Origin of the sequence: Kribbella sp. NPDC056951 (genome assembly GCF_042674205.1) — a bacterium.
Lineage (GTDB): Bacteria > Actinomycetota > Actinomycetes > Propionibacteriales > Kribbellaceae > Kribbella > Kribbella yunnanensis.
Window position 1 is genome coordinate 228,214 of sequence record NZ_JBHUQZ010000007.1, and the last position, 57,671, is coordinate 285,884.

The window sequence follows — 57,671 nt, forward strand, 5'->3', positions numbered from 1 at the left end:
AGCGGGTGATGGACGCCGACCTGGAGCTCCCGATCAACCTGGTCGCCTACCGCGGCCGGCTGGTCGTGCTGGACGGCGTCCACCGGTTGCTGAAGGCGCACTTCCTGCGCCGCCGCTGGGTCGAGGCGACGATCGCCACTGCCACCCAGCTGCAGTCCTGCGCGCCGTGATGGCGCGCGGTCATTGTGGATGATGATGCGTCACCATTATCATGGGTGACATGACCACCAACGACGAATACGCCCCGAGCACCTCCGACTGGGTCCGCGAGCAGGTAGACAAGGTCGCCGAGGCCGGTACCACCGACGCCGTCGACATCATGGGCCTGAAGGTCGTCCTGCTGACCATGCGCGGCGCCAAGTCCGGCAAGATCCGCAAGGTCCCGCTGATGCGGGTCGAGCGGGACGGTGTGTACGTCGCGGTCGCGTCGCTCGGCGGCGCCCCGAAGAACCCCGTCTGGTACTACAACCTGAAGGCCGACCCGAACCTCACCCTGCAGGACGGTGACGTCACCAAGCAGTACGTCGCCCGCGAGATCGACGGCGCCGAGTACGACGAGTGGTGGCCGATCGCGGTCGCCGCCTACCCGCCGTACGAGGAGTACAAGGCCAAGACGACCCGCAAGATGCCGTTCTTCGTGCTCGAGCCGGTCGAGTAGTTCCCGTGCGTGCGCACACCCGATCCGGCGTGTGCGCACAGCCGGTGCGTAGGTCAGGACCTGCTCTGTGAGACGCTGGCGGCGGCGCGTTGCGCCGAATTCTGGGCCTGTTTGAGTTCTGGGAGTCGTCCTGACCACACACGACGCGGTGCGGGAGCCGTTCGTCGGGTCGACGCGGTTGCGTCTGGCCGGATTCGCGCTGCACGCCTATACCGCGAGCGGAACCGTGCTCGCGCTGCTGATCGTCATCGCCGCCATCGACGGCGACGCCGTTCGCGCCCTCTGGCTCGGGCTGGCCGCACTGATCATCGACGGCACCGACGGGATGCTCGCCCGCAAACTGCGGGTCAAGGAGACCATCCCGTGGTTCGACGGCGCGATGCTCGACAACATCGTCGACTACCTGACGTATGCGTTCGCACCGATCGTGCTGCTCTGGACCGGTCACTACCTACCGTCGGGCGGGTGGGGCGCGGTGCTGGCCGCGCTGCCGCTGCTTGCCTCGAGCTACCAGTTCTGCCGGACCGATGCGAAGACCGACGACCACTTCTTCCTCGGCTTCCCCAGCTACTGGAACGTGGTCGCCTTCTATGTGGTGATCCTCGGCCTCAGCCCGACCACCACCGGCCTGATCCTGGTGATCTGCTCGATCCTGGTCTTCGTCCCGGTCAAGTACGTCTACCCGTCCCGGACGAAGGTGTTCCGGTCGCTGAACCTGCTGACGACCGCGATCTGGATGGCCTCGTACGCCGTACTGCTGGCCCAGATGCCGAACCCGAACGCGATCGTGGTCGCGATCTCGCTCGCCTACCTGCTGTACTACGGGGCGCTCAGTCTGTATCTGACGTTCTGGGTGCCGCGCCGCAAGGTCGCCTGACTTGACCCTAGGACTCGGTCTCGGGGCAGCGCTGGCTGCCGCTGTCCTGTTCGGTATCGCCGCGATCCTGCAGGCGGTCGGCTCCCGCAAGGTGCCGACGCAGTCCGAGTTGGACCCGCGGCAGTTCGCCGGGTTCGTCGTCGCGCTGCTCCGGCAGCCCGCGTTCCTCGGCGCGCTGGCGCTCCAGTTGGCCGGCTTCGGCCTGCACTTCGTCGCGCTCCGGCTGCTCCCGCTCTACCTGGCCCAGGCCGGGATTGCGGTCAGCCTCGTCGTCACCGCGCTGCTCGCGACCCGGCTGATGTCGGACCAGCTGAGCGTCGTCGAGTGGTCCGCGGTGATTGCTGTCGTGGTCGGTCTCGGCCTGCTCGCGGTGTCCGCCGGTGACGCGGGACCGAACATTCAGCACCACGGGCTCACCATCGGGGTCATCGTCGGGCTGGTCGCGATCGCCGTTCTCGGTGCGCTGGCCAGTCGCTCGCAGCACGGGATCTCCACGGCTCTGCTGGGCATGCTGTCGGGACTCGGGTACGCCGGGGTCGCGATCTCCGCCCGTCTGCTCCAGGACGGTTCGATCGGCGAGCTCCTTCGCAGCCCCACGGCGTACACGCTCCCGGTGAGTGGCGCGCTGGCCTTCATCCTCTACTCGCTCGCCCTCCAACGCGGCTCGGTCACGCTCGCCACCACGCCGATGATCGCGCTGCAGACCATCACCCCGGCGGTCGTCGGCGTCGTCGTACTGTCCGATGCCGTGCGTGCGGGTTGGTGGCCGCTGGCTCTCGTCGGTTTCCTCCTGTCGGCTGCCGGATCTGTCGTCCTGGTGCGGTTCGAGTCCGTCAAGTAGCTCTGTGACCGGGGTCACATTATGGTGATGTCGTCTTCGGGCGACCCCGGTCGACGCTGTGATGTCAGCAGCAACCACCTTCTTGGAGGAGAAGTCAGATGCGCACTCTCATCACCACCGCGTTCGTTTCGCTCGACGGCGTGATCGAGGCGCCGGGCGGGGAGCCGGGCTACCGGAACTCCGGCTGGACGTTCAAGGACATCGCGGTCGACGAGGCGGCGTACGAGCTGAAGGGCCAGGAGCAGGACGAGGCGACCGCGATGATGATCGGTCGCGTCAGCTACGAGTCGTTCTCGAAGGTCTGGCCGTCGATCACCGACTTCCCGCGGTACAACGCGATGCCGAAGTACGTCGTCTCGAGCAGCCTGCAGGAGTCCGACCTCGTCGACAACTGGGGCGAGACCACCATCCTGCGGTCCCTCGACGACGTCGCCGCGCTGAAGGAGACCGAGGGCGGCCCGATCAGCATCCACGGCAGCGCCACCCTGAACCGCAACCTCGCTGACGCCGGCCTGATCGACCGCTACAGCCTGCTCGTCTTCCCGGTCCTGCTCGGCGCCGGCAAGCGCCTGTTCAGTGAGAGCGACAAGGACAAGCAGCGCCTGCAGTTGGTCGACAACGCGTCGTACTCGAACGGCATCCAGAAGCTTGTGTACGACGTTGTTCGCTGATTCTTGGGGATGTGGCCGTCAGCGTGACGGCCACTTCCAGGGTGGCTCGTCGAGCGGTCCTTGCCCGGCGATCGTCGTGGCACCGTGGTCCTTGACCAGCTCGATCGTGTGCAGGTCGTCGTTGAGTGCCTGAAGTGACGCGGTGAACGGTCTGGAGTGCGTCACCACGATCACCTGAGTCTCTTTGGCGGCCGTGACGACCAGATTCGCCAGTGCAGGAAGCAGATCCGGGTGCAGACTCGTCTCCGGCTCGTTCAGCACCAGCAACTCCGGCGGTCGCGGTGTCAGCAGTGCCGCGACCCACAGCAGGTATCGCAGCGTCCCGTCCGACAGCTCCGCCCCTTGGAGCGGCCGCAGCAGCCCGTGCTGGTGGAACGCCAGCTCGAACCGGCCCGCGTTGCTAAGGATCTCGACGCTGCTCCCCGGAAAGGCCTGATCAACAGCCTCCGCCACCGCTGATGCCGACCCGATCTCCTGGATCGTCTGCAGCGCCGCGGCCAGATCCGCACCCTCCGGCCCGAGCACCGGCGTCCGCGTCCCCACCTGCGCCTGCCGCGCCGGCGCGTCCGCATCCGTCCTCAAGTGGTCGTAGAACCGCCACGACCGCATCCGCTCCCGCACCTGCAACAACTCCGGTGCCCGCTGCGGATCCGCGAACTGACTCAACATGCTGTCGAACGTCTGCAACTCCGGCCCGCCGCGATCCCACCCACCGCCCTCGCCCCGGATCCGCACCTGACTGTTCACCCGCTCCACCAGCAAAGCCGCCGGCCGCAGAAAAGGCCCGGCCCACAACGACTCCCGCTTGATCTCCGGATCCTTCGCAAACATCGAAGCAGACGGCATCGGCAACCCAAGATCCATCAGATAGCCGTAGTCGTCCGCCGCAAACCCCATCCGCAAAGTCACCGGCCCCATCCGCCGCGTCCCCTGCACCGGCCGATCCGTCCGCACAAACTCCGGCCCCGCCCACAACGTCGACCCCAGCCCACCCTCCCGAGCCAACGCCGCCACCGCCCCATTCCGCGAAGCATCCGCCAGCAGCCGCAAAGCCCGGTACAAACTCGACTTCCCGCTCCCGTTGGCCCCTGTCACCACGTTCAACCCCCGCAACGGCATCACCACCCGCCGCAACGACCGATAGTTTTCCACCGCCAACGTCCGCAACATGCCGCCAACGTACAGACCTCGTCGGACAGTGCCGAAGACTGCCTCTGATGTTAGTATCATGGGAGATAGTATCTTTGGTGTTAGTTAATAGGTCAGGTGGTCTTGGTGAGCGGGTTTGTTGGGCGGCGGGCTGAGCTCGGGGTCCTCGAGGAGTTGTTGACGGCTGTCCGCGATGGCGGGCGAGTGGGTCGGCCGGGGCGCGCTGTGTCGGTTCGTGGGCGGCGCCGGGTCGGGAAATCGCGGTTGGTCGAGGAGTTCCTGGAGCGGGCCGACGTACCGCATGTCTATTTCACTGCTGTCGGAGGATCGACGGCGAACGACCTGAGCGGATTCGCCCACGAGGTCGCGATCTCGTCGCTTCCTGGTGCGGCCGGGGCTGCAGGATTCGCCGCGCCGCAGACCTGGGATGCGGCGTTCGGGGTGCTGGCTGCTGCGTTGCCGGCCGATCAGCCGAGCGTCGTGGTCATCGACGAGTTGCCTTACCTGATTCGTGAAGACAGCACCGTGGAAGGCGCACTGCAGAAAGCGTTCGATCGGACGCTGTCCAAGCTCCCGGTGCTGCTGATCCTGATCGGCTCGGACATCGCCATGATGGAACGGCTCAACACCTACGGCCGGCCGTTCTACCAGCGCGGTACCGAGCTGGTTGTCCCGCCGCTCAGCCCGGCCGACGTCGCCGCCATGCTCGACCTGGCTCCGGCCGACGCCTTCGACGCCTTCCTCGTGTCCGGGGGACTTCCGCTGATCCTGGAGGAATGGCCGCGCGGAGCCGGCGTGTGGGACTACCTCGACCATGCGTTACGACGACCGACATCCGCGTTGCTGGTCAGCGGCGAACGCGTGCTGTCCGCGGAGTTCCCCACGGAAGCCCAAGCCCAGAAGGTGTTGCAGACCATCGGGAGTGGCGAACGCACCTTCAGCTCCATCGGCCGAGCCGCCGGCGGCCTTCAAGCCACCTCCTTGCAGCGCGCGCTGGGTGAGCTCACCAGCCGTCGTGTCGTCGCAGCAGAACGCCCCCTGTCGACCAAGCCCAGCAAGGAAACGCGCTACTGGGTCGACGACTCGTATCTGCGCTTCTGGCTCGCCTTCGTCGGCGCGGCGATCCCAACGATCGAGCGCGGCCGCGGCGACCTCGTGATCGAGTCGGTACGGCGGGGTTGGACGTCCTGGCGTGGACGCGCCATCGAACCCGTGATCCGAGAAGCCCTCTGGCGCATCGCCGACGACCGCCTCCCGGCGGACACCCAGGTGATCGGCGGCTACTGGACCCGCAGCAACAACCCAGAGATCGACATCATCGGCGCGGACCGCGCACCGGTCGCAGACAAGGTCACCATGGTCGGATCGATCAAGTGGCTGGAGAAGAAGCCTTTCGACGCACGCGACCTGGCGACCTTGATCAACCACCGGGCCCAACTCCCCGGCGCCACCGCCGACACCCCCCTGATCGCAGTCAGCCGCAGCGGATGCACCGCGAAGGGAGTCCTGGCCTTCGCGCCCGAGGACCTGATCGCCGCCTGGCGCTGAGGCGGTCGCACGCAGCGTTGACGCGTGGTCCGGCCCAGCCTTCATTGCCTCCTGGTCCCGTCGGGCCACCGGGCCCCGAGTCGCCCCTTGGGCGAACCTGCACGCCATCACAACTGCACCTCGGCGCGCACGTCGAGGCGTGCGTCGGCCCGCATTCCCCAGTTGTGATGGCCTTTGCGTCTCGGGTTACCGACCGCCTCCTGGAAACCCGAGAGCATGCACCGTTGGGGGTGGTGGGAGCGCCGCGAGCACGCGACGGAGGATCGGGTGCGTGGGGTGGGGTGTGGTCGGCGCGTGGGGGGTGAGCCACGCGCCGACCGGACTTAGGCCAGGGAGTCTTCCCAGGCTTGGTGGAGGCCGGCGTAGTTGCCGCCGCTGGTGATGAGGATTTCTGGGGGGCCGTCTTCGAGGATGCGGCCGTGTTCGAGGACGAGGACTCGGTCGGCTGTTTCCACCGTGGAGAGGCGGTGGGCGATGACGATGGCGGTGCGGTCCGCGAGGATGGTGCGGAGGGCTCGCTGGATGAGGCGTTCGCTGGGGATGTCCAGGCTGGAGGTTGCCTCGTCCAGGATCAGTACGGCGGGGTCGGCGAGGAAGGCTCGGGCGAACGCGACCAGTTGGCGCTGGCCGGCGGACAGGCGGCTGCCTCGTTTCTCCACTTGGGTTTCGTAGCCCTGGGGGAGTGCGGTGATGAAGTCGTGCGCGCCGATGACCTTGGCTGCTTCGACTACCTCGTCCAGGGTGGCGTCGGGCTTGCCGAAGCGGATGTTGTCGGCGACCGAGCCGGTGAAGAGGAAGTTCTCCTGGGTCACCATCACGACGCGCTCGCGCAGGTCGTCCTCGGTCAGGTCACGCAGGTCCTGGCCGTCCAGCAGTACGCGGCCGCCGGTCGGGTCGTAGAAACGTGAGACCAGCTTGGCGATCGTCGTCTTCCCGGCGCCCGTCGTACCAACCAGGGCTAGCGTCTGCCCCGCCGGCACATCCAGGTCGAGACCGGGCAGCACCGGTACGCCGTCGACGTACTGGAACTGGACTCCGCGCAGCTCGAGGTGACCGCGGGCCACTCCGGGCTTCACGGGCTTGACGGGCTCAGCCACGTCCGGCTCCTCGTTGAGTACGCCGGACAGCTTCTCCAGCGCCGCACTCGCGGACAGGAACGTGTTGTAGAACTGCGAGATGTCCTGCAGCGGCTCGAAGAACTGGCGCAGGTAGAGCAGGAACGCGGTCAGTACGCCGACGGTGACATGACCGTGGTACGCCTGGTACCCGCCGTACGCGAGGATCGCCACGATGGTCACGTTGCCGACGCCCTTGATGGACGGCATGAAGACCGCGTTCAGCCGGAACGACTCGTAGTTCGCCTCCCGGTACTGGTCGTTGACGCCGGCGAAGATCTCCTCGTTGCGCGGCTCGCGGCGGAACGCCTGGACCGCGCGGATGCCGGTCATCGACTCGACGAAGTGCACGATGACGAGTACGACGGCCTCGCGCGTCCGCCGGTAGACGACCGCCGACCGCTTCCGGAACCACGCTGTCAGCAACAGCAGGACCGGGAACGACAGCAGCGCGATCAGACCGAGCTTCAGATCGAGCACCAGCAACAGGATCATCGTGCCGAACAGCGTCAGTACCGCGGTCACCAGACCGTCGAACCCGTTGGCGAGCAGTTCGTCGATGACGCTGACGTCGGAGGTCAGGCGGGAGATCACCCGGCCGGACGTGTACTGGTCGTGGAACGCCGGGCTCAACCGCTGGAAGTGGTCGAACACGCGCCGGCGCAGACCGAGCAGGATCGTCTGCCCGAGCCGGCCGGACCGCATCAGGAAGATCTGCCGGGTGAACGCCTGCAGCAGTGCGCTGAAGAGGACAGCGATCACAACTGTGATCAGTGCTCTCGGTCCGTCGCCGGCGAGGATCGGCGGGATGCCGTTGTCGATGCCGAGGTGGACCAGGTAGGGCACCGCGAGCCGGGCCGCGTTCTCGATCACGACGATCGCGACCAGGATCCAGATCAGCTTCTTGTACGGCCGGAGCAGCTCCCCGAGCAGTTTGCGCGAGTCCTCCTTCAGCCGCACAGTCGTTGCCTTCGACAACTCCTTGCTGCCCTCGTCCTCGTACACCCCGCGCCAGGACTGTTCCGGCTTGTCCGGTTCCTCCTCCTGAGGAGGTGTCTGCTGCTGGGTCGTCGTCATGCGTGCACCTCCTCTTCTTCCGCTGCGAGCAGATGCCGGTACGCCGGTACTGTCGCGAGCAACTCCTGATGGGTACCGACGTGGGTGATCGTGCCGCCCTGCAACAGCGCCACCTGGTCGGCCAGCATCACCGTGGATGCGCGGTGCGCCACCACGATGCCGGTGGTGTCGGCCAGCACCCGGCGGAGTGCCTCCTCGACCAGTGCCTCGGTGTGAACGTCCAGCGCGGACAGGGTGTCGTCCAGCACCAGTACGGCGGGTTTGGCGAGCACTGCACGTGCTAGCGCGAGTCGCTGCCGCTGGCCACCCGACAGCGACATGCCCTGCTCGCCGACCCGAGTATCCAGACCCCACGGGAGGTCGTTGGCGAACTCGGCCTGGGCGACCTGCAGCGCCTCCTGGATCTCGGCGTCCGTCGCGTCGGGACGACCGAGGGTGAGGTTCTCCCGGACACTCATCGAGAACAGCGTCGGGTCGTCGAACGCCGAGGCGACCGCCGTCCGCAGCGAGTTCAGCGTGAGCTCCCGGATGTCGTGCCCGTCGATGGTGATCCGGCCGGCGGTCACGTCGTACAGGCGCGGGACCAGCGCGGTCAGCGTGGTCTTGCCCGACCCCGTTGCCCCGACGAGGGCGAGCGTCGTACCGGGGGTGAGGTCGAGGTTGATGTCGTGCAGGATCTCCGCGGAGTCGTCGGAGAACTGGAAACCGACGTGCTCGAAGCGGAGGTGACCGCGGGAGTTCGTCAGCTCGAGCGGACCGGACGTGATCACCGAGTGGGTGTCGAGGATCTCGCTGATCCGGTCTGCCGCGGTCATCGCCTCCTGCGCCATCGCGAGGATCCCGCCGAGCGAAGTGACCGGCCAGACCAGCGACAGCATCAGGGTGATGAACGCGACCAGGGTGCCGAGGGTGATCGCCTCCCGGCCGACTGCGAGCGCGCCGAGCAGCAGCACGATCACCAGCGTCAGGTTCGGGATGACGCCGAGGAAGCTCCAGAACTTGGATGCGAGCCGGACCTTGTCGACCTCGGTGTTGTAGAGGGTGATCGCCTCGTCGTCGAACTGCCGCTGCACGTGCTGCCGGCGGCCGAACGCCTTCACTACCCGGAAGCCGAGTGCCGACTCCTCGATGCGGGTGGCCAGGTCACCCTGCTGGTCCTGGACCTGGCGGGAGATCCGCAGGTACTTCTTCTCGAAGCGCAGCGACAGCAGGACGATCGGTACGGCGGCCGCGAGCACGACGATGCCGAGTGGCCAGTACAGCCGCAGCAGCAGGATCGTGACGACGGCCAGCTGCAGGATATTCATCACCAGGAACAGCAGGCCGAAGCCCATGAACCGGCGGATGGTGGACAAGTCTGTGGTGACCCGGGACAGCAGCTGACCGCTCTGCCAGCGGGTGTGGAACTCCATCGGCAGGGACTGCAGACGGACGTACAGGTCGTGCCGGAGCGATGCCTCCAGGTCGGAGACGGTCCGGGACTGGGCCATCCGGCGGATCCAGACCAGCAGGACCTCGGCGATGCTCAGCCCGAGCGCCAGGAACGCGAGGGGGACGAGCAGATCCAGCTCACGGCGGGTGACCGGGCCGTCGATGATGGATCGGGTGACCAGGGGAACGGAGAGGCTGACCCCGACGCCCAGCATGGCCGTGGAGAACATCAACACCAGCCGCCAGCGGTGCGGCCGCAGATAGGGCCGGAGTCGCCAGAGGTTGCGGCTGCGTTCGGGGGACCGGGGGGAAGGTGCAGCGATTGAGGGGGCTGCTGGTGAGGGAGCAGGGATCGAGGGAGCTTGGACAGGGTGCTCTGAGGGCATCTGGACGGGCGCACTTCCCATCATCAACTAGGCAGGGGGTTCGCGACCGGAAGACGGCGCACTTTCCAGTATCGCTCAGTAGGTAAGCGCTTGTCGTGCCATTTCCATTCCCCGTGGATGAATTACAGCTTGTTGCAATAGGCCGGCTTGGGGCCGAGCGGTGACCGGCGTCACAGTCATTACGAACCGCGATAGGTTGCCGCACATGGTGTGGCTGGTGCGAGGTGAAGTCCGGAAGCTGTGGGTCGGGCAGGCGGTCTCCACAGCGGGTAGCTCGATCACCACGGTCGCCCTGCCGTTGGTGGCCGTGCTGACGTTGCAGGCGTCGCCACTCCAGATGGGACTGCTGTCTGCGCTGACTGTCTTGCCGCATCTCGTGTTCGGACTGCCTGCCGGGCTAGTGGTCGACAGGGTGTCGCTGCGACGGCTCCTGATCACGGCGGACGTCGGGCGCGCCGTACTGCTCGGGTCGATTCCGGCAGCCGCTGCCGCGGGCGTGCTGCACATGGGCCAGCTGTACGGCGTCGCCGTACTGGCGGGGGTGCTCGCTCTGCTCGCGGATACCGCGGCTCAGACGTTGCTGCCGGCGCTGGTGTCGCGTGCGGACTTGATGCGGGCGAACAGCGCGTCCCTGCTCACGACCAACGTGGCGTCGACCACCGGGCCGTCGGCGGCCGGGTTTCTGGTGCAGGCGGTCAGTGCGCCGTTCGCGATAGTGGTCGATGCGCTGTCGTTCGTGGTGTCGGCGGTGACGTCGTACCTGATTCGGGAACCTTCGCGCATTGGTCTGCGGGAGCGGACGCCGGTGCGGCTGTCGACTGGCCTGCGGGTGCTGTTCGCCGACCGCGTGCTCGGTCCGCTGACGCTGTCGGCGACTGTCGCCTCGCTCTTCGGCGCCATGCAGGGGCCGCTAGTGGTGCTGTACCTGGTCCGCGAGCTGCACTGGTCCCCGGCGTACATCGGTATTGCCCTCACCGCCTCCGGGGCCTCGGCCATAGTCGGCACACTGCTAGCCACCGCGTGGTGCAACCGCGTCGGGATCGGTCGCGCGTATCTGTCTGGGCAACTGCTGTCTGTCGTGTCCGGTGCCGCCATGGCAACCGGTCTGGCCCCCGTCATCTACCTGGGCCAGATGGTCTCCGGACTAGGTATGGCACTCTTCGGCGTCCCGCAACGCACACTCCGGCAGTCCCGCATCCCACCGCACCACCTGGGCCAAGCCACCGCCACCTGGCGCACCCTGGTCATCGGCGGCCAAGCCCTCGGCGCCGCACTGGCCGGTCTGCTCGCCACCGCCCTCGGACTCCGCCCGACACTCCTGCTCTCCAGCGCCGGCATGCTCATCGGCGTACTGATCGCCGCGCTATCACCTCTGCGCAGCATCAAAACCCTCAGCGCGGACTGACGTCGTACGGGAGACTGCGCGCATGCCTTTGTTCTACGTGGCCGGTGTGTCCGGAGCCGGGAAGACGACGGTGTGCGCGGAGCTGGTACGACGAGGTCACCCCGCGTACGACGTGGATGCGGACGGGCTGGCGGAGTGGGTGGACGACACCTACACGCTGTCGCCCGCGACGGTCCGTCGACTGGCGGCCGAGGTGGGGGACGCGGTCGGGTTCGTCTGCGGGGCTGTGGGCAACGAGGGGGAGATCTGGGAGCTGTTCGCTCACGTGATCAGTCTGTCGGTGGACGCCGATACCGTGCGGAGGAGGATCGCCCAGCGGCCCAATGGCTTCGGCTCCACCGATGAGGAGCTCCAGCGCATCTTGGGCTGGCACGCGACCATCGACGCCGACAACGCCCGCTTCGGCGCCACCTTGGTCGATGCTGGCCAGCCGGTGGTCGCCGTGACCGACCAGGTCTTACGCATCGCCGAGGAGTACCGATGAAACTTGAGTTGTTGGAGAGGCTGCGGCGTAGTCGTGCGCAGGTGTTGGCTGCGGTTGATGGGATCTCGGAGTACGACCGTCGGCGTCCGCTGGTGTCTAGCGGGACCAATCTGCTTGGGCTGGTCAAGCATCTGGCTGGCGAAGAGCATGGGTACCTGGGCGAGTCTCTGGGTCACACACCCTTGCTACGACCGACCTGGTTCCGCTACGACCCCTACGAAGAGCACGACATGTGGGCGGAACCGGACGAGTCCACCGACTACATCACCACCGTCTACCGAGAGCTGTCCGCCCAATCCGACCAGGTCATCCTGTCCCTCGATCTGGACAGTCCCGGCCACGTCGCGCACTGGGAGAATCACGAGACCACACTGGGCGTTCTCCTCTTCACCATGGCCACAGAAACCGCCCACCACGCCGGTCACGCCACAGCCCTCCGCCAACTGATCGACCGCGGCTAGTGCGCAATCGGCTCGTTGATCGCCCCGCCAGAGGTCCAGTCGAGGTCGGTGAGGATCCGGTCGACCGTCTGCTCCAGCGTGCTGTCGACACCGATCACCTGCTCGCCCGGAACACCCAGTAGGTCGACTGTCCGGTACCAGTCGCGCATCTGCTCGGCTGTGACCACCTTCGACAGCTCTCGCGTCGAGTGTCGCCGGATCGTCTCCTCGAACGGCAGTTGGAAGTAGTACGCCCCAGTCACCCCGGCGTGGTCGTCGATCAGCCGCCGAAGAGTGTCGCCGTACGTCGGGTTGTTCAGAATGCCTTCCAGTACGACGTGATACCCGTGGTCGAGCGCATACCGCACCGTCAGGTCGATCAACCCGACATTCGGCTGCCCGAACTTGTCGTGCTCCCGCAACAGAGTCCGCCGGAAATAATCCTGCTCCACCCAAGCCACGCCGTACCCCAGCCGCCGCCGAATCTCCTGCGCCGTACTGCTCTTCCCCGACCCCGAATTCCCCCGCACCACCACAAGCCGCGTCGTACCGTCCCCGATCTGAGCCACCCGCAGACCCTAACCGCTCACCAGCCGCCGCCGAATAACCTCCGCACACTCGTCCGCCCTGAGCACCGACGTGTCGACCTCAACGTCGTACAAGCCCGGCGTATGCACCGCCTCATGCCACAACCCAACCGGGTCGGCGACACTGCCGCCCTGGTTGTACCCGACCCCACCCCACGTCGCCCGACGCCGTTCCAGCACGACATCCACCGGGCAATGCACACCCACCATCAGCACCGGCAACCCCTCCAGCCGACGAGCACAGTCCGCGAGAATCCCCAGCGGCCTCGAGTAGAAATCGTGGTGCACAGCATCAACCACCACGTTCAGACCGAGCCGGCTATGAGCGGCGATCGAGTCATACATGGCGGCGTACAGCGTCACAACCAGCGCCTCGAGATCAGGCCGCTCCCCACCCGGCCGAAGCCCGACACCAGGCCGAAAGGAAGCCGGCGTCATCGCCTGAAAGTGGTCGACGCCAAGGTTCATCCACACCCCGTCAAAGGTGTTCTGAATGACCGTCGCGATACTCGACTTCCCAGCCCGCGGCGGCCCGTTGAGGATGACAATCCGCCCGGGTTTGGTGTCCACTAACAGCTCTCCTCGACGACGACCAGAGAGCGAGTTTCGTTCTTGAACTCGGCCAGTCGGAAGTCGGTGTGGTCCTCAGGCCGATTCCGCGCGTCCTCGACGTACGGCCCGATCCGCATCACCAGCGCACTGCGTTCACCAGGCGTGACCGCGCGAATGTCATCCAGATAGACGTGCAGCACGTCCACTTCCGCGTCCTGAATCAACCGCCGCATCCGCGTCCACCGCACCTCGCCCCCACGAAGACGCCAACTCACGCCGTCCCGGTCCACGAACAGTCCGTCCCGGATGGGCGAGGGGTAGGACCGCTCGAGTTCGGTGTCCACCTGGAGACCCTATTCGACGCGAAAGACCGGGCCACGTGGAGTGAAGAACGCCCGGAACGCGGGAGCGCGCGCCGCCGACAAGGTGTCGAAGGCAAGCACCCGCTTTGTCTCGTCGGTGACTCCGCCCCGTACCCCTGTCACGCGATCTTCCACCAACACCCCGACCGGCTCCCCGGCCCCGCAGGCTCTGTGCGACCTTGATCCGGTAACCATCAGCAGCCGCTTGGCGCGACGAATCGCCCGCGACTTCCCAGCCCCCGGCAGCGCCGCCGAGATCGAGCGCCTGGTCGAGTCCAAGACTGGCCCAACCACCTAACCCAACAACTAGGCCCACCCGACTAACCCGTCCACCCGCACATTCACCGCCGAGCACAAAGCAACCCCAGCCACCGCCCCAAGCTTGGAAGCGAACCCCAGCCACAGCCAGCAGCTTGGAGGCGGCCCCAGCCCCAGGAGCCGAGCGCAGCGAGGTTGGGGGTGCGGGTGGCGAAGCCCCCGCTCGCGCCGAGCGGAGCGACGGCGCACAAATGGCGAGAGCGAGGCGGCCGGCGCTTTCCGCCGGCACACCTCGCCCTCGATCGAGCGGGTGACGAGAATCGAACTCGCGTAGTCAGTTTGGAAGACTGGGGCTCTACCATTGAGCTACACCCGCGTGTGCCCACCGGAATGGGTACGGCGGACATGATTCCACATGACCTGGCCGGGGCTCAAACCGGTTCCGGGGTGGGGTGGTGGCGCGAGCACCCCTTCGGGTCGACTAGACTCGTGCGGTCACTGCGGGGCGTAGCGTAGTGGCTAGCGCGCCTGCTTTGGGAGCAGGAGACCGCAGGTTCGAGTCCTGTCGCCCCGACACACCCCCTGCAGCACCGCTGTGGTGCGGGCTGTCCGCCGCGCCGGTTATGTCATCAGATCAAGGAGAACCGCCACCGTGAAGAGCACCGTCGAGTCCTTGAGCCCGACGAAGGTCAAGCTCATCGTCGAGGTGCCGTTCGAGGAGCTCAAGCCGAGCCTCGACGCGGCGTACCAGAGCATCGCCTCGCAGATCCAGGTTCCTGGGTTCCGCAAGGGGAAGATCCCGCCGCAGGTGATCGACCAGCGGGTCGGCCGCGGGCCGGTTCTCGAAGAGGCCATCAACGACGCGCTGCCGAAGCTGTACTCGCAGGCGGTCCAGGACAACCAGGTGAAGGCGATCGGCCGGCCTGAGGTGGACGTCACCGAGTTCAACGACAAGGAGAGCCTGCAGTTCTCCGCCGAGGTCGAGGTGCGCCCGGAGATCACGCTGCCGGACCTGGAGGGTCTGGAGGCCGAGGTCGAGGACATCGCGATCGCCGACTCCGAGGTCGAGGAGCAGATCGAGGCGCTGCGGCAGCGGTTCGGCTCGCTGAACCCGGTCGAGCGGGCGGTGGCGGACAAGGACTACATCACCATCGACCTGTCGGCCAGCAAGGACGGTGAGAAGGTCGAGGAGGCGCAGGCCACCGGACTGTCGTACCAGGTCGGCAGCGGTCAACTGCTGGACGGGCTCGACGAGGCGGTCACCGGGCTGAGCGCGGGCGAGAGCAAGACCTTCGTCACGCAACTGGTGGGCGGTTCGCTCAAGGGTGACGACGTCGATGTCGAGGTCACCGTGACCGCGGTCAAGGAGCAGGAGCTCCCGGCCTTCGACGACGAGTTCGCGCAGACCGCGTCGGAGTTCGACACCGCCGACGAGCTGAAGGCCGACGTACAGGCCCGGCTGGAGCGCGGCAAGCGGCTCGAGCAGGCCGGCGAGGCCCGCGACGCGGTGCTCGAGAAGATCCTGACCCTGGTCGACGTGCCGGTGCCGGAGGGTCTGCTGACCGACGAGCTGGCCGCCCGCAAGGAGAACCTGGAGCAGCAGCTCGGGTACTCCGGGATGTCGTTCGAGCAGTTCCTGGAGGGCGAGGAGCAGACCCAGGACGAGTTCGACGAGGACCTGAAGAAGCGTTCCGAGGACGCGATCAAGGCGCAGTTCGTGCTCGACCTGGTGGCCGAGCAGCAGGAGCTGAGCGTCAACGACCAGGAGCTCACCGAGCACATCGTCCGGCACGCGCAGCGTTCCGGCGTCAGCCCGGACCAGTTCGCCCAGCACGCGGTCGAGAACAACCTGGTCCCGAGCCTGGTCTCCGAGGTCGTCCGCGGCAAGGCGCTGGCGCACTTGGTGGAGCACGCGAAGGTCAAGGACGCTTCCGGCAACGTGGTCGAGCTGAAGACCCTGCAGCCGGACGGCACCTATGCCGACCCCGAGGCCGCCGAGGCCCCGGTGGAAGAGCCTGCACAGGCCTGATCTGTACGTCGAACGGCCCGAACCCCAAACGGGGTTCCGGGCCGTTTCGCGTTTGACAGTGTGCTGAAAGCGGCGGCGATTACCGTCGCGGTATGCCCTGCACGGTGGAAGATTTCGACGACAGTGATCTGCCGGAGGCTGACGTCTCCGGTGAGCGACCCGTTGAGAGGGACTTCGACTCGGCCGCGCTCTGCTCCTGGTGACCCTCGATCCGGGCCGGTTCGGTGCGCCGTGAGCGAACACCTGCGGCCCAGCCTTAGGTCTGTCGCCGCCGCCCAGTAATGTCGGCTTCGTGAACGAGACATTTGCAGCCAGCCCCACCGCCGCGGGCGGCAATGGATCCGGCGGACACGACGACCACATCTACCAGCGCCTGCTGCAGAACCGGATCATCTTCCTGGGGTCCGAGGTTCGCGACGACAACGCGAACGCGATCTGCGCGCAGATGTTGCTCCTCAACGCCGAGGACCCCAACAAGGACATCTGGCTGTACATCAACTCGCCGGGTGGCTCGGTGGACTCCGGTATGGCGATCTACGACACCATGCAGTGGATCTCCAACGACGTGGCCACGGTCGGGATGGGCCTGGCGGCCTCGATGGGCCAGTTCCTGCTCTGCGCCGGCGCGAAGAACAAGCGCTACGCACTGCCGCACGCCCGGATCATGATGCACCAGCCCTCCGGTGGTATGGGTGGCACGGCGTCCGACATCAAGATCCAGGCCGAGCAGTCGCTGCACCTGAAGGCGCTGCTGTTCAAGCTGATCTCCGAGCACACCGGCCAGCCGCTCGAGCAGGTCGAGAGCGACGCGGACCGCGACCGCTGGTTCACGGCCGACAAGGCCAAGGAGTACGGCTTCATCGACCACGTGGTCAACAGCGCCGCTCAGCTCAGCTCCGGCAGCCCGAACTCCTGATCTCCCACCCGACAGAGGACGCACACACATGAACTACTTCATCCCGCAGTGGGAGGAGCGCACGTCGTACGGCATGCGCCGCATCGACCCCTACACCAAGCTGTTCGAGGACCGGATCATCTTCCTCGGTACGCCGATCACGGACGAGATCGCGAACGCCGTGATGGCGCAGCTGCTCTGCCTGCAGTCGATGGACTCCGACCGCGACATCAGCATCTACATCAACTCGCCGGGTGGTTCGTTCACCGCGCTGACCGCGATCTACGACACCGTGCGCTACATCAAGCCGGACGTCCAGACCGTGTGCCTGGGCCAGGCCGCCTCGGCCGCCGCCGTGCTGCTCGCCGCCGGTACGCCGGGTAAGCGGCTGGCGCTGCCGAACAGCCGGATCATCATCCACCAGCCGGCCACCGAGGGCACCTACGGGCAGTCCAGCGACATCGAGATCCAGGCGAACGAGATCCTCCGGCTGCGCGCGCTGCTGGAGAAGATGATCGCCGACGCCAGCGGCAAGTCGCACGAAGAGGTCTCCCGCGACATCGAGCGGGACAAGTTCCTGACCGCCGAGCAGGCGATCGAGTACGGCCTGATCGACGACGTGCTGCAGACCCTGAAGCCGGTTCCGGCCGGAGTCTGACAGCTGAGACGGTGGGCTCCTGCCTGGGGCCCACCGCTCCACCCCTGGCTCGGCGGCTGCTGTCAAGGCCCCGCCGCGTTCGCCACCGGCGTAGACACAACCCGGCACAGAGCGCGGTGTTTCGGCTCCTGACGGGGTACCGTCGAAAAAGGTTTGGTGGGGTACCTGATCGACTGCTCAGAGAAGGGATCTGTCCCGGTGGCACGCATAGGTGACGGCGGCGACCTGCTCAAATGCTCGTTCTGCGGAAAGAGCCAGAAGCAGGTCAAGAAGCTCATCGCCGGTCCCGGCGTCTACATCTGCGACGAGTGCATCGATCTCTGCAACGAGATCATCGAGGAGGAGCTGAACGAGGGCTCCGAGGTCGGACTCACCGAGCTGCCCAAGCCGCGGGAGATCTACGACTTCCTCAATGCCTACGTCGTCGGACAGGACGTGGCGAAGAAGGCGCTCGCGGTGGCGGTGTACAACCACTACAAGCGGGTCCGCGACGGTCAGGGCTCCTCGAGCGCCGGCCGGCACGCGAAGGACGAGGCCGTCGAGCTGGCCAAGTCGAACATTCTGCTGATCGGCCCGACCGGGTGCGGTAAGACCTACCTCGCGCAGACCCTGGCCCGGATGCTGAACGTCCCGTTCGCGATCGCGGACGCGACGGCGCTGACCGAGGCCGGGTATGTCGGTGAGGACGTCGAGAACATCCTGCTGAAGCTGATCCAGGCGGCCGACTACGACGTCAAGAAGGCCGAGACCGGGATCATCTACATCGACGAGGTCGACAAGATCGCCCGCAAGAGCGAGAACCCGTCGATCACCCGCGATGTCTCCGGCGAGGGTGTCCAGCAGGCGTTGCTGAAGATCCTCGAGGGTACGACGGCCTCGGTGCCGCCGCAGGGCGGTCGCAAGCACCCGCACCAGGAGTTCATCCAGATCGACACCACCAACGTGCTGTTCATCGTCGGTGGCGCGTTCGCCGGTCTGGACCACATGGTGGAGCAGCGGGTCGGCAAGAAGACGCTCGGTTTCAACGCCTCCCGCGAGCCGGAGAAGCCGAAGGAGGTCGGCGGGTACGCCGATGTGATGCCGGAGGATCTGCTGAAGTTCGGGCTGATCCCCGAGTTCATCGGCCGTCTCCCGGTGATCACCACGGTCTCGCCGCTGGACCGCGACGCGCTGATCAAGATCCTGTCCGAGCCGAAGAACGCGCTGGTCAAGCAGTACCGGCGGCTGTTCGAGATCGACAATGTCGAGCTCGAGTTCAGCGACGACGCGGTCGAGGCGATCGCGGACCAGGCGCTGCTGCGCGGCACCGGTGCCCGCGGTCTGCGCGCCATCATGGAGGAGGTGCTCCTCAACGTGATGTACGAGGTGCCCAGCCGTGAGGATGTCGCGAAGGTCGTCGTGACCGGCGAGGTCGTGCTGGAGAACGTGAACCCCACGCTGATCCCGCGCGACCAGATCGAGCGCAAGCGCGAGCGTCGGGACAAGACGGCGTAAGCACAACACTCCGCAGAGGGAGGCCGGGTCCGCCGTACGGCGGGTGCCCGGCCTCCTTCTCGTGGTGGACGCCAACCGAGAGTGGTGCTTTCTACTGTCGGTGCCATGAGGCAACGAAGAATCGTTCGAAGTCTGACCATCGCCGCCACCGCACTCGCCCTGGTCGTGCCGATGACCGCGGTCGCTCAAGCGCGGACCGTCGTACCGAAGATCAACTGGGGTAGCTGCGGTCCCGCGCCGGAGCTGAAGCCGTTCCAGTGCGCGTCGGTCGAGGTACCGACCGACTACGACCGGCCGAACGGGCCGACCACCACGATCGCGCTCACCCGGTTGCCCGCCAGCGACCCGGCGAAGAAGATCGGCACCCTGTTCACCAACCCGGGCGGTCCGGGTGGGCCCGGCGTCGACTTCATCCACCAGATCGCCCAGACCCTCTACTCGCCGCAGCTGCGCGCGCAGTTCGACATCCTCGGGTTCGATCCGCGCGGTGTCGGCAAGTCCGACCCGGCCACCTGCTACCCGACCGAGGCCGAGGAGCAGGCCGCGCTGGCCACGTTGCCGGCGTTCCCGGTGACCGCCAAGGAGGAGCGGCAGTTCATCGCGGACGCCGCGAAGCTGGCGATCAACTGCCGGACCACGTCGCCCGACCGCCTGAAGCACTACTCGACCGCGAACGTTGCCCGGGACATGGACCTGCTCCGGCAGGCGGTCGGCGACCAGAAGCTGACGTACGTCGGCTATTCGTACGGCACGTACCTGGGCGCGACCTACGCCAAGCTGTTCCCGAACAACGTCCGTGCGCTGGCTCTGGACGGCACTCTGCTCCCGGAGTGGTACTCCGGCTCGAACGGCGAACGTCAGCCGCTCGGTGCGCGGATCCGGCAGGGTGAGGGTGCATCCGACAGCTACAACCAGTTCCTGCTGGAGTGCAAGAAGGCCGGGGCGGCCTGCGCGTTGAACAAGCTCGGTGACCCGAGAACGGTTTCCGAGGGCCTCCTGGCGAAGCTGAAGACCACGCCGGTGGAGGTACCGGTGCCGGACGGGACGACGGTGACCATCGACTACCCGGCCGCGGTGTCTTACATGTTCACCCAGTTCTACTCGTCCTACGCGTACCCGGGGCTGGCCGAGACGCTGGCTGAGCTGGCGAAACTGGCCATGCCGACGCGCGCCAAGGCGGCTGCGCCGAAGGCTACCCAGTCACTGATCGAGTGGAACCGCCGCAAGGAGGACTACAGCTCGATCGGCACCGCTCTGCAGCCGTGCATCGAAGCGAAGCAGACCGGTCGCCCGTTGTCCTACCCCGCGTACGCCGACGCTGCCGACGCGCGGGCTCCGCACTTCGGCCGGTTCCGCTCGTGGGTCGGCGTGCAGTGCGAGTTCCTTGGTCTGAAGGACAACGACGCGTTCCTCGGGCCGTGGAAGAACAAGGTGCAGGAGCCGGTGCTGGTGTTCGGCACGCGGCACGACCCGGCCACGCCGTACCAGGCCACTCGCCCGTACGCCGACCTGTGGCCGGACGCGCGGATGGTCACGATCGAGGGCTGGGGGCACTCGACCAGCCTCGGTGGGAGCGTTTGCGCGGACCAGTTGCTGACGAAGTACCTGACCACGCTCCAGGCGCCGGCCGACGGCAGCACCTGCCAGCAGGACCGCAAGCCGTTCGACCCGCTGCCAACGGGTAAGTCGGTGGCGAACCTGATTCGATGAGCGAAAGCTAGTGACAACCGGGAGTGCGACCAGGCAAACTGGAAGCGCTCCCGGTTTCTCATGCCGGCCCCTTTCGCCCCAAGAGGAGCAGTACATGCGATGGATCGTCCGCGGCGTCGTCACTGCCGCACTCGCCTTCGGAGTGGTAATTCCTGGCAGCGCTCCCACGGCCAGCGCCGCCACCGAACTGATCGTGAACGGCGCCTTCACCACCAGTACAGCGAACTGGTGGGGGACCGGTAACACGCCGATCAGCGTGGACGCCGGGCAACTCAAGGCCGCCGTCCCGGGCGGTACCGCCAAGCCGTGGGACGCGCTGGTCGGCCAGAAGGTCCCGGCGTTCCCGATCCGCCAGGGTCACAAGTACATCCTGGCCTTCGACGCGCGCGCGTCCGCTGCCCGCACGCTGCAGACTACGGTGCAGCTCAACGTGGAGCCGTTCACCGGCACCCTCAACAAGCCCTTCGCGGTCACCACGAAGAAGCAGCGGTTCGCCTTCGGCTTCACCGGCGGCTTCGAGACCACCCAGGCCGAGCTCACCTTCCAGCTCGGCGGGCTGGCCGGCGGCGCCTACACGTTCTGGCTGGACAACGTCTCGCTGCTCGACATCACCGGCACGCCCGCGGGCAACCCGGTCGCGCAGACCAACGGCTTCCACGTCGACCCGCTCTCCAACCCGAAAGAGTGGATCCGCCTGAACCCGAACGACGACCGGAAGACGACGATCGACAACGCGCTGGCCAGCAAGCCGATGGCCCGCTGGTTCGGCGGCTGGGTCCCCAATATCTCCGACGAGATCCAGCAGTACATCGCTCCGGCGAACGCGGCCGGCAAGTTGCCGGTGCTGGTCGCCTACAACATTCCGGGTCGCGACGCCTGCGGCGGTCATTCCAGCGGTGGTGCGGGGAACGTGGCGGCGTACAAGGAATGGATCCAGACTTTCGCGGCGGCGATCGGTACCCGGCCGGCCCTGGTGATCGTGGAGCCGGACTCGATCGGCGACATCGGATGCATCCTGGACACCGAGGAACGCAAGCGGCGGTACGAGATGCTCAACTTCGCGCTGCAGACCTTCAAGGAGTTCGCGCCGAACACCTGGACGTACGCCGATGCGACCAACAAGGGCTGGGGTTACGACATCAAGCTCCCCGAACTGTCCACCCGGCTGAAGCTGGCCGGGGTGGCGAACGCCCACGGGCTGGCGGTCAACGTGTCGAACTACTTTTTCACCGACGAGTCGATCGCGTTCGCCACTGAACTCAACTCCCACCTTGACACTCCCAAGCCGTTCATCGTGGACACCAGCCGCAACGGCAAGGGGCCGGGCAACGAGCAGGTCGACCCATGGTGCAACCCGCGCGACCGCAAGCTCGGCTCGGTCGCGCAGCAAGGCGGCGGTGCGGAGATGCTGTTGTGGGTCAAGGTTCCCGGTGACTCCGACGGCGTGTGCAACGCATCGACAGAGCCGGCCGGCAGGTTCGACCCCAACCTCGCGATGATGCTGATCAACAGCCGATAGTCAGGTCGTCGGGCCGCAGCGTGGCGACCAGTTCGCCACGACTGCGGACGCCGACCTTGGCGAACGCCGCCTTCAGGTGGTCCTGGATGGTGTGCGGCGAGATCGACAACCGATCGGCGATCTCGGTGGTGGTGTGCCCGGAGATCACCTCGAGGCAGATCTCGCGCTCACGGGCGGTCAACCCGTACGCCGCCAGCAGCATGTTGACCAGGTGCTGACCGGACGCGGGCTCGATGGTGACGACGACCTCGGACTGGTCGTCGTCACTGATCAGCCGACTGCCTTGCAACAACACCCAGCCGCCCGAGACGGTCTGGACGCGCGCCTGGAAGGTGCCGCTCTCCGAGACTCGCGTGCCGGTCACGACGGCCTGCAGCAGTACGGCGAACCGCCCGGGCGCGATCTGGTCCAATTCGTCCTGCCAGATCTGGGCGGCCGCGGTGACGGCCCGCGGGTCGCCGTTCGGTCCGGTGACGACGATCGACGGGCCGACCCCTCCGCGGTACCCGTGAGCGTCGGTCCGGACCGCGACCCGCGTGGCCGCGCCGATCGCCGGTGCGACCGCCGCCAGGAACTCCACCTCCCGATCGCTGAAGTCGGTACCGGCCCGGACGAACCCGGCCGCACCCCAGCAATCGCCGTCCACGAGGAACGTCGTACGGACCTCCTGGTCGAGGCCGAGCGGGCGCCAGACCTCGTTCAGCCGGCGATGGCCGACCACCTCGCGATGCGGTAGGTCGGACATCCTGGCCACGCCCTGCGCACGGCGGGCCAGCTCGGCGAACGAGTTCGGTACGTCGCCGGCGTACTCGGTCTGGGCCAGCAGCGGCTCGTACTCCGGTGGAATCCGCTCACGGCCACTCGTCATCGAGCTGATCACCAGAGTGCCCGGGTCGAGCGAGGCCCAGCAGGTGAGCTCACTGGTCACGACTCCGGCGATCACCTCGATCGCGGCGGCGTGCAGGGCCTCGACGCCCAGTCCGGACGTCGCCAGCGCCGCGATCTCCCGGCGCGCGGATCGCGCACGACCCTCCCACATGGCCTCAGTATGCGCCGCGGTAGGAGTGTCGCCTATCCCTGAATTGTGGGGATTCGAGCCGTCGTGGGATGCCTCGTTCGACGGGATGGTAGGTCGCGATCCTGCTTCCTACCGTCACCGGTATGACAGTTCATCTGAGTTCAGCAGGAACCGGGCAGGAGTACGTCGCGCCGGACGCGACTGTGACCGTGAAGATCGCGGCGGAGCACACCGATAGCGAGTTCGAGTTGTTCGAGATCGACGCACCACGGGGACCGAGTGGACCGCCGCACACAGAGCCGTGGAGCAAGGCGTTCTACGTGTTGCAGGGCCGGATCCTGGTCCAGGCCGGCGACGAGGGCTACGACCTCGGCCCCGGCGCCTCGATCAGCATCCCGGCCGGCACGGTGAACACCTTCTCGGTGCTCACCCCGAGCGCGAAGTTCCTCGCCTTCAGCCGAACCGGCGGGATGAGCGCGTTCTTCGCCGAGCTGACGACCACCGACCAGACCGACTACGCCGCGCTCGGTGCGGTCGCAGCGCGGCATCGCATCGAGTTGGTCGACTCATGAGTACGGCGGCGCAGGTGCTGGCCGTGGTCATCGCGGCGCTGCTGGTGATGGTCTGGGTGATGGAGTCGTTCCTGTACCGGCATCCGCGGCTGTACCCGCTGTTCCTGACCAAGCCGGCCGACTTCGACGCGGTTCGGTTGTGGACGGTCAACCTCGGCTTCTACAACCTGACGACGGCGGCTGCCCTGGTGGCCGGCGTGATCCTGGTCCGCAACGGTCACGCTGAGGCCGGGCAGGCGTTGGTTGTGTTCACCGCCGCTCAGCACACGTTCTTGTCGGTCGTGCTGCTCTTCGTCGAACGGAGGCTGTGGCTGAACACGCTGCTGGAGGGCATTCCGGCGTTGGGACTGCTTATTTTGGCCACGGGGTGAGCAGAACTAGACCAAAAGGTAGGAAAGTTACCGCGATTGCGCAAAGATGGCCACCGCACCACGAACGCTCCCCGCCCCGAGTATCCGTGAAGGTGAGGCCTCATGAGCCCAATCAGTCGCAGAACCCTTGTCCTTGGAGGACTCGCCGCGGCCGGCGTCAGCGCACTCCCGGTCCGCTCAGCGGTGATCGCCGCGACCGCGGCAGTCCCGTATCCGTTCCAGCTCGGGGTTGCCTCGGGCGACCCCGACTCGTCCAGCGTGGTCCTGTGGACCCGCCTGGCTCCCTCTCCGCTGAATGCCGATGGTCTCGGCGGGATGGGGACCGCGGATGTGACCGTCGACTGGCAGGTGTCGACCACCGACACCTTTGCCACGTTGGTCGCGTCCGGTTCCGTCGTGGCGAAGTCCGCCGGTGCTCACTCGGTGCATGTCATCGCCGGTGGTCTCAATCCGGACTTCGACTACTTCTACCGGTTCCGCGCGCAGGGTCACCTCTCACCGGTCGGCCGCACCCGGACCGCGCCCGCAGCCGGTACCAACGGCCGTGACCTCGTCATGGCGTTCGCCTCGTGCGCTCACTACGAGGAGGGCTACTACACCGCCTACCGCAAGATGGCCGAGGACAACCCCGGTCTGATCCTGCACCTGGGCGACTACATCTACGAGTACGGCGCCACCGCCGGCCGGCCGCGGTTGCACGCGGGTGCGACCGAGATCGTGTCGCTGGCCGACTACCGCCGCCGGTACGCGCAGTACAAGAGTGACCCAGACCTGCAGGCGGCTCACGCGGCTGCGCCGTGGATCGTCGTACCGGACGACCATGAGGTCGAGAACAACCGGGCGGGCAACATCCGGGCCGACAGCACACCTGCGCTCACCGCTGCGGAGTGGACTGCCCGGCAGGCGGCGGCGTACAAGGCGTACTACGAGAACATGCCGCTGCGGGCGGCGCAGGTGAACAACGGTGCGGCCATCCAGCTCTACCGGCGCCTGCAGTGGGGGAGCCTGGCGACGTTCCACATGCTCGACACGCGGCAGTACCGCAACGACCAGGCCTGTGGCGACGGGTGGAAGGTCTGCTCGGATGCTGACCTCGCCTCGCGCAGTCTGCCGGGTAACGCTCAGGAGACCTGGCTGCTGAACGGTCTGAACGAGCACACCGGCACCTGGGACATCATCGGCCAGCAGGTGTTCTTCTCCCGCCGGTTCAACGCGAGTGGCGCCAGCATGGACTCGTGGGACGGCTACCGCGCTTCGCGGGCCCGGATCCAGCAGGGCTGGCAGGACCGCGGTACGCGCAACCCCGTCGTACTGACTGGTGACGTGCACCGCGCGTGGGCCAACGACCTCAAGAAGGACTACAACAACGCCAGCTCGGCCACCATCGGCAGTGAGCTCGTCTGTACGTCGGTCACGTCAGGTGGTGACGGTGATGCCACCACAACTGTCCCTGACGTCGGGACGAACCCGTGGCTGAAGTTCTACAGCAACCGGCGCGGCTATGTCCGTACGACGATCACACCGACCCAGATGCAGGCCGACTTCCGCGGTCTGTCCAAGGTCTCGGAGCACGACGGCACGGTGTCGACACTGAAGTCGTTCGTCATCCAAGAGGGTCAGCCCGGATTGCAGGCGGTGTGACGATGCTGAAGCGAGCACTGGCCATCACAGGCGTTGCTGTCACTGCACTCGGACTCATGGCGCCAACGGCGTCCGCACACATCGCTGCACCGGTCTGGGTGACTGCCAACAGCTCATCCACCGGCGACCAGGATGCGCCGGCCATTGCGATCAACCGGACCGGGTACGTCGCTGTGGTCTGGGAGGACGACCGCGACACGGACAACGCCACCGACAACGTGCACAGCGACATCTGGCTGCGCCTGTTCCGCGACGGGACCGCTGTCTACGAGAAGAAGCTGTCTGCCGGTGGCGACTCCGGTGTGACGAACTGGCGGCACCTGCACCCGGACGTCGACCTGGACGACAAGGGCAACGCAGTAGTGGTCTGGCAAGACGACCCGGATGGCAACGGCTTCTACAACATCCCCTACCGGGTCGTGAATACCGCTGGCACCGTCACTGCCTCCGGTAACGCCAACAGCAGCGCTACCGGTCAGCAGATCAACCCCCGCGTGGCTGTAGACCCAGATGGCGCACCCAGTGGTGGCGCTGTCGCGTTCACTGCTGTCTGGGAAGACATCCAGACCGGTACGCCGGCCACGGTGAAGGCGGCCGGGTACACCGGGCCGACGACTCGGGCCTGGGAGGTCACCGCATCGCAGACGACCGGTCAGCACCACAACCCGGATGTGGCCGTCCCAGCCTCAGGTGACGCGGTCGTCGTGTGGGACGAGGACGGTGACGCAAACGCGGCGTACAACGTCGGTCTGGTCCGGCTGGCGAAGGCAAACGGCGCAGTGAACCTCTCGCGCCGCATCGCGAACTCCAACGGCGACGGTCAGCAGACTCACGCCTCGGTAGCAGCGAACTTCAACGGTGACTTCGCAGTCGCGTGGGAGTCCGACCACACCGGTACGGCGGGCGCGTGGACCCGCACGTTCGACGCCACCGGCACCGCACGCTTCGCCGACGTACAGGTCGCTGCTGGCGGCAAGGCTCCCTCGGTCGGCATTGACGACGCTGAGCAGACAGTGGTCGGCTGGACGACGCAGGCCACCGACCTGGACGTCTGGGTGCGCGGCTTCACCCCCGCCGGTACCGACACCGGCCGGCTCTCCGCCCAGCAGCTCAGCTCGGTCACGGCCGGTCGCCAGGAGCAGATGGTGGTCGCCGTGTCGTCGTACGCCGAGGTAGCCGTCGCCTACACCGACGACAACGACGGCAACACGTACGACCAGATCCACCTCGGCACCTCAATCTCCAACAACAGCTGGTAAAACGACCTGCCTGAACCGGCCACGGTTGTTGCGTGATCGCGCACGATGCCTTCGGTGCGCGATCACGCGAGGTGATGATGGACAGGTGCCCACCGCGAAGGCAGTTGACTACTTCGACCTGTTGCGCCGCCCGTACGACGAGCTCGTGGCGATGTACCGGCGGCGTGGCGAGGTGGTGAAGACGCGGCTCGGGCCGATTCACTACACGTACCTGTTCGGCGCCGAGGCCAATCGGTTCGTGTTCGCCAACTCGGAGCTGTTCCGGTGGCGAGAGGCGTTCGAGTTCCTGGTGCCGATCACCGGAGAGACGGCGCTGATCACGAGTGACGGCGCGCCGCACAAGCGCCGACGGCGGCTGGTGCAGCCCGCGTTCCACCACCGTCAGATCGCCGGGTACGTCGATACCTTCCGGCGCAACGCGGATCGTGTCATCGACAGCTGGCAGCCGGGGACCGTGGTGGATGCGTATGCCGAGTTCCGGCGGGCCATCCGGCGGAGCACGATCGAGCTGCTGTTCGGGGAGCGGCTGGCTGCGGACGAACAGCGGCTGGGGGATCAGCTGCAGCTCGTGCTGGATCTGCTGGACCTGTTGCCGTTCGAGCGGCTGCTGCAGGAGCGACTCGGCCTGCCGAAGTGGCGTCGTGCGTTGGCGGCCAAGGCTGAGGTCGACGCCCGGGTGTTCGAGGAGATCGCGTATCGGCGGGCACATCCGGACGATGCCGGGACAGATGTGTTGTCGTCGTTGGTGGAGGCGGTCGACGAGGACGGTGATCGGCTGTCCGACGAGGAGATCCGGGATCAGGTGATCAGCCTGATCTCGGCCGGCTACGAGACCACGAGTGCTGCGATGGGTTGGCTCATTCATGAGCTGGTCAACGCACCGAAGCACTGGCAGCCGGCGCCGTACGACGACCCGTCGATCGCCAACCTGGTGTCCGAAGCGTTGCGGCTGCATCCGCCGGCCGTGTTGTCGGCGCGCTATGTCGCGACGGAGTTCGAGTTCGCCGGGGAGCGGATCCCGGTCGGCACCCAGCTGATCATCAGTCCGTACGTCACGCATCGGCTCGCCGAGATCTGGCCGGAGCCGACGCGTTTCGACCCAGACCGGTGGGATCCGCAGCAACCGTCGTACCGGAAGCCGACTCCGGCCGAGTTCCTGCCGTTCGCCGCGGGGGCCCACCGGTGTATCGGGTCGACCTTCGCGACTGTCGAGCTGCAGGTGGTCCTCAGCCGGCTGCTCGAGCGCGCCACGCTGAGCCCGATAGCGCAGCGGATCGAGCCGATCGGCTACGGCGCGATGCGGCCCCGGTACGGCGTCCAGGTCCGCATCGACGACGTACGTCCGGCGAGCTGAGTCGATTGGTCAGGCGGCGTCGTGCTCATCCTCGGCAAAGCCAGGAAGGGCCGGGCCGCGCGGTGGGATGGCGGTTGCGGCCGCCGGGTCGATGGTGTGCACGGAGCCGTTCGCGGCGGACCGTGCGATGGCGAGCATCGAGGCGAGTGCATCGGAGATCTGGTGCTGCTCACGACCGGGGATGTCGCTGAGCTCGACCAGCACGCTGCCACTGCCCAGCAGGCCGTAGCCGTTGCGGGCGATGCCTTGGTAGTCGCCACCGGGGTACTGCGACACGTTGCCGCCGGCGCCGTTGATCGACCGCTGCACCACGACCGCGATCTGCTTGGCGAAGTCGCCGTCCGCGGGCTTCACGCCTGCGTTCGTCGGCCACAGCGTGGAGGCGGTGATTTCCTTGCCGGAGGCATCTTTGTAGCGACCCTGCATGTGGTAGTCGACCATGATGTCCGGCTGGAACGCGGCGAACCGGCGCTGGATCAGCCCGGCCTCGGTCGCCGGGTTGTCGGCCGGCGCGACCGCCGGATCGTGATACCGGTTGATGTCGTACCCCTTGCCGGCTTCACCGTACTCGGGGACGGCGGTGGGGTCGTAGTTGTAGCGCCAGTTGCGTTCGTGGCCGTCCGGGTTCGCGCGCACGACGATGTCGACGGTCACCTGCGACAACAGCTTGCGCTGCCATGCGCTGTTGCCGACGCCGACCGTGCGCAAGAACTCCAGCGCCGCCGGAGTCCCGAGCGGCTCGTCGCCGTGCTGCTGGGTGACGTACTGGATCTTGACCTTGCCGTGGCCGACCCGCGCTGCCCAGACCGGCCGGTTCTCGTTACTACGGCCGATCGGGGTGACGCGGACCTTGCCATGGCTCTGGATGGCGAGTTTGTGCAGCTGTACGGCGAGCTTCGCGGTCGACGGGCGTGGATCGACGGGCGCGGTGTCGACGGCCTGGGCGGTTGGTGCAACGAGTAGCCCGGCGGTGACGAGGGCGGACATCAGGAAAATTCGGGGCGTAATCCTCATCCCCGCAGACTAGGTTTGATGACGTGGACTTTCGAGTGGCAACGGTGGATGACGCCGAACAGGTCGCAGCACTGCACGCGGACAGCTGGCGGCGACACTACCGAGGCGCGTACGCCGACACCTTCCTGGACGGCGACATCGAGTCCGAACGACGCAAGGTCTGGACGGAACGACTCGCCGTACCGGCTCGCACCGAGACGATGCTGGCCGAGGAATCCGGTCAGCTGATCGGATTCGTGCACGTGATGCTCGACAAGGATCCGCAGTGGGGCAGTCTGGTCGACAACCTCCACGTGCGCACCGCGCGACGCCGGTCCGGGATCGGCGGCCGCTTGCTGCGGCATGCGGCCAGTGCTGTTGAGCAGCGGGCGGCGACGCGCGCCATGTACTTGTGGGTGCTCGAGCAGAACGTTGCGGCACAGGGCTTCTACCGCGCCAACGGAGGTGACGCTGTGGAGACCGCGCCGGTACCGCCGCCCGGTGGCGATCCGAGCCGACTCAACGGGAGCCCTGCCTGCCTGCGGATCGCCTGGGCGGATGTCGCCGTACTGAGTTAGGCGGCTTGGTGTTGGTACGCCGGGTAGGTCAGGTAGCCGTGGTTGCCGCCCTCGAAGTAGGTGGCCTCGTCGGGGGTGGCGAGGGGGAGGCCGAGTCGTAGGCGCTCGACCAAGTCGGGGTTGGCGATGAACGCGCGGCCGAAGCTGATGAGGTCCGCGCCCTGCCGAAGCCAGTGGTCGGCGTCGGAGGGTCCGGCCTGAACAGGGCCCAGCCCGGCGCCGGGGTTGATGATCAGGGTGCCCGGCCAGATGTCGCGCAGTGCGGCGAGGGTCGCCTCGTCGGTGGTGACTTCGAGGTGCAGGTAGGCGAGGTCGAAGGCCGCCAGTTCCTTGACCAACGCCGTGTAGAGCGCCGGTACGTCGTTCTCCTGCACACCCCAGAATGTCGCGCCGGGGGAGAGACGGATCCCCGTGCGGGCGGCACCGACCGCCTCGACCGTGTGCGCGACCGCCTCGACGGCGAACCGGATCCGGTTCGCGACCGAGCCGCCGTACCGGTCGGTGCGGAGGTTGGCGTTGTCGGAGAGGAACTGCTGGATGAGGTAGCCGTTCGCACCATGCAGTTCGACACCGTCGAAGCCCGCAGCGATCCCGCGCCGGGCAGCGTCGGCGTACGAGCGGGCATGGTCCGGTACTTCGGCAGTCGTCATCGCGCGGGGCATCGGTGCGGGCTGTCGTCCGCTGGGCGTAAAGACGTCGCCGACCGCTGCGACGGCCGACGGTCCGGCGGGCTGCAGGCCGTGCGTTTCCGGGTGGGAGACGCGGCCGCCGTGCATGATCTGGGCGAAGACGCGGCCGCCGTTCGCGTGGATCGCGGCGGTCACCTGGCGCCACGACTCCGCCTGCTCATCGGTGTGCAGTCCCGGCGTACTGGGGTTTGACTGTCCGATCAGACTCGGCTGCGCGCCTTCGGAGACGATCAGCCCAGCGGTTGCACGCTGCGCGTAGTACGTCGCCATCGCTGGCATCGCGAGTCCGTCGGTCGTGGCGCGGACCCGCGACATCGGAGCCATCACGACGCGGTTGGGGAGTTCTATGTGGCCGAGCTGGTGATTGTCGAAGAGGGAGTTCATACGAGTTAAGCTAAAAGCTCACATCCATGTGAGGGGCAAATCATCGTGGTTCAGGTCACATCCGACATGGCGATGCGCATCGGCGAACTGTCCGAGCGGACCGGTGTCAGCGTGCGCTCGCTGCGGTACTACGAGGAGCAGGGACTGCTCACGAGCACCCGGAGTGCGAGCGGGCAGCGCTATTACCGGGAGGAGGCAGTCGATCGGGTCTCCTTCATCCAGGTGCTGTACACCGCCGGCCTGTCGAGCAAGACCATCGCCGAGGTGATGCCGTGCCGCTATGCCCCGAGCGAGCAGAACTCGGACGCCGCCGCGGACCGGATGGTCCAGGAACGCGATAGGTTGTCGGACCACATCGACGAGTTGCTGAAGACCCGCGACGCCCTGGACGAGCTCATCAAGATCAACCGCGCGCACCGGGTCACGCTCTGACCGCGGTTCTTTCACTCGCAGTTGCTAGGCTCGGGCAGTTGGCGTCGAACCGGAAGTGAGAGTTACCGAAATGCTGGACCGCGCGGTCATCGATGGACTGTTCCCTGCTGATCTCCCCGAGCCGGAGTTCTGGGAGGAGAAGTATCCGCAGCGTGCGCTGGCCGACGGTGCGAAGGTGACGCGGCTCGGGCCGTCGCCGACCGGCTTCATCCACATCGGCGGGATCTACGCCGGGATGATCGACCGGGACATCTCGACGAACACCGGTGGCGTCTACCTGGTGCGGATCGAGGACACCGACCAGTCGCGTGAGGTCGAGGGCGCGCTGGAGCAGTTCGCGCGCGGGTTCGACTACTTCCACATCTCGTCGGACGAGGATGTCACCAAGGGCTCCTACGGCCCGTACATGCAGTCGCAGCGGGAGCAGATCTACCTGACCTTCGTGCGGCACCTGCTCCGCCAGGGCAAGGCCTACCTGTGCTTCGCCACCAAGGAGGAGTTGGCCGACATCACCGGTCGCCAGCAGGCGAACAAGGTTCCGACCGGGTACTACGGCAAGTGGGCGATCTGGCGTGACGCGGACGCGAGCGACGTGGCGGCCAAGCTGGCCGACGGGACGCCGTACGTCGTCCGTTTCCGCGCACCCGATGAAGCGGACGGGCAGCGGACCCGGTTCACCGATGCGATTCGTGGTGAGCTCGAGCACGAGGCGAACCGGAACGACGCGGTCATCCTGAAGGCGTCCGACCAGTCGCCGCGGCTCCCGACGTACCACTTCGCGCACGCGGTCGACGACCACCTGATGCGGGTGAACCTCGTCATCCGTGGCGACGAGTGGATCTCGTCGGTGCCGTTGCACCTGCAGTTGTTCGCGGCGCTGGAGTTCGAGCCGATCCAGTACGCGCACATCGCGCCGCTGATGAAGCAGATCCCGGGTGGCAAGCGGAAGCTGTCGAAGCGCAAGGACCCCGAGGCCGGTGTCGACTTCTACATCGGCGCGGGCTTCCCGGCCGACGCTGTCCTGTACTACCTGCGCGGTCTGGCGAACGGCCGGCTGGCGGAGGTCCCGCTGGCCGAGGCGCTGGCCGCGCCGATCCAGCTCGACCAGTGCGGTGTCGCCGGTCCGCTGGTCGACCTCGTGAAGCTCGAAGACATCAGCGCTGACCACATCGCCACGTTGAGTGGTCAGCAGATCTTCGACGCGGTGCGCGTGTGGGCAACGCAGTACGACGCGGAGCTCGTGCCCGTCCTCGACGCCGAGCCCTCGCTTGCGCTGCGTGCGCTCGCGGTCGAGCGTGACGGTGTCGAGAATCCTCGCAAGGACCTGCGCAAGTGGTCCGACTTCCGGACTGCCTACGCGTTCTTCTTCCCGGAGTTGTTCGAGCTGGTGAGCGGTCCGACCGACGAGCGCATCGCCGCGCTGGGGGTTGCTCCCGAGGTCGTCACCGCGTTCGCTCAGGACTTGGTCGCGAGCTACGAGCACCGCGATGACGCGTCCGAGTGGTTCAACCAGATCCGCGATCTGGCGGCCAAGCACGGCTTCGCTGCGAATGCCAAGGAATACAAGAAGGATCCGGACGCCTACCCGGGTTCGATCCGCGAGGCCTCGCAGCTCGTCCGCGTTGCCATCACCGGTGCCACCAAGAGCCCGGACCTGCACGCAACCACGCAGGCCCTGGGCGCCGAAGAAACTCTCCGGCGCCTGCAGGCCCTCGCTGGTTCTTAACGGGGGACGAAGACCACGGCGTCTCCGACGGCGCGCTCGGCGCCACCCGCACCGCTGGGGTGATTGACGAGGGTGCCGTCGGCGCGCGCCATCGCGGTGGAACCGCCGCCGTCCAGGTTGATGGAGTCGTGCAGGCCCAGCGCCTTCGCGACTGCGGCGGTCTCGTCCATCGTGGTGCCGACGCTGGTGGTCTGCCGGCCGTCGATGGTGGCGAGGATGATCTTGCCGTCGGCGGTGGTTCCGGCGATCGTGCGCGGGTTGCGCGCGAAGAAGCTGCCGGAACCAGGCGGTACGACGACCGCGCCGTTCGACGTGAGCTGGTAGCGCCCGGTCACGCCGTACAAGCCCTTGTGCAGCTGGACTTTCCGGCCGCGCTGGTCAGCAACGGCGAGCTGACGATCGACACAGCCGCGAGTGGTGAGCGCTCGGAGCGCGTCCGTCTCCGGCCCAGTTGCCTGTACGGCGAACTGGCTCTTGGTCAGCGTGGTCCCGCGCGTGGTCGCGGTGCGGACGACACAGCCACGCCGATCGAACACGACCTCAACACCAGCACCTGACGGCGTCGCCGCCGCGAACTCAGGTGTGAACAGTACGACGTCGCCGTCCAGTGGTGGGTGATTGACGAACTCGAGCGGTAGCGTCGCCCCGGTCCACCGATTGCGCAGCTGTCCGGTCCAGCTCAAGTGCCCGGTGAGCACCTTGTTGCTCTTGGCATCAATCAGCAGATTGGCCTCGGCCGGATCGGTCAGCGGCTCACTCAGCAGCTTCCCGTCGAAGATCCCCAGCCCGACCTGCTCACCCGGGTAGGCCGGGTTCGCCGTAAACGTGAAGAACGACGCATTCACGCCCGCTACCGCACCGGCCGTCCGCACCAGATCCGACGTCTTCTCCACCTGCGCGAGATCAGCGCCGTACGTCGCCTGCAGTTGCCCGCGAGCCCGCCGAGGATCAATCGTCAGCACGCTCACCACCCACGGCCCACGCGGCGTTGTGTTGATCTGATCAGCCGGCGCAGGCTCCGTCCCCCGCACAATCCGAGTCAACGTAACCCCCCGAGCCAACCCCTCACTACTCCGAGTCTCCGTCAGGTCGGCGTCCCCAATCGGCAACCCGGTTACTGAGTTTGGTGCGGCTGTTGCGGGGGTGACTGTGGTGAGGGTGGCTGCGATGGTCAGCAGCGCGGCGGCGGTGAGTCCACGGCGGGAAGGAGTCATGGTGCTCATCCTTCCCCGGGTGGGTGGAATTTTACCGTTCGGGCTGCTGGCTCGTCAGCATCTACCAGGTTACGAGCGGGTGGGGTAGTAGACGACCGCGTCGCCGACGTAGCGTTCCGCGCCGTTTGTTCCGCTCGGGTGGTTGATCAGCGTGCCGTCGGTGCGCGCCATTGCGGTCGACCCGCCGCCGTCCAGGTTGACCGACTCGGTCAGGCCGAGTGCATCCGCGACCGCGCCGGTCTCGGCGAGCGTCGTACCGACGCTGGTGGTTTGCCGGCCGTCGATGGTGGCGAGCATGATCTTGCCGTCGGCGGTGGTTCCGGCGATGGTTCGTGGGTTGCGGGCGAAGAAGCTGCCGGAACCAGGCGGTACGACGATCCCGCCGCCCTGGGTGAGGCGGTAGCGCCCGACGACGCCGTACAGGCCGCGGTGCAAGGTGATCGGCGTGCCCTGGTCGTTGGTGAGCACGTGACTGCGGTCGACACAACCGCCGTTCGCCGTCAGCGCCAGCAGGGCGTTGGTGTCCTTGCCGGTCGCCTGCAGCGCGAACTGGCTGACCGTGATCGTGCTGCCGCGGGTGGTCGACGTCCGGACCACGCAACCGAGCCGGTCGAAGACGACCTCGACGCCGTGGCCCGACGGGGTCTTGGCGGCAAAGTGCGGCGTGAACAGTACGACGTCACCCGCGGCCGTGCAGGTGGTCTGATCGACGATGTCGGCGCAGGCGGCCGGAATCACCGGCGGGTGGTTGACGAACTCGAGCGGCAGCGTGGCGGCGGTGGTGCGGTTCTTGATCTGCCCGGTCCAGCGCACCTTCTGCACGCTCATCTGGTTGCTGTTGGCATCGATCAGCAGACTCATCTCGCTGATGCTGGTGGTCGGCTCACTGATCAGCTGGCCGTCCGAGAGAGCGAGCCCAACCGGATCACCCGGGTACGTCGGGTTCGAGGTGAACGTGAAGAAGGACCCGTTCGTCCCGACGACCGCGCCCGCACTCTTGACCAGTTGCGAGGTTTTCTCGGTCCGGGCCAAATCCGGTCCGTACGTCGTCGCCACGCGTCCCTGCGCGAGTGCCGGATCGATCGTCACCGCGTTGACCACCCAGGGACCGCGGGTCGTCGTCTCGATCTCGTCGGGGTCGGCGGGCGTCGTACCGCGGACGATCTTGGTCAGCGTCACGCCGGGCGCGAGCGCGCTGTCGGTGCGCGTCTCGGTGAGGTCCGCGTCGCCGATCGGCAGGCTCCCGTCGGCCCGCGGCGCGGACGGCTGCGGGTCGCCTGCTTTGCCGGGCGTGTTCCGGTAGCCCGGCGAGGCCGGGTCCGACTGGTACCCCGACGAGCCTGGATCGTCGCCCGGTGCGGCGGCGGCCGGTACGACGGTGATCGACAGGACGGCGGCTACGACGAGCCCTCGCTTCAGCAGTTGAGCAGGCATGGGCGGTACCTTCCCCCAGGGCGGAATCTTTCCGCGATGATGCGCTGAGTCGTCAGCAAGTACCAGAGTAATGGCCCGAGCACGAACGGTGAAGATGTCCGGAGGATGGTCTGCCCGAAGGTCTCCGGATGCCTTCCCGATACGATCCGGAGGTTGCCGAGCCGTTGAGGAGTTGACCGCGGGTGTCCGCCGTCGTGGGTGCGTTCGTCGCGCTGGTGGCGGTCGCAATGCTCGGGTACGTCGTCGGTCTGGCCGGCGTACTGCGCTCCCAGGACGAGCTCGTCCTGTCCCGCCTGGCGTTCTTCGTGGCGACGCCGGCACTGCTGTTCACCACGGTCGCGCGGGCAGATCTGCACTCGATCTTCTCCGTGGTCCTGGTGACGAACCTGGCCAGCCTGCTCGTCGTCCAGGCGATCTTCCTGCTGGTGGCGGTGCTGCTCTGGCGGCGAACACGTTCCGAAGCGACGGTCGGCGTGCTCGCGTCGTCGTACGTGAACGCAGGCAATCTCGGCGTACCGATCGCGGCGTACGTGCTTGGCAATGGCGCATTGGTCGCGCCGATCGTGCTCTTCCAGTTGCTCGTCTTCGCGCCCGTCGCGTTCGCCATCCTGGACGGCGATCGACAGGGGAGCGGTCGTCGGGTTCAGCTGCGCACGGTGCTCACGCGTCCACTGCGGAACCCGCTGACGGTTGCGTCGCTACTCGGCTTGGTGGCGGCCGCGTTCGACGTACCGCTGCCGACGGTGCTGATGCGACCGATCGACCTGCTGGCCGCGGCCGCCGTACCGGTCGCGCTGATCGCCTACGGCCTCAGCCTGAGCGCGGGGGCGAAGGACTCGATCACTTTGCAGCGAGACGTCGTACTAGCTGTGGTCCTGAAGACTGTCGCCCAACCCCTGCTCGCGTACGCCGTCGCCCGCTGGCTGCTCGACCTGCACGGCACCGCGCTGCTGGCCCCGACCCTGCTAGCCGCGCTACCCACCGCGCAGAACGTCTACGTGTACGCCGTCCACTACCGAACCTCACGCACCCTGGCCCGAAGCGCAGTCCTCATCAGCACCCTGGTCTCCATCCCCCTGATGACCGCAATCGCCGGCCTCCTCGCCTGACCCACGGGGCACCGTGCCGCCGACAGGACATCTCTCGTGGGTGTGTACCCCGCGCGGGGGGCTTGAACAGGTTATGCCTTGTTCACGGCCCCGATTTCGTGTTCACACCCCCACCAACGGCACGCCGGTCAACGTTGGGGGCGGACCTGCGCCACTCAGCAAACCTCGATTTGGCGACTCGCGCGGGCGGTGCTGAGCGTGAACTGGGTGGGGCGCACGCAGTTGGTGAGTGGGGGCGGTCCGGTCTACTTCATTGCGTGGAAGGCCTCGACGGCGACCGGGGCCACCTGGTCGACGGTGATGCCTTCGTTGGCCGACTGGGCGATGACGGTGAGCGTGTTGGAACCGCGGTAGCACTGCGTCGGCAGGTTGCCGGTCGTCTCGACACAGGTCGCCTGGCCGATCTTCTTCACCTTGTCAGGTGACGCGCCGGAGTCCGCGACCGTCTTGGCGATATCCACCTTGCCCCGCAACGCAATCACCACGAACAGCCGGTCGCCATCCAGGTTCCCGTACGCCTCAACAGTCGCCTGCTTGCCGTTGTTGATCCGGCTCAACGCCTGCCGCGTCTGGTCCAACTGCAACTGATTCCGGATGTCCGCGTCCGTCACCCGATCAAGCCCCGCAAGCTTCGCGGGCGGCGTAATCCCACGAGCTGTGTTCAACCGGTTCAACGGACCCAGCCCCCACACATACCCAAGCACCGCCAACACCAACAACACCACCAGCGCCCCCGCCACCGTCACAAACGGCCCACGCCGGTAAAACCGAACCTTCTTCTCCCCTTCAGGTACGACGGCAGCCGCACCAGCACCCGCATCAGCCGCGGAACCACCCGCAGCATCCTTCCCCGCCTCCACCTTCGGAGCAGCCCCGTCAGACGCGGAACCATCCTTCCCCGCGTCCACCTTTGAAGCACCTCCAGCAGGTACGGCGGTCGTGGGCGCGGCCGAAGGCGTCGTCGGCGCAGGCTTGTCCGCGGCAGGCGACTTGTCGGGGGTGGAGTCCTCGGCGGCGGGCTTCTCCGCTGCAGTGGTCTCCGGGGTGGTTGGCTTCGGAGCCGATGAGTCGGCGGGCGGCTGCTCTTTGGAGGCGGCGGTTGCGTCGGGTGCCGACGGTGTTGTCGGGGTGGTGGTTGTGGCAGGTGCAGCCGGTGCCTTGGAGGCGGGGGACGCGTCGGGCGTGGACGGTGCCTCGGGGGCGGGGGTTGCGTCGGGGGCCGGGGGAGCGGGGGTGGCCGCACCGGACTCCGGGGACTCCTGGGAACCGGGGTCGCTCGGGCTGGTGGGGTTGCTCATGCAGGCTCCTTGGTGCTGACGCGGGTCCAGGCCGATGGTTGCACATCGGACAACCTGGTTCCGCAGCGTAGTCGTTCGATGCAAACGCGTAGTGCCCGCCTCCCCAGTGGGGTGACGGGCACTACCGGTACGACGTCAGAGGGTGGCGACGACGCTCACCGTGTCGGTCTCGTCGGCGTTCCAGACGATCTCGCCGGTGATCCGGCCGGCGGCGCGGAGGTCGGGTTCGGCGCGCTCGGCCAGGGCGAGGCGGGCGGCGGGACCGCTGACCTCGACCTTGCTGACCTCGGTCTTCATCGAGACCTGCGCCGCGGACTTCGCACCGCGGATCCCGGCGAGCACCTCGGCGACCGCGTCAAGAACTTCAGCCTCCTGCGCAGCAACCGCGAGATCGGCGTCTGTCGGCCAAGCGGCCCGGTGGATCGAACCCTCCTGCCACCACGACCAGACCTCCTCAGTCGCGAACGGCAGGTACGGCGCGAGCAGTCGCAACTGAACCGACAACGCGACCGCGAGTGCAGCCTTGGCCGAAACCGCGGCAGCGTCGCCCTGACCGCCGTACGCGCGCTCCTTGACCAGTTCGACGTAGTCGTCGCAGAACGTCCAGAAGAACCGCTCGGAAACCTCGAGCGCCCCGGTGTAGTCGTACCGCTCGAACGCCGCCGTGGCATCCGCAACAACCGAACGCAGCCGCTGCAGCATCGCCAGGTCGACCGGCTCGGTGACCGCAGCCGCGTCAACCGTCGTCGCCCCGAACGACAGCACGAACTTCGAAGCGTTCAGAACCTTGATCGCCAGCCGCCGGCCAACCTTCATCTGCGACTCGTCGAACGGAGAGTCCATCCCCGGTCGCGCCATCGCGGCCCGCCAGCGAACGGCGTCGGTGCCGAACTTCTCCAGGATCTCCGACGGGATGATCGCGTTGCCCTTGGACTTCGACATCTTCTTGCGGTCGGGGTCGACGACGAACCCGGAGATCATCGAGCGCGCCCACGGCAGCGTGCCGTTCTCGAAGTGGGCCCGGACGACGCGGGAGAACAGCCAGGTGCGGATGATCTCGTGTGCATGCGTGTTCAGGTCCATCGGGAACGTCCGCTGGAACAGGTCGTCGTCCCGCTCCCAGCCGCACGCGATGTGCGGCGTGAGCGACGAGGTCGCCCAGGTGTCCATCACATCGGGGTCGGCCTCGAACCCACCGGGCTTGCCGCGCTGGGCCTCGTCGTACCCACGCGGTGCCTGCGAGGTCGGGTCGATCGGCAGCTCGGCCTCGGCCGGCATCAGCGGGTGGTCGTAGTCGACCTCGCCGTCGGCGTCGATCGGGTACCAGACCGGGAACGGGACACCGAAGAAGCGCTGCCGGGAGACCAGCCAGTCGCCGTTCAGTCCGTCGACCCAGTTCATGTAGCGGTGCTTCATGTGCTCCGGGACCCAGCCGAGCTCGTCACCGCGCTCCAGGAACTCGGCCTTCAGATCCGCGCTGCGCCCGCCGTTCGTGATGTACCACTGCCGGGTGGAGACGATCTCGAGCGGCTTGTCGCCCTTCTCGAAGAAGTTCGCCATCCGCTCGGTCTTCTTCGGCTCCCCGTCCAGGTCGCCGCTCTCACGCAGCTTGCCGACGATCAGCTCGCGCGCGGAGAACGTCGTCTTGCCGGCCAATTCGGCGTACAGGTCGGAGCCGGTCAGCCACTCCGGGGTCTCCCGCAGGATGCGCCCGTCCCGACCGATGACCGTGCGGACCGGCAGCTGCAGCTCACGCCACCAGGTGATGTCCGTCTGGTCGCCGAACGTGCAGCACATCGCGATACCGGCGCCCTTGTCCATCTCGGCGGCCGGGTGCGCGAGAACCGGGATCTCGACATCGAACAGCGGCGAGCGAACCGTCGTACCGAAGAGGTCCTTGTACCGCTCGTCGTCAGGGTGCGCGATCAGCGCGACACAGGCCGGCAGCAGCTCCGGCCGCGTCGTCTCGATGTAGACCGGCCCGTTGGCACCGTGGAACGCGACCCGGTGGTAAGCGCCCGGATACGGCCGCGGCTCGAGCTCGGCCTGCGCGACCGCCGTCTGGAACGTGACGTCCCAGAGCGTCGGCGCCTCGGACAGATACGCCTCGCCGCGGGCGAAGTTGCGCAGGAACGCCCGCTGCGACGTACGGCGCGAGTCCTCGGAGATGGTCGTGTACAGGTGGTTCCAGTCGACGCTCAGCCCGACCTGGCGCCACATCGCCTCGAACGCCTGCTCGTCGATATGCGTGAGCTCACCGCACAGGTCGACGAAGTTCTGCCGGGAGATCGGGATCTGCTTCTTCGGGTCCGGCTTCTCCGGCGGGGTGAAGTCCGGGTCGTAGGGCAGCGACGGGTCGCACTTGACGCCGTAGTAGTTCTGGACGCGGCGCTCGGTCGGTAGGCCGTTGTCGTCCCAGCCGATCGGATAGAAGACCTGCTTGCCGCGCATCCGCTGGAAGCGCGCGATCAGGTCGGTGTGGGTGTAGCTGAAGATGTGCCCGACGTGCAGCGACCCCGAGACCGTCGGCGGGGGCGTGTCGATGGAGTAGACATCGGCGCGCTCCGCGGTCCGGTCGAAGGCGTAGGTCTGCTGCTCCTTCCATACGGCAGCCCACTTCTCCTCGAGGCCGTCGAGGCTGGGCTTGTCTGGAACGCGGGACGTCTGGCTCATGCGCACAATCCTAGTGGTTGTCAAGGGGTGCTCCGAACGCTTTATCCACAGCCCTCCTAGACTGGGCCTTCTGATGAGCGACCTCTCCTACGCCGAGGTATCGGCACGGCTCCAGGCCCGTTGGCCGGAGCAGAAGATCGACCCCACGCTGGACCGGGTCCAGCGGCTCGTCGAGTTGCTCGGCGATCCGCAGAAGTCGTACCCGGTCGTGCACCTGACCGGGACCAACGGCAAGACCTCCACCGCCCGGATGATCGACCAGCTGCTGCAGGAGGCCGGGCTGCGGACCGGGCGCTTCACCAGCCCGCACCTGGAGTCGGTCCGGGAGCGGATCACGCTGAACGGCGAACCGATCAGCGAGGAGCGTTTCGTCGAGACGTACGCCGAGCTGGAGCCCTACCTGGACGTGGTCGACTCCGAGCAGGAGCACCCGCTGTCGTTCTTCGAGGTGATCACCGGGATGGCGTTCGCGGCCTTCGCCGATGCCCCGGTCGATGTCGCGATCATCGAGGTCGGCCTCGGCGGCACCTGGGACTCGACCAATGTCGCCGACGGGACGGTCTCCGTGATCACCCCGGTCGCGGTCGACCACGCGCACATCCTGGGCGCGGATCCGGTCACGATCGCCCGCGACAAGTCCGGCATCATCAAACAGTCCGGTACGGCGGTCGTGTCGCAGCAGAGCCTCGACGTACTGGAAGTGTTGATGGCCAGGGCGGCCCAGGTCGGGGCACCGATCATCCGCGAGGGACTCGAGTTCGGCGTCGTCAGCCGCTCGGTCGCGGTCGGCGGTCAGCTGATCTCGCTCAAGGGCATCGGCGGCGAGTACGACGACATCTTCTTGCCGCTGCACGGTGAATACCAGGCGCACAACGCCGCCACCGCGGTCGCGGCCGTCGAAGCGCTCTTCGGCGCCAGCGAGGAGTCCGAGGGGCGCGTCACCACCGACCTGCTCCAGGCCGGGTTCGCCGAGGTCACCAGCCCCGGCCGGCTGGAGGTCGTTCGGACGAGCCCGACGATCCTGGTCGACGCCGCGCACAACCCGCACGGCGCCCAGGCGACCGTCGAGGCGGTGTCCGAGGCCTTCGCGTTCCAGCCGCTGATCGGCGTACTGGGTTGTATGAAGGACAAGGACGTCTACGGCCTGCTCGAGGCCTACGAGCCGATCATGGAAACGGTCATCTGCACCCGGAACAGCTTCCTCGAGCGCTCGATGCCGGCCGAGGAGCTCGGTGAGCTCGCGGCCGAGATCTTCGGCGAGGACCGCGTCCTGGTCCGCCCGCACCTGATCGACGCCATCGACGACGCCATCCGGCTGGCCGAGGAGGGCGCGATCGCCATGGGCAGCGGCGGCGTACTGGTCACCGGCTCGGTCGTCACCGCCGGCGAGGCCCGCACCCTGCTGGTCCGCAAGCCCAAAGAGGCGGACGCCGAATGAGGTCTCTAGCGTCCATCGTCCTCGGCTTCGAGGCCCTGCTCCTCGCCCTCGTCACCCCGGTGATGATCTCGGTCGCCGACGTCCGCCCGGCCGTCGCACTCCCGGTCTGCCTCGGCCTCGCCGTACTGGCCATCCTGTCGGCCGGCCTGCTCCGCAACCGCACCGGCTACATCCTCGGCTCCGCCGTCCAGGTCGGCGCCGTTGGCCTGGGCTTCGTCGTCCCCGTCATGTTCCTGCTAGGCCTGGCCTTCGCCGCCTTCTGGGTGGCCGCCATCGTCCTCGGCCGCCGCATCGAGGAAGTCAAAAAGGCACAGCAGGTAGGCTCTGCCGCCCCGACTACTTCTACGGAGAGTTGACAGATGTCGCAGCGCACCCTGGTCCTGCTGAAGCCCGACACGGTACGCCGCGGGCTGGTCGGCGAGGTTCTCGGCCGGTTCGAGGCCAAGGGCCTGTCGATCGTCGCGCTGGAGTTCCGCACGATCGACGGCGAGACCGCCGACCAGCACTACGCCGAGCACGTGGAGCGTGACTTCTACCCGCCCCTGCGCGCCTTCGTCACCAGCGGCCCCCTGGTAGCCCTAGTCCTCGAAGGCGACGAGGCCATCGAGGTCGTCCGCGCCCTCAACGGCGCCACCGACGGCCGCAAGGCCGCCCCCGGCACCATCCGCGGCGACCTCTCCCTCTCCAACCGCGAAAACCTCGTCCACGGCTCCGACTCCCCGGAGTCCGCCGACCGAGAAATCAAAATCTGGTTCCCCGACCTGCCCTGATGAGTGGGGTGGTGGGTGGATGACCGCCGGTAACGAAGCGATCGCCGCAGCTGTGGTGATCAATGACGGGCGGGTCCTTCTCGTGCGGCGCAGTATCACCGAGGGCAGCCTGCGGTGGCAGTTTCCGGCGGGAAAGATTGAGGTCGGCGAGACGGCCGAGGCTGCTGCGGTTCGTGAGACGCGCGAAGAAGCCGGCGTGGAGGTGCGAGCCGTGCGGACGCTGGGAGAGCGGGTGCATCCGCTGACAGGTAGGCGGATGCACTACCTCGAGTGCGCCCTGGTGGGTGGAACTGCACGCGTTGGCGATGCCAGCGAGGTCGACGCCGTTGCGTGGTGTGGGCGGGCAGAGCTGTCTGCGCTCATTCCGGAGGGTGTTTTCGACCCGGTCCAGACTCGACTCGACAGCTCCCTCGCTGACTAGCTCCTGCGCGGTCGACCGGCTGCGTGGAGCAGCTGTCGGGTGCCATCTGGACCTGGGGAGTCGGCGAGTGTGGCGAGTGCGCCGCCGAGTGTGACCTCCGTGCTGTGGTCCATCGTTTACCGGCGGCAGTCTTCCGACAGTCGGGGCGCGGCAGCTGGTTGTGGCACGGCGTTACAACGTCCGAAAACACGCCGACTGCGTATTGCGAGTCTTCGGACCTAGCGACGTCCGACCTCATTGGTTCCTGGAGCCGCGCCGTGCATAGCTCCGAATAGGCGAGGATGGCCGGCCACCACTGGTGGCCGTCGGTGAAAGCGGATTGAAAGTGGTGGGCTGCATTCTCCCTGCGGGGGTGGTCTCGCACCCCCTTCTGCCCAGGGAGGGTCCCTTTGTTACCGCTGCCTGCCTTTGTTCGGCCGGCTGTGCTGTTGGCGAGCACGCTGGCTTTGCTGGTGCCCAGTCATGCGATAGCTGCTCCACAGGTTGCCCCGTCCGCCGGTGACACTGCCCGGCGGACGGGGACTGCCGTGCCGTTGCCGGCTGCGCGGACTGCTACCAGTGATGTGGTTGCCAATCCGGACGGTACGTTCACGGAGACGTTCCACACCGAGCCGATTCGGGTACGGCGTGGTGCGGGGTGGGCGCCGATCGATACGACGCTGGAACGTCGTGCTGACGGGAGCGTGGGTCCCCGGGCGACCAGCGTTCCCACCACGTTCTCGGGTGGCGGCGACAAGGCGATGGTGCTTCTGGGAGCGCCTGGTCGGCAGGTGTCTTACAGGTGGGCGAAAGCGTTGCCCACACCGGTTCTGCAGGGCAGCACGGCGACGTACCGGGACGTGTTGCCGGGAGTCGACCTGCAGTTGACTGCGAAGACGCAGGGTTTTGCCAAGGTGTTCGTTATTCACAACGCGAGCGCTGCGAAGCAACTGCGCACTCTGCAGTTGGGGCTCGGCTCTGACGGGCTGGCGCTGCGTGACAAGAAGGTGGGCAGCTTCGGGGCGTACGACGCCGCCGGGAAGCTGGTGTACACCGCCAGCTCGCCGCAGATGTGGGATTCCGGCGACAAGCGCGCGGTCGGCAGCTCGAAGCTGACGGGGACGACGCTGACGGTCACTCCGGATCAGCACCTGCTCACCAGTCCGACAACGAAGTACCCGGTCTACCTGGACCCTGACACCGCCGGTCCGCTCTTCGGGTGGGCCATGGTGCTGTCCGGTAAGGCGGATACGGAGTACTGGAACGGCGGGGCGGATCCGGACAAGATCGGCAAGGTCGGCAACTGCTACACGCTCAGTGGCGGGTGCAACAGCATCGGGATTGCACGCACGTACTTCCGGTTCGATGTCCGCGGCATGCTGGGTGGTCAGAAGATCATCAAGAGCGCGCGTTTCAACGCCTTCCTGGATCACGTCCCGGACTGCTCCAAGCAGCGGACGGTGCGGGCCTCCAGCACGTCTCCGGTCGACGCCGCGACCAACTGGGGCAACAAGCCCGGTCTGGGCGCCAACCTCGGTGACGTGATGGCACCGCAGTGCAAAGACATCTGGCTCGGCTGGGGCGCGGTACCGGCGGTCAACGACGCCATCAACTCGTGGTGGGGCTGGGCGACGATCGCGCTGTCCGCGACCGATGAGGGCGACCAGTACGCGTGGAAGAAGTTCGGTGTCGCCCCGACGCTCTCGGTCACGTACAACACGAGGCCCGGCGTCCCGACCGCGCTGACTGTTGAGGACCAGCCGTGCCAGGGCCAGGAGATCTTCGTGAACCCGGCCGTCAGTGCGGACCAGAACCCCACGCGCGGCCCGCGTCTGTTCGCCACGGCCACCGACGAGGACCCCGGTCTGATCCGCACCCGCTTCGAGTGGACCGACCGTGCCCGCCAGAACGTGCTCGGAGGCGCAACCACCGGGTTATTCGCATCCGGAAAGTCATTCGGAGCTGAGGTCACACCGCAGCACGCAGCTGACGGCAGCAAGCTCTCGTTCCACGTCTACACCTCCGACGACCAGGACACCTCTGGCTGGAGCGGGTACTGCGACCTCACCGTCGACCGCACTGCCCCGCAGGCCGCTCCCGTGGTCACATCGCCGACGTACAAGGAGTGCGCACCGGACTGCACCCCGAGTGGCGGTGTCGGCTTCACGGGTGGCTTCGCGTTCCAGACTGGTGGTGACACCGATGTAGCGGGCTTCCAGTACTCGCTGCATGGAGCCTTCGAGAACCGGTACGCCGCAGTCGGCTCCGACGGACTTGCGCACGTACTGGTGACCCCGCCGGACCGTGGTCCGCAGTTCCTCAAGGTGCGCGCAGTGGACCGCGCCCGCAACGTCTCCGCGACCGAGAAGGTCTACGAGTTCTTTGTCGGCAAGGGCGCTGCACCGATCGCGGCCTGGCGGATGGACGGCGAAGGCGCCGACACAGCGGTCTACGACGACGCGGCAGGCGACAGGAACGGCGTACGACCGGCTGCACCGGCCAGCAAGTGGACCAGCGGCCGCAACGGTGACGCGCTCTGGCTGGACGGTTCCACGGCCGGGTACGTGCAGGTGCCGTCGACTGTCGACACCAGCAAGTCGTTCACGGTGTCTGCTTGGGTGAAGCTCGACCAGGCCGGCACTGTCTTCCGGACCGCGGTCAGCCAGAACGCAGGGCGGATCAGCGGCTTCTTCCTGCAGTACAACCCGAACAGCAAGAAGTGGAACTTCATGATGCCGGCCAGCGACGCCGATGCGGCACCGCGGCACGTAGCGGAGTCCATGGGCCTCGCAGTACCAGGTCGGTGGACCCATCTGACCGGTGTCTTCGATGATGCGGGCAAGCAGGTGAAGCTGTACGTCGACGGTGTCGAGGGAACGACCGCCAGTCACCCGAACCCGTGGCACGCAACCGGAACGACCCAGCTCGGCCGTGCGCAGTACCAGGCCGTTGGTGTCGACAACTGGCTCGGTTCACTCGACGACGTCCAGGTCTACAACCGAGTGCTCGCCGCCGGTGAGATCGACGACCTGGCGGGCAAGCCAGCCACGGAAGAGCTGTTCTGGCCGCTCGACGAGCCCGCCGGTACCACCCAGGTGAACGATGCCTCTGGCAACTACCGACTGGGCACCGCTGCCAGCAGCACCAGAGTCACCGGTCCGAACGCCGTGGTGCGCACCGACAGCAGCTTCACAGTCAGCGCACGAGCCAAGCTCGACGCCATCGACGGAGTGAGCCGGATCGTGCTGAGCCAGGATGGCCAGCAGAACAGCGGCTTCCAGCTCGGGTACGACGGTCCCGCGCGACGCTGGTTCTTCAGCCTCTCGCAGGCAGATGGCACCACTGACATCCCAGTGGTCGTCCGCGACGCACAGGCGCCGACCGCGGACGCCTGGACCCAGCTGGTCGGTGTCTACGACCAGGCGGCCGGTGAGATCCGGCTGTACGTCGACAACCAGCAGGTCGGCGGCAATGTCGCCGCTCAGGTCAAGTGGAACGCCACCGGCGCACTGCAGCTCGGTGCGGGCCGTAAGGCCGGTCAGGTCGTCGACACGTTCACCGGCGAGCTCGACGACGTCCACGTCTGGAACGGCGTGCGGACTCTTGGCCAGATCCAGGACGACCTCACCAACAAGCCGACCGAACGCAAGACGGCGTACTCCGGCCAGTTGTCGTACTTCATGGACACCAACGGCTTCCGTATGGTGACGAACGGCCCGGTGCCGGACAGCTCGCACTTCCAGAAGAGCCTCGGTGTCCCTGCGCCGGCGGGAACGGCGAACACCAAGACCATCTACGCCTGCCGCAACGGAGCGACTGACTACTTCCTCGACGCGACCTGTGCCGGTCACACGGTGCTGAACAGCGTTGGGCAGTTCTGGGACGCGCCACCGGCCGGTATCGAGACCGTCCCGGTCTACCGCTGCTACATCAGCATGGTCGCCCACTTTGCCTCAAATGACGCTGCCTGTGACGGCGTCCAGGGCGCTGCCATGGAGTTCCGGCTCGGCTACGTGCGGGCCTACTCCGCACTGATCCGGACGAACGCCACCAACTTTCCGTACGACCACATCAGCGGTACCGGGCGGTTGGCAGCCACGCAACGAGCCGAAGGCTCACTCGGCTACCTGTCCATGCGGCAACTGTCCGGTACGACGGTCTGGATGCAGTGCAGTGACGGCGCTGACTCGTTCACTTCGAACGACGCCGGCTGCGAAGGCAAGACCGTGGTCAGCACCCTCGGCTACGGCTGGACCGAAGCGGCAAGCGGTCGGGCCGAGCTGTTCCGCTGCCGTGCGTCCTGGGGCGATCTGTTCGACTCCCGCGACCCCGGCTGCGAAGGCCAGACCCTGGACCGCTCACTCGGCTTCACCGCCACCAATCTCTGAAGGACACTGCGATGAACAAAGCACTCGCAGCCGCTGTGGGAATAGTCGTCCTCTCCTTGACGGCACCGGCTGAGGCCGCTGTCTTACCCGAGAAGGCACCCGCGCCGGCCACACCGGAGTTACCGACCACCCCGTCGGTGAAGACGAAAGCCTTCACCCCGCAGGCAGTACCGACCAAGCCCGCTCAGCAGACCCAGGCCCTGCACACGGCCTGGCCGAGCACAGGTAATGCAGAGCTCGCAGTAGGCAAGGCAGCAACCCAGTTCCCGATCAGTGTGGCGAGGACCAGCTCGGCCTCACCGGCCAAGGTCAAGGTCGAGCTGGAGCCGCGGGGTAAGGATCAGCTGAACTTCCAGCTGCGCCGGACCGACGGCAAGTCGGCCAAAGGCACAGTGCGGGTCGCAGTCGACTACTCGGCCTTCCGCGACTCGTTCGGCGCCGACTGGGCGTCCCGCCTGCAGGTGAACGGCGCACAGAACCAGCGCAACGACACCAAGGCCGGCAAGCTGTACGCCGACGTACCGGTGAATGCAGCGTCGAGCAGCTTCACGGTTGCGGCAGCCCCGAGCGGTTCGGCCGGAACGTACAAGGCGACGTCGCTGTCGGCGTCGGGTACTTGGCAGGTCTCAACGTCCAGCGGCGGGTTCAACTGGGGCTACAACTTCACAGTGCCCAAGGTGGCCGGTGGGCTCGAGCCTGACCTGGCTGCGTCGTACTCGTCGCAGAGTGTCGACGGACGCACGGTGGCGACCAACAACCAGACCTCGTGGATCGGTGAGGGCTGGGACCTGGGGGGTGGCTTCATCGAGCGGTCCTACAAGGCCTGTGCCGACGACCTCGACGGCAACAACGGCAAGACCAAGACCGGCGACATGTGCTGGGAGACCGAGAACGCGATCATGTCGCTGGGGGACCGCTCCGGCCACCTGGTCTTCCAGAACGGCACCTGGCGTCCGGAGAGTGACGACGGCACCAAGGTCGAGCACATCCTGCGGACGGCGGGTATCAGCGACGACGACAATGGTGAGTACTGGAAGATCACCACACCGGACGGGACGCAGTACTACTTCGGTCTGAACCGGCTCCCGGGCTGGACCACCGGTAAGGCTGCGACGAACTCGACGCTGGGCATGCCGGTCTACGGAAACGACACCGGCGAGCCCTGCAACAAGGCGACGTTCGCAGCGAGCGCATGTCAGCAGGCGTACCGCTGGAACGTCGACTACGTCGTGGACCGCAACGGCAACGCGATGAGCTACTACTACGACGTCGAGACCGGTAAGTATGGCCAGAACCTCGGTGCGAGTGTTGCTTCGTACGCACGGAACGCCACGCTGAAGCAGATCGAGTACGGCCTGCGCGACGGCAACGCGTACGCCCAGGCGGCCGCACGCGTCGTCTTCACCACAGCTGACCGGTGCGCCTCCGGGCAGAACTGCACTGTGCACGACGCCAAGAGCTGGCCGGACGTCCCCTGGGACACCGAGTGTGCGCAGGCCGACTGCAAGGACGAGCTGTCACCGAGCTTCTGGACGACCAAGCGACTGGCCAAGGTGAACACGCAGGTGTCCAAGGGCGGAGGCAATTGGGCCCACGTCGACCAGTGGGACCTCACCCAGAGCTATCCGGTACCAGGTGATGCAACGGCCGCACCGCTGTGGCTGGACTCGATCACTCGGACCGGACTGGCAACTGACACACCAGTCAGCCTGCCGCCGGTCAGCTTCGCCTACGAGATGAAGCCGAACCGGGTGGACTCCGACCCGGATGGTCTGCCGGCCATGAACCGGCCCCGGATCGTCAGTGTCACCAACGAGTCCGGCGGCCGGACCAACGTGACATATGCGCCTACGAACTGCACGCCCACGACACTGCCCACGCCGTCGAGCAACGGCAAGCGGTGCTTCCCGGTCCGCTGGGTGATGGCACCTGAGGTGGAGCCTCGCAACGACTGGTTCCACAAGTACGTGGTCGCTGAGGTGACCGAGGACGACACCGTCACCACCAACTACGACACCCGCACCTTGTACACCTACGAGGGCGACGCTGCCTGGGCGTACGACGACAACCCGCTCTCGGACCCGAAGTTCCGCAGCTGGACGCAGTGGCGTGGCTACGAGAAGGTGCTGGTCACCAAGGGCGACACGACCCAAGAGCCGACCAGTCCGCAGTCCGCGACTCGCTACCAGTACTACCGCGGTCTGGGCGGCAACCTCACCGACTCCACTGGCACAGTCACTCCGGATGCTAAGCAGTACTCCGGGACGATGCGCGAGGAGATCACCTACAACGGTGTCGGCGGTCCAGTGGTCAGTAGCGAGATCCATGACCCGTGGTCCCGGCGCACCGCCGAGCAGGCGCCGTACGAGGCGCACCAGGTCGAAGAAGCACGCGTGGTGAGCCGGACTGCGCTGGCCGCCGGTGGGTTCCGGACCACTGAGGTACAGACCAAGTACGACGAGTACGGCAACCCGACCGAGGTGAACGACCTCGGCGACACTGCCACTGCATCCGACGACCGGTGCACCACGACCACGTACAGCCAGAACACGGCCAAGTGGCTGATGGACCTGGCCGGTCAGGTCCGCACGATCGGCACCGCGTGTGGCGGAGCGTCGACTGACGTGATCGAGGACACCAAGACGTCGTACGACGACAATGGCAACGAGACCAAGCTCGAGGTTGCCAAGTCGTTCAGCGGCGGCACACCGACGTACGTGACACAGGCAACCACGACGTACGACGACTATGGCCGCTCGCTGCAGATCAAAGACGCGCTGAACCGCCCCACGACCGCTGCGTACACCGATGTCAACGGTCTGACCACTGTGTTCACCAAGACCAACGCACTCGGGCATGTCACCAAGCAGGCGCTCGATCCGCGCCTCGGGAAGCCGGTGACCAGTACTGACGCCGACAACCGGATCACCTCGGCCACGTACGACGCACTCGGGCGGCTGACCGCGGTCTGGCAGCCCGGCCGGTCTAGTGCGAACCAGGAGTCGCCGCATCTGCAGTTCGAGTACGGCGTTCGGAAGACTGGCGGCCCGACATGGGTCAAGACGCTCACGCTGAAGGCCAACGGCAACCAGGTGCCGTCGTACCAGCTGTTTGACGGCTTCCTGCGGCTTCGGCAGACGCAGGCGTCCAGCCCGCTCGGCGGCCGCATCCTGACCGACGAGTTCACCAACAGCCGTGGACTGGTGTTCTACAAGCGATCGCCGTTCTACGACCCGACGAACGCGCCAGGTACGACGCTGGCGACAGCCGCGCACGGTGAGGTGCCGAACGCGACGGTGATCGGCTTCGACGGCGCTGAGCGGCAGACCGCCGAGGTGCACGTCGAGTACAACGTCGACAAGTGGCGGACGACCACGACGTACGGCGGCGACCGGGTGACCGTGCTGCCTCCGCTCGGCGGCACGCTGACCACGACCGTCACCGACGCTCGCGGTCAGACCACCTCCCGGCTGCAGTACCAGGGCCGCACCACCAGCACTCCGGCGGACACCACCACGTACAGCTACACCAAGCGCGGTGACATGGAGTCGGTCAAGGACTCCGCCGGCAACGTGTGGCGCTACGAGTACGACGTGCTGGGTCGCAAGGTCAAGGTGGACGACCCGGACAAGGGCATCGCCACCATGACGTACGACGACGCCGGCCAGGTGCTCAGTACGACGGATGCGCGTGGAAAGAGTGTGACGACCAGCTACGACGACCTCGGTCGCAAGGTCGAAACGCACAGTGGTTCGGCCACCGGACCGCTGCTGACCAAGTCGGTTTACGACACTCTGTCGAAGGGAAAGCTGACCTCCTCGACCCGTTACGTTGGTCAGACCGAGTACGTCCGGTCGATCACAGGCTACGACGAGGCTGGGCGCTCCTCGGGGGAGCAGCTGGTGATTCCTGGGACCGAGGGCAAGCTCGCGGGGACCTACACCAGCAGCCAGACCTATGCCGACGACGGCAGCCTGTGGTCGACCGGCCTCCCCAAGCTGGGCGATCTGCCCGCGGAGACACTCAACTACTCGTACGAGACCTCCGGGCAGCAGGACAAGGTCACCGGTGCGCTGACCTACGTCAACGACACCAAGTACACCGGACTGGGTGAGGTCGCGCAGACCGTGCTCGGACCGACAGACAAGACGCTCTGGCGCACCTCGTTCTACGACGCGGGCACCAGCCGGCTCAGCCAGGTCAAGATGCAACGGGACGCGCAGGGCAGCGTGTTGGCCGCGAACCAGACCTACAGCTACGACCCGGCTGGAAACGTCACCAAGATCGGCGACCAGCTCCAGGGCCGCTCGCTGGACACCCAGTGCTTCAGCTACGACCACCTCCGCCGTACGACGGCCGCCTGGACGGCCACCGATGACTGCGCCGGTGCGCCGAACGCCGCTCGGGTCGGAGGCCCAGCGCCGTACTGGCAGGAGTACACGTACGACCTGACCGGCAACCGCACCAAGATCACCACCAAGGGTCTCGGTGGGGCAGCCGACAAGGTCAGCACGTACGCCTACGGCCAGCCCGGCAGCGACCTGCCGCATGCGGTCCAGTCGGTGACCACTGGGGCGACGGTGGCGTCGTACCAGTACGACGTCGCGGGGAACACGGTCAGTCGGACCGGTCCGGACGGCAAGCCGCAACCGCTCGTCTGGAGCGACGAGGGTCTGCTGACCTCCGTCGGCGGCAGCAGCTACGTGTACGACGCCGACGGGCAGCCGCTGATCCGCCGCGACAGTGGTTCGACGACTCTGTTCGTGGGCGCCGGTGAACTGAAGCTGACCGGCACAGTCGTCAAGGGGACGCGGTACTACACCGGACTGGGCGTCCGCACCAGCAGTGGCTTCAGCTGGACAGTGGACGACCGTTACGGCACCGCCCAGGCGGCGCTGGACGCAGCCACCCTGGCCATCACTACGCGACTGCTCGACCCCTTCGGCGTACCGCGGGACTCGGCAACCGGCTGGACCGGGGGAGACCGTGCCTTCGTGGGCGGCGTACCCAACCCGGAGACCGGGCTGACCCGCCTGGGCGCCCGGGAGTACGACCCGGCGCTGGGCAGGTTCCTGTCCGTCGACCCGGTGATCGACCCGGCCGACCCGCAGCAACTGAACGCCTACGCCTACGGCAACAACAGCCCCGCCACGTTCAGTGACCCCGACGGCCTGCGCTTCTGGGAGAGCGACAACGGCCGCTGGACCGACTCCCGAGCCAACCACCGCAAGGCGGCCGAAAAGCGCAAGCAAGCCAAGGCCAAGGCCTGCGGAGGCAAATGCGGCTGGTGGAAGAACCACAAACCCCGCAAGAAGCTCCCACTCGCTCCCCTCAAGGAGCGCCGGAAGATGTACCAGCGGCTGACGGCGAACACGCCCGAGGGCCAGAAGCTCTTCGCCTATGCCCAGGCGCACCAGAACGATCCGATGTGGAAGGAGTACTACGACTTCGACTTCGGGTCGGACGGCTGCAGCCATATGCCGAACCTGCAGCTGACGTCAGCCTGTCAGCGGCACGACTTCGGCTACCGCAACGCCGAGAAAGTCGGCCTGCACAACGACAAGGAGCGCGCTCGGATCGACAAGATGTTCTACGACCAGTCGAAACGGGACACCGGGACGAGGATCATCGGCCCGCTGCTCGGGCAGAAGGACAACTCCTCGATCGGGGTGTTCGCGCCGCAGATCTATTACAGCGGTGTGCGGGCGTTCAGCTGCTGGGACGACCCGTGCGAGACGATGGGCAAGATGGTCGAGGACAAGTTCGGCGGACCGATGAAGGTCGCGGTCACCACCGCCGACAACCTGGTCGGCCTGAGCGAGTGGCTGTTCGAGTGACCCGAACTGCCCGATGAGTGAGGGGACCGATACGATGCGTGCTGGGCAGACGGGTCGTGTCGGTCCCCGGGTGGCGCTGGGTCCGCGCTTAGCCTGAGAATCTCAGGACCCGAGCAGGTGGAGGGCCCCGGGATGGCGAACAGCATGCTCGGCCGCGACATGGCGGTCGACCTCGGAACGGCCAACACCCTCGTCTACGTACGAGGGCGTGGTGTCGTTCTGAACGAACCGTCCGTGGTCGCGACCCGGACCGACGAGCCGCGTGAGGCGGTCGCGTTCGGTCACGAGGCGAAGAAGATGATCGGCCGGACGCCGGGGAACATCACCGCGATCCGGCCGCTCAAGGACGGCGTGATCGCCGACTTCGACGCTGCCGAGCAGATGCTGCGGTACTTCATCCAGCGGGTGCACCGCCGCCGGTACTTCGCCAAACCACGGATCGTGGTCTGCGTACCCTCCGGAATCACCGCGGTGGAGCAGCGCGCCGTCCGTGACGCTGGGTACATGGCCGGCGCGCGCAAGGTCTACATCATCGAGGAGCCGATGGCTGCGGCCCTCGGCTCGAATCTCGAGGTTCGCGACGCGACCGGCAACATGGTCGTCGACATCGGCGGCGGTACGACGGAGGTCGCGGTCATCTCGTTCGGCGGCATCGTCACCAGCCAGTCGATCCGGGTGGCCGGGGACGCCATCGACAAGGCGGTGGTGAACTACTGCAAGAAGGAGTACTCGCTGCTGCTCGGCGAGGCGACCTCGGAGCAGATCAAGATGACGATCGGGTCGGCGTTCCCGACCACCGACGGTCCGGACAGTGAGATCCGCGGCCGGGACATGATCTCCGGGCTGCCGCGCACCGTGAAGGTCTCCTCGGCGAACATCCGGCAGGCGATCGAGGAGCCGATCACCGCGATCGTCGACGCAGTCAAGGCCACCCTGGACAAGACCCCGCCGGAGCTGGCCGGTGACATCGTCGACCGCGGCATCGTGCTGACCGGCGGCGGCGCGCTGCTCAAGGGCATGGACGAGCGGCTCCGGCACGAGACCGGGATCCCGATCCATGTCGCGGACAATCCGCTGGACGCGGTCGTCCTGGGCGCCGGCAAGTGTGTCGACAACATCGAGACGCTGAACCGGATTCTCGTCACCGACAACCGGCGCTGACCATGCTCAAAGACCTCGGCACCCCCGCGCGAGGCCTGGTCCGGGCGGCCGGGGTGCCGCGGGAGATCCGGCGCCGCCGGACGATTCTGGTTCTGATCATCCTGGCCTGCTTCACGCTCATCGTGCTCGACGCCCGCCGCTCGGCCGGTTCGCCGGTGGAGCCGTTGCGGGCCGGCGCCGCGGCCGTCTTCGGCCCGCTGGAGTCGACCGCGAGCTCGGCCCGGCAGCCTGTGGACAACCTCCGGGACCGCTTCGCGGAAACGGATAAGTTGAAGGCAGAGAATGAAAAACTGCAAAGCGAGAACGACAAGCTCCGCCAGGAGCTGAACACCACCGACTACGCGCGGAACCGGGCCGGCGAGCTGGACAGCCTGCTCCGGCTCGCGCCGAAGTTCACCATGACTCCGGCCCGGGTGATCGGGATCGGCAGTCTGCAGAGCTTCAACCACACCGTCACGATCGACGCCGGTACGGCGGATGGCGTCCGGGCGGACATGACGGTGATCAACGGGAGTGGTCTGGTCGGTCGCGTGGTGCGGACGACCGAGGCGACCGCGACCGTGCTGCTGATCGGCGACCGTAACTCGACGGTCGGTGGACGGTTGAACTCGACGCTGGCCCTGGGATTCGTGTCGGGTCGTGGCGAGCTGGCCGGGACCTTGGACTACAAGCTCGTCGACCTGAAGGCGAAGCCGCGGATCGGGGACCGGATCGTCACCTGGGGTTCCAGCGGCAACGCGCCGTACGTGCCCGGGGTTCCGATCGGTGTCGTCACCTCGGTGTCGGCGACGGCCGGTGGGCTCGGCACGACCGCAACGATCAAGCCGTACGTCGATCCCACCCGGATCGACACCGTGGGTGTGGTGACCGGTCCGCCGGCACGCCCCGCCCGACCACAACTCAAGCCAACAACAACAGCAGGCAGTGCTCGTTAAGAGAAGGGAGAGTTAACGTGATCGCACTAAGAGTCGGGTTGGCCGCCTTGCTGCTGATGCTGGCGGTCACTATCCAGACGTCCGTGCTGACGAATATCGCGGTCGCCGGAGTCACCTGTGACCTGGTGCTGATCGTGGTGATCGCGCTGGCGTTGTCGCGCGGTCCGGAGTGGGGTGCGATCGCCGGTTTCGTGGGCGGTCTGCTGCTCGACATCGTGCCGCCTGCCGACCACACCGCCGGTCGCTGGGCGCTCGCGCTGGCGATCGCTGGCTACGTGGCCGGTCTGATCCGGCGCGAGACCTCAGCCGGTCCGGTCGGTCCCTTGGGCGTCGCCCTGACAGTTGTCTTCGGGGCCGGGCTGTCGCTGCTGATCTACTCGGCCACGGGTGCGTTACTGCACGATCCCTCGGTCGACTGGGGGCAGTTCGGCGTCCGCATCGGGATCGCCGCCGGGTACGACGTGGTCGGTGCGATCGTCGTCATACCGCTCGTGATGTGGCTGATGTCCCGCTTCACGGCGACTCGTGAGCGCCGGGTGATGACCCGTGAGTTTTGACGGTTTCGAGACGCCGCTGAAGGCACGGCTGCGGTTGTTCGTGATCGGTGTACTGGTTTTCTCCTTGTTCTGCACACTGTTCGCCCGGCTCTGGTACATGCAGGTGATGTCCAGCGCCGACTACACCCAGGCCGCGACGCAGAACCACACTCGCCAGGTGCTGGTGCCAGCACCCCGCGGCACGATCGTGGACGCCAAGGGCCGGACGCTGGTCGGCAACCGGGTGTCGCTGGTGATCACCGTCGATCGGTCGGTGCTCGCGAAGCTGCCGGACAAACAGCAGACCCAGGTGATCGCGCGGCTGGCCAAGGTGCTCGGCCAGACCCCGAAGGAGCTGAAGGACCGCACGATGCTCTGCGGCGAGCCCGGTGCGTCGAAACCACCGCGCTGCTGGAACGGGACGCCGTACCAGCCGATCCCGGTCGCCAAGGACGTCAGCGAGCAGGTCGCGATCGAGGTGATGGAGCGTCGCGAGGACTTCCCGGGGGTCGGGGCCGATTCGCAGACGCTACGCGCGTACCCGGCGCCGTACCACGTGAACGCGGCGCACATCCTCGGCTACCTCTCGCCGATCACGACCGACGAGCTGGAGAAGATCGACAAGTCCGGGCAGGACTCGGTCCCGCACCGCTCGGACCTGGTCGGCCGGGCCGGTGTCGAGCGCACGTACGACGCGATGCTGCGCGGCGCACCCGGGGTGAAGGACGTCATCGTCGACGCGGTCGGGTACACGACCGGTATCGAGAAGCAGACCGCACCGACACCGGGCGCGACGATCGTGAGCTCGATCGACGCGCGGATCCAGGCCTCGGTCGAGACGCAGTTGCGCGGTGCGTTGTTCAATGCCCGCAAGCAGTACGACAAGATCACCAAACGCAAGTACGTCGCCGACTCCGGTGCCGCGGTCGTCATGGACACCAAGACCGGCCGGATCGTCGCGATGGCCAGCTACCCCGACTACGACCCGGGCGTCTGGGTCGGCGGGATCAGCCAGCGCGAGCTCGACGGGCTCTACTCGCCCAAGTCCGGGACGCCGCTGGTCTCGCGCGCCCTGCAGGGCCAGCTGGCGCCCGGTTCGACGTTCAAACCGATCACCACCGCCGCCGCGCTCGGCGCCGGGTACAGCACGAAGACCCGGCTGGACTGCTCGTCGTTCCTCGAGGTCGGTGACCGCCGCTTCAAGAACTACGAGTCCGCGTCGTACGGGATGATCGGGTTCGACCGGGCGCTGTCGATCTCCTGCGACACCTTCTTCTACCGGATCGCCTACGCCCTGTGGCTCAAAGAGGGTGGC

48 protein-coding genes and 2 tRNA genes (2 of these 50 only partly in view) are annotated in these 57,671 nt (G+C 66.9%); 35 read left to right on the forward strand and 15 right to left on the reverse strand.

Translation table 11 applies throughout. The features are described from left to right. From ACFTSF_RS26830 to ACFTSF_RS26850, 5 genes are all read left to right on the forward strand, one after another. Positions 1–170 carry the 3' portion of a hypothetical protein gene (locus ACFTSF_RS26830; protein ID WP_344149275.1) on the forward strand. The gene continues 262 nt to the left of window position 1, outside the view, so 170 of the gene's 432 nt are visible here — the last part of the coding sequence; the start codon falls outside the window, past its left edge; it ends in the stop codon at positions 168–170. A gap of 50 nt (positions 171–220) precedes the next feature. Further along, complete coding sequence (locus ACFTSF_RS26835; RefSeq protein ID WP_344148909.1) at positions 221–658, forward strand: nitroreductase family deazaflavin-dependent oxidoreductase; 438 nt, start codon at positions 221–223, stop codon at positions 656–658. 148 nt (positions 659–806) lie between these two features. Further along, the gene (locus tag ACFTSF_RS26840) at positions 807–1,535 is read left to right on the forward strand and encodes a CDP-alcohol phosphatidyltransferase family protein (RefSeq protein ID WP_344148912.1); all 729 of its coding nucleotides are present in this window, start codon (positions 807–809) and stop codon (positions 1,533–1,535) included. Position 1,536: 1 nt separating this feature from the next. Beyond that, on the forward strand, positions 1,537–2,376 hold the full coding sequence (locus tag ACFTSF_RS26845) for a hypothetical protein (RefSeq protein ID WP_380156598.1): 840 nt from the start codon (positions 1,537–1,539) through the stop codon (positions 2,374–2,376). Between the two features lie 98 nt (positions 2,377–2,474). Then, positions 2,475–3,047, forward strand: a complete 573-nt coding sequence (locus ACFTSF_RS26850; protein ID WP_380156600.1) for a dihydrofolate reductase family protein — start codon at positions 2,475–2,477, stop codon at positions 3,045–3,047. Positions 3,048–3,065: 18 nt separating this feature from the next. On the opposite strand, the gene ACFTSF_RS26855 is transcribed toward ACFTSF_RS26850, so the two are convergent. Next, entirely contained in the window at positions 3,066–4,217 is a 1,152-nt protein-coding gene (locus tag ACFTSF_RS26855; RefSeq protein WP_380156602.1) for an AAA family ATPase, read from the reverse strand. 105 nt (positions 4,218–4,322) lie between these two features. On the opposite strand from ACFTSF_RS26855, the gene ACFTSF_RS26860 reads away from it, so the two are divergent. Next, positions 4,323–5,744: an ATP-binding protein gene (locus ACFTSF_RS26860; RefSeq protein WP_380156603.1), complete on the forward strand. Its 1,422-nt coding sequence runs from the start codon at positions 4,323–4,325 to the stop codon at positions 5,742–5,744. Between the two features lie 323 nt (positions 5,745–6,067). On the opposite strand, the gene ACFTSF_RS26865 is transcribed toward ACFTSF_RS26860, so the two are convergent. Further along, positions 6,068–7,936 carry an ABC transporter ATP-binding protein gene (locus tag ACFTSF_RS26865; RefSeq protein WP_380156605.1) on the reverse strand — a complete coding sequence of 623 codons (1,869 nt, stop codon included), beginning with the start codon at positions 7,934–7,936 and terminating at the stop codon, positions 6,068–6,070. Continuing rightward, positions 7,933–9,597: an ABC transporter ATP-binding protein gene (locus ACFTSF_RS26870; protein ID WP_344148930.1), complete on the reverse strand. Its 1,665-nt coding sequence runs from the start codon at positions 9,595–9,597 to the stop codon at positions 7,933–7,935. The genes ACFTSF_RS26865 and ACFTSF_RS26870 overlap by 4 nt, the downstream gene beginning before the upstream one ends. 361 nt (positions 9,598–9,958) lie before the next feature. On the opposite strand from ACFTSF_RS26870, the gene ACFTSF_RS26875 reads away from it, so the two are divergent. From ACFTSF_RS26875 to ACFTSF_RS26885, 3 genes are read left to right on the forward strand one after another with little or no spacing between them, the layout of a single operon-like run. Continuing rightward, positions 9,959–11,158, forward strand: coding sequence for an MFS transporter (locus ACFTSF_RS26875; RefSeq protein ID WP_344148933.1), 1,200 nt, complete (start codon positions 9,959–9,961; stop codon positions 11,156–11,158). A 22-nt stretch (positions 11,159–11,180) separates the two neighbouring features. Then, positions 11,181–11,642, forward strand: a complete 462-nt coding sequence (locus ACFTSF_RS26880; protein WP_380156607.1) for an AAA family ATPase — start codon at positions 11,181–11,183, stop codon at positions 11,640–11,642. After that, on the forward strand, positions 11,639–12,103 hold the full coding sequence (locus tag ACFTSF_RS26885) for a DinB family protein (RefSeq protein ID WP_380156609.1): 465 nt from the start codon (positions 11,639–11,641) through the stop codon (positions 12,101–12,103). Before ACFTSF_RS26880 ends, ACFTSF_RS26885 begins: the two co-directional genes overlap by 4 nt. On the opposite strand, the gene ACFTSF_RS26890 is transcribed toward ACFTSF_RS26885, so the two are convergent. The 5 genes from ACFTSF_RS26890 to ACFTSF_RS26910 form a co-directional block, all read right to left on the reverse strand. Then, positions 12,100–12,651: an AAA family ATPase gene (locus tag ACFTSF_RS26890; protein ID WP_380156611.1), complete on the reverse strand. Its 552-nt coding sequence runs from the start codon at positions 12,649–12,651 to the stop codon at positions 12,100–12,102. The two genes, ACFTSF_RS26885 and ACFTSF_RS26890, sit on opposite strands and share 4 nt — an antisense overlap. 9 nt (positions 12,652–12,660) lie before the next feature. Beyond that, positions 12,661–13,239, reverse strand: coding sequence for a chloramphenicol phosphotransferase CPT family protein (locus ACFTSF_RS26895; RefSeq protein WP_380156612.1), 579 nt, complete (start codon positions 13,237–13,239; stop codon positions 12,661–12,663). Then, positions 13,239–13,565 carry a hypothetical protein gene (locus tag ACFTSF_RS26900; RefSeq protein ID WP_380156614.1) on the reverse strand — a complete coding sequence of 109 codons (327 nt, stop codon included), beginning with the start codon at positions 13,563–13,565 and terminating at the stop codon, positions 13,239–13,241. Before ACFTSF_RS26900 ends, ACFTSF_RS26895 begins: the two co-directional genes overlap by 1 nt. Before the next feature lie 9 nt (positions 13,566–13,574). Next, entirely contained in the window at positions 13,575–13,706 is a 132-nt protein-coding gene (locus tag ACFTSF_RS26905; protein WP_380156616.1) for a hypothetical protein, read from the reverse strand. A gap of 440 nt (positions 13,707–14,146) precedes the next feature. Next, positions 14,147–14,217: transfer RNA gene (locus ACFTSF_RS26910), tRNA-Gly, on the reverse strand. A gap of 125 nt (positions 14,218–14,342) precedes the next feature. Between ACFTSF_RS26910 and ACFTSF_RS26915 the strand changes: the two genes are divergently transcribed. From ACFTSF_RS26915 to ACFTSF_RS26945, 7 genes are all read left to right on the forward strand, one after another. Then, a tRNA-Pro gene (locus ACFTSF_RS26915) sits at positions 14,343–14,415 on the forward strand. A 78-nt stretch (positions 14,416–14,493) separates the two neighbouring features. Beyond that, the gene (gene tig / locus ACFTSF_RS26920; RefSeq protein WP_344148955.1) at positions 14,494–15,870 is read left to right on the forward strand and encodes a trigger factor; all 1,377 of its coding nucleotides are present in this window, start codon (positions 14,494–14,496) and stop codon (positions 15,868–15,870) included. Positions 15,871–16,162: 292 nt separating this feature from the next. Further along, positions 16,163–16,786 carry an ATP-dependent Clp protease proteolytic subunit gene (locus tag ACFTSF_RS26925; RefSeq protein ID WP_344148958.1) on the forward strand — a complete coding sequence of 208 codons (624 nt, stop codon included), beginning with the start codon at positions 16,163–16,165 and terminating at the stop codon, positions 16,784–16,786. Between the two features lie 28 nt (positions 16,787–16,814). Continuing rightward, the gene (locus ACFTSF_RS26930) at positions 16,815–17,423 is read left to right on the forward strand and encodes an ATP-dependent Clp protease proteolytic subunit (RefSeq protein ID WP_132410342.1); all 609 of its coding nucleotides are present in this window, start codon (positions 16,815–16,817) and stop codon (positions 17,421–17,423) included. A 198-nt stretch (positions 17,424–17,621) separates the two neighbouring features. Beyond that, positions 17,622–18,917, forward strand: a complete 1,296-nt coding sequence (clpX, locus tag ACFTSF_RS26935; protein ID WP_344148963.1) for an ATP-dependent Clp protease ATP-binding subunit ClpX — start codon at positions 17,622–17,624, stop codon at positions 18,915–18,917. A gap of 105 nt (positions 18,918–19,022) precedes the next feature. Continuing rightward, on the forward strand, positions 19,023–20,627 hold the full coding sequence (locus tag ACFTSF_RS26940) for an alpha/beta hydrolase (RefSeq protein WP_380156619.1): 1,605 nt from the start codon (positions 19,023–19,025) through the stop codon (positions 20,625–20,627). A gap of 94 nt (positions 20,628–20,721) precedes the next feature. Then, positions 20,722–22,146, forward strand: coding sequence for a glycoside hydrolase family 6 protein (locus ACFTSF_RS26945; RefSeq protein ID WP_380156621.1), 1,425 nt, complete (start codon positions 20,722–20,724; stop codon positions 22,144–22,146). Here the strand turns inward: ACFTSF_RS26945 and ACFTSF_RS26950 are convergent. Further along, positions 22,133–23,185 (reverse strand): LuxR C-terminal-related transcriptional regulator, encoded by a 1,053-nt coding sequence (locus ACFTSF_RS26950; RefSeq protein ID WP_380156623.1) that lies wholly within the window; start codon positions 23,183–23,185, stop codon positions 22,133–22,135. The genes ACFTSF_RS26945 and ACFTSF_RS26950 overlap by 14 nt on opposite strands. Before the next feature lie 122 nt (positions 23,186–23,307). On the opposite strand from ACFTSF_RS26950, the gene ACFTSF_RS26955 reads away from it, so the two are divergent. The 5 genes from ACFTSF_RS26955 (at position 23,308) to ACFTSF_RS26975 (ending at position 28,361) form a co-directional block, all read left to right on the forward strand. Further along, the gene (locus ACFTSF_RS26955; RefSeq protein WP_380156625.1) at positions 23,308–23,736 is read left to right on the forward strand and encodes a cupin domain-containing protein; all 429 of its coding nucleotides are present in this window, start codon (positions 23,308–23,310) and stop codon (positions 23,734–23,736) included. Next, positions 23,733–24,107 (forward strand): DUF1304 family protein, encoded by a 375-nt coding sequence (locus ACFTSF_RS26960; protein WP_380156627.1) that lies wholly within the window; start codon positions 23,733–23,735, stop codon positions 24,105–24,107. The genes ACFTSF_RS26955 and ACFTSF_RS26960 overlap by 4 nt, the downstream gene beginning before the upstream one ends. Positions 24,108–24,209: 102 nt before the next feature. Further along, on the forward strand, positions 24,210–25,748 hold the full coding sequence (locus ACFTSF_RS26965) for an alkaline phosphatase D family protein (protein ID WP_380156629.1): 1,539 nt from the start codon (positions 24,210–24,212) through the stop codon (positions 25,746–25,748). Positions 25,749–25,750: 2 nt separating this feature from the next. Next, positions 25,751–27,007: a hypothetical protein gene (locus tag ACFTSF_RS26970; RefSeq protein ID WP_380156631.1), complete on the forward strand. Its 1,257-nt coding sequence runs from the start codon at positions 25,751–25,753 to the stop codon at positions 27,005–27,007. A gap of 85 nt (positions 27,008–27,092) precedes the next feature. Beyond that, positions 27,093–28,361: a cytochrome P450 gene (locus ACFTSF_RS26975; protein WP_380156633.1), complete on the forward strand. Its 1,269-nt coding sequence runs from the start codon at positions 27,093–27,095 to the stop codon at positions 28,359–28,361. Between the two features lie 9 nt (positions 28,362–28,370). Here the strand turns inward: ACFTSF_RS26975 and ACFTSF_RS26980 are convergent, their stop codons facing one another. After that, positions 28,371–29,375, reverse strand: a complete 1,005-nt coding sequence (locus ACFTSF_RS26980; protein WP_380156635.1) for a M14 family zinc carboxypeptidase — start codon at positions 29,373–29,375, stop codon at positions 28,371–28,373. A gap of 23 nt (positions 29,376–29,398) precedes the next feature. Here ACFTSF_RS26980 and ACFTSF_RS26985 point away from each other — a divergent pair, with 23 nt between their 5' ends. Then, positions 29,399–29,932: a GNAT family N-acetyltransferase gene (locus ACFTSF_RS26985; RefSeq protein WP_380156637.1), complete on the forward strand. Its 534-nt coding sequence runs from the start codon at positions 29,399–29,401 to the stop codon at positions 29,930–29,932. Here the strand turns inward: ACFTSF_RS26985 and ACFTSF_RS26990 are convergent. Continuing rightward, complete coding sequence (locus ACFTSF_RS26990) at positions 29,929–31,005, reverse strand: alkene reductase (protein WP_380156638.1); 1,077 nt, start codon at positions 31,003–31,005, stop codon at positions 29,929–29,931. The genes ACFTSF_RS26985 and ACFTSF_RS26990 overlap by 4 nt on opposite strands. Before the next feature lie 45 nt (positions 31,006–31,050). On the opposite strand from ACFTSF_RS26990, the gene ACFTSF_RS26995 reads away from it, so the two are divergent. Both ACFTSF_RS26995 and ACFTSF_RS27000 read left to right on the forward strand, forming a co-directional pair. After that, positions 31,051–31,437: a MerR family transcriptional regulator gene (locus tag ACFTSF_RS26995; protein ID WP_380156640.1), complete on the forward strand. Its 387-nt coding sequence runs from the start codon at positions 31,051–31,053 to the stop codon at positions 31,435–31,437. 70 nt (positions 31,438–31,507) lie between these two features. Then, entirely contained in the window at positions 31,508–33,163 is a 1,656-nt protein-coding gene (locus tag ACFTSF_RS27000) for a glutamate--tRNA ligase (RefSeq protein WP_380156642.1), read from the forward strand. Here ACFTSF_RS27000 and ACFTSF_RS27005 read toward each other — a convergent pair. Then, positions 33,160–34,377 carry a phosphodiester glycosidase family protein gene (locus ACFTSF_RS27005; protein WP_380156644.1) on the reverse strand — a complete coding sequence of 406 codons (1,218 nt, stop codon included), beginning with the start codon at positions 34,375–34,377 and terminating at the stop codon, positions 33,160–33,162. The two genes, ACFTSF_RS27000 and ACFTSF_RS27005, sit on opposite strands and share 4 nt — an antisense overlap. Positions 34,378–34,446: 69 nt before the next feature. Further along, a complete protein-coding gene (locus ACFTSF_RS27010) occupies positions 34,447–35,811 on the reverse strand; it encodes a phosphodiester glycosidase family protein (protein ID WP_380156646.1) in 1,365 nt (454 codons plus the stop codon). Between the two features lie 182 nt (positions 35,812–35,993). Here ACFTSF_RS27010 and ACFTSF_RS27015 point away from each other — a divergent pair, with 182 nt between their 5' ends. Then, on the forward strand, positions 35,994–36,920 hold the full coding sequence (locus tag ACFTSF_RS27015) for an AEC family transporter (RefSeq protein WP_380156648.1): 927 nt from the start codon (positions 35,994–35,996) through the stop codon (positions 36,918–36,920). A 245-nt stretch (positions 36,921–37,165) separates the two neighbouring features. Here the strand turns inward: ACFTSF_RS27015 and ACFTSF_RS27020 are convergent, their stop codons facing one another. Both ACFTSF_RS27020 and valS read right to left on the reverse strand, forming a co-directional pair. Next, positions 37,166–38,218: a hypothetical protein gene (locus ACFTSF_RS27020; protein ID WP_380156650.1), complete on the reverse strand. Its 1,053-nt coding sequence runs from the start codon at positions 38,216–38,218 to the stop codon at positions 37,166–37,168. A 135-nt stretch (positions 38,219–38,353) separates the two neighbouring features. Further along, entirely contained in the window at positions 38,354–40,891 is a 2,538-nt protein-coding gene (gene valS, locus ACFTSF_RS27025) for a valine--tRNA ligase (RefSeq protein WP_380156652.1), read from the reverse strand. Positions 40,892–40,964: 73 nt separating this feature from the next. Here valS and ACFTSF_RS27030 point away from each other — a divergent pair, with 73 nt between their 5' ends. The 10 genes from ACFTSF_RS27030 to mrdA form a co-directional block, all read left to right on the forward strand. After that, a complete protein-coding gene (locus ACFTSF_RS27030; RefSeq protein WP_380156654.1) occupies positions 40,965–42,329 on the forward strand; it encodes a bifunctional folylpolyglutamate synthase/dihydrofolate synthase in 1,365 nt (454 codons plus the stop codon). Beyond that, positions 42,326–42,685, forward strand: a complete 360-nt coding sequence (locus ACFTSF_RS27035) for a DUF4233 domain-containing protein (protein WP_380156655.1) — start codon at positions 42,326–42,328, stop codon at positions 42,683–42,685. The genes ACFTSF_RS27030 and ACFTSF_RS27035 overlap by 4 nt, the downstream gene beginning before the upstream one ends. A 3-nt stretch (positions 42,686–42,688) precedes the next feature. Then, positions 42,689–43,099 carry a nucleoside-diphosphate kinase gene (gene ndk / locus ACFTSF_RS27040; RefSeq protein WP_344149024.1) on the forward strand — a complete coding sequence of 137 codons (411 nt, stop codon included), beginning with the start codon at positions 42,689–42,691 and terminating at the stop codon, positions 43,097–43,099. 19 nt (positions 43,100–43,118) lie between these two features. Next, complete coding sequence (locus tag ACFTSF_RS27045; protein WP_380156657.1) at positions 43,119–43,520, forward strand: NUDIX hydrolase; 402 nt, start codon at positions 43,119–43,121, stop codon at positions 43,518–43,520. A gap of 527 nt (positions 43,521–44,047) precedes the next feature. Next, positions 44,048–47,887 carry a LamG domain-containing protein gene (locus tag ACFTSF_RS27050; protein WP_380156659.1) on the forward strand — a complete coding sequence of 1,280 codons (3,840 nt, stop codon included), beginning with the start codon at positions 44,048–44,050 and terminating at the stop codon, positions 47,885–47,887. Between the two features lie 11 nt (positions 47,888–47,898). Next, on the forward strand, positions 47,899–53,724 hold the full coding sequence (locus tag ACFTSF_RS27055) for a phospholipase A2 (protein WP_380156661.1): 5,826 nt from the start codon (positions 47,899–47,901) through the stop codon (positions 53,722–53,724). A 132-nt stretch (positions 53,725–53,856) separates the two neighbouring features. Next, positions 53,857–54,885 (forward strand): rod shape-determining protein, encoded by a 1,029-nt coding sequence (locus ACFTSF_RS27060; protein ID WP_132413477.1) that lies wholly within the window; start codon positions 53,857–53,859, stop codon positions 54,883–54,885. 2 nt (positions 54,886–54,887) lie between these two features. Then, positions 54,888–55,820, forward strand: a complete 933-nt coding sequence (gene mreC, locus ACFTSF_RS27065) for a rod shape-determining protein MreC (protein WP_380156662.1) — start codon at positions 54,888–54,890, stop codon at positions 55,818–55,820. 17 nt (positions 55,821–55,837) lie between these two features. Continuing rightward, on the forward strand, positions 55,838–56,377 hold the full coding sequence (gene mreD / locus ACFTSF_RS27070; protein ID WP_132413481.1) for a rod shape-determining protein MreD: 540 nt from the start codon (positions 55,838–55,840) through the stop codon (positions 56,375–56,377). Further along, a protein-coding gene (mrdA, locus tag ACFTSF_RS27075) for a penicillin-binding protein 2 (RefSeq protein ID WP_380156665.1) crosses the window boundary here: on the forward strand, positions 56,367–57,671 show its 5' portion. Its footprint extends 750 nt past the window's final position; the window shows 1,305 of its 2,055 coding nt (coding positions 1–1,305); the start codon lies at positions 56,367–56,369; its stop codon lies beyond the right edge, outside the window. Before mreD ends, mrdA begins: the two co-directional genes overlap by 11 nt.

Coding starts and splice junctions, on each gene's coding strand:
- ACFTSF_RS26835 (WP_344148909.1), top strand. CDS start 221: ATGACCACCAACGACGAATACGCCCCGAGCACCTCCGACTGGGTCCGC.
- ACFTSF_RS26850 (WP_380156600.1), top strand. CDS start 2,475: ATGCGCACTCTCATCACCACCGCGTTCGTTTCGCTCGACGGCGTGATC.
- ACFTSF_RS26855 (WP_380156602.1), bottom strand. CDS start 4,217: ATGTTGCGGACGTTGGCGGTGGAAAACTATCGGTCGTTGCGGCGGGTG.
- ACFTSF_RS26865 (WP_380156605.1), bottom strand. CDS start 7,936: ATGACGACGACCCAGCAGCAGACACCTCCTCAGGAGGAGGAACCGGAC.
- ACFTSF_RS26870 (WP_344148930.1), bottom strand. CDS start 9,597: ATGTTCTCCACGGCCATGCTGGGCGTCGGGGTCAGCCTCTCCGTTCCC.
- ACFTSF_RS26875 (WP_344148933.1), top strand. CDS start 9,959: ATGGTGTGGCTGGTGCGAGGTGAAGTCCGGAAGCTGTGGGTCGGGCAG.
- ACFTSF_RS26880 (WP_380156607.1), top strand. CDS start 11,181: ATGCCTTTGTTCTACGTGGCCGGTGTGTCCGGAGCCGGGAAGACGACG.
- ACFTSF_RS26885 (WP_380156609.1), top strand. CDS start 11,639: ATGAAACTTGAGTTGTTGGAGAGGCTGCGGCGTAGTCGTGCGCAGGTG.
- ACFTSF_RS26930 (WP_132410342.1), top strand. CDS start 16,815: ATGAACTACTTCATCCCGCAGTGGGAGGAGCGCACGTCGTACGGCATG.
- ACFTSF_RS26940 (WP_380156619.1), top strand. CDS start 19,023: ATGAGGCAACGAAGAATCGTTCGAAGTCTGACCATCGCCGCCACCGCA.
- ACFTSF_RS26945 (WP_380156621.1), top strand. CDS start 20,722: ATGCGATGGATCGTCCGCGGCGTCGTCACTGCCGCACTCGCCTTCGGA.
- ACFTSF_RS26950 (WP_380156623.1), bottom strand. CDS start 23,185: ATGTGGGAGGGTCGTGCGCGATCCGCGCGCCGGGAGATCGCGGCGCTG.
- ACFTSF_RS26955 (WP_380156625.1), top strand. CDS start 23,308: ATGACAGTTCATCTGAGTTCAGCAGGAACCGGGCAGGAGTACGTCGCG.
- ACFTSF_RS26960 (WP_380156627.1), top strand. CDS start 23,733: ATGAGTACGGCGGCGCAGGTGCTGGCCGTGGTCATCGCGGCGCTGCTG.
- ACFTSF_RS26965 (WP_380156629.1), top strand. CDS start 24,210: ATGAGCCCAATCAGTCGCAGAACCCTTGTCCTTGGAGGACTCGCCGCG.
- ACFTSF_RS26970 (WP_380156631.1), top strand. CDS start 25,751: ATGCTGAAGCGAGCACTGGCCATCACAGGCGTTGCTGTCACTGCACTC.
- ACFTSF_RS26980 (WP_380156635.1), bottom strand. CDS start 29,375: ATGAGGATTACGCCCCGAATTTTCCTGATGTCCGCCCTCGTCACCGCC.
- ACFTSF_RS26990 (WP_380156638.1), bottom strand. CDS start 31,005: ATGAACTCCCTCTTCGACAATCACCAGCTCGGCCACATAGAACTCCCC.
- ACFTSF_RS27000 (WP_380156642.1), top strand. CDS start 31,508: ATGCTGGACCGCGCGGTCATCGATGGACTGTTCCCTGCTGATCTCCCC.
- ACFTSF_RS27005 (WP_380156644.1), bottom strand. CDS start 34,377: ATGACTCCTTCCCGCCGTGGACTCACCGCCGCCGCGCTGCTGACCATC.
- ACFTSF_RS27010 (WP_380156646.1), bottom strand. CDS start 35,811: ATGCCTGCTCAACTGCTGAAGCGAGGGCTCGTCGTAGCCGCCGTCCTG.
- ACFTSF_RS27020 (WP_380156650.1), bottom strand. CDS start 38,218: ATGAGCAACCCCACCAGCCCGAGCGACCCCGGTTCCCAGGAGTCCCCG.
- valS (WP_380156652.1), bottom strand. CDS start 40,891: ATGAGCCAGACGTCCCGCGTTCCAGACAAGCCCAGCCTCGACGGCCTC.
- ACFTSF_RS27030 (WP_380156654.1), top strand. CDS start 40,965: ATGAGCGACCTCTCCTACGCCGAGGTATCGGCACGGCTCCAGGCCCGT.
- ACFTSF_RS27035 (WP_380156655.1), top strand. CDS start 42,326: ATGAGGTCTCTAGCGTCCATCGTCCTCGGCTTCGAGGCCCTGCTCCTC.
- ndk (WP_344149024.1), top strand. CDS start 42,689: ATGTCGCAGCGCACCCTGGTCCTGCTGAAGCCCGACACGGTACGCCGC.
- ACFTSF_RS27045 (WP_380156657.1), top strand. CDS start 43,119: ATGACCGCCGGTAACGAAGCGATCGCCGCAGCTGTGGTGATCAATGAC.
- ACFTSF_RS27055 (WP_380156661.1), top strand. CDS start 47,899: ATGAACAAAGCACTCGCAGCCGCTGTGGGAATAGTCGTCCTCTCCTTG.
- ACFTSF_RS27060 (WP_132413477.1), top strand. CDS start 53,857: ATGGCGAACAGCATGCTCGGCCGCGACATGGCGGTCGACCTCGGAACG.
- mreC (WP_380156662.1), top strand. CDS start 54,888: ATGCTCAAAGACCTCGGCACCCCCGCGCGAGGCCTGGTCCGGGCGGCC.